Annotated in this window: 60 protein-coding genes; 30 read left to right on the forward strand and 30 right to left on the reverse strand. The window is 63.1% G+C overall.

Annotated elements, in window-relative coordinates:
- Positions 1-259: AbrB family transcriptional regulator (locus tag KBY75_RS11860; RefSeq protein WP_255024039.1), on the forward strand; the 259-nt coding region annotated here is incomplete at its 5' end.
- A gap of 219 nt (positions 260-478) precedes the next feature.
- Here the strand turns inward: KBY75_RS11860 and KBY75_RS11865 are convergent.
- The 6 genes from KBY75_RS11865 to KBY75_RS11890 all read right to left on the reverse strand — a co-directional run bounded on the left by KBY75_RS11865 (position 479) and on the right by KBY75_RS11890 (position 4,575).
- Complete coding sequence (locus KBY75_RS11865) at positions 479-730, reverse strand: hypothetical protein (RefSeq protein WP_255024040.1); 252 nt, start codon at positions 728-730, stop codon at positions 479-481.
- Positions 731-839: 109 nt separating this feature from the next.
- Positions 840-1,124, reverse strand: coding sequence for a hypothetical protein (locus tag KBY75_RS11870; protein ID WP_255024041.1), 285 nt, complete (start codon positions 1,122-1,124; stop codon positions 840-842).
- 10 nt (positions 1,125-1,134) lie between these two features.
- A complete protein-coding gene (locus KBY75_RS11875; protein WP_255024042.1) occupies positions 1,135-2,004 on the reverse strand; it encodes a hypothetical protein in 870 nt (289 codons plus the stop codon).
- Positions 2,005-2,075: 71 nt separating this feature from the next.
- The gene (locus tag KBY75_RS11880; protein ID WP_254997486.1) at positions 2,076-2,639 is read right to left on the reverse strand and encodes a hypothetical protein; all 564 of its coding nucleotides are present in this window, start codon (positions 2,637-2,639) and stop codon (positions 2,076-2,078) included.
- Entirely contained in the window at positions 2,639-3,166 is a 528-nt protein-coding gene (locus KBY75_RS11885; protein WP_254997488.1) for a hypothetical protein, read from the reverse strand. Before KBY75_RS11885 ends, KBY75_RS11880 begins: the two co-directional genes overlap by 1 nt.
- Entirely contained in the window at positions 3,163-4,575 is a 1,413-nt protein-coding gene (locus KBY75_RS11890; protein ID WP_254997489.1) for a DUF4055 domain-containing protein, read from the reverse strand. The genes KBY75_RS11885 and KBY75_RS11890 overlap by 4 nt, the downstream gene beginning before the upstream one ends.
- Positions 4,576-4,675: 100 nt before the next feature.
- On the opposite strand from KBY75_RS11890, the gene KBY75_RS11895 reads away from it, so the two are divergent.
- From KBY75_RS11895 to KBY75_RS11910, 4 genes are all read left to right on the forward strand, one after another.
- Positions 4,676-4,957, forward strand: coding sequence for a toxin (locus tag KBY75_RS11895; protein WP_255024043.1), 282 nt, complete (start codon positions 4,676-4,678; stop codon positions 4,955-4,957).
- Complete coding sequence (locus KBY75_RS11900) at positions 4,954-5,259, forward strand: hypothetical protein (protein WP_254997491.1); 306 nt, start codon at positions 4,954-4,956, stop codon at positions 5,257-5,259. Before KBY75_RS11895 ends, KBY75_RS11900 begins: the two co-directional genes overlap by 4 nt.
- 309 nt (positions 5,260-5,568) lie before the next feature.
- On the forward strand, positions 5,569-5,919 hold the full coding sequence (locus tag KBY75_RS11905) for a UPF0175 family protein (RefSeq protein WP_254997493.1): 351 nt from the start codon (positions 5,569-5,571) through the stop codon (positions 5,917-5,919).
- Positions 5,920-5,931: 12 nt separating this feature from the next.
- A complete protein-coding gene (locus KBY75_RS11910; protein WP_254997494.1) occupies positions 5,932-6,462 on the forward strand; it encodes a DUF3368 domain-containing protein in 531 nt (176 codons plus the stop codon).
- Here the strand turns inward: KBY75_RS11910 and KBY75_RS11915 are convergent.
- From KBY75_RS11915 to KBY75_RS11925, 3 genes are read right to left on the reverse strand one after another with little or no spacing between them, the layout of a single operon-like run.
- Positions 6,459-6,941 (reverse strand): sigma-70 family RNA polymerase sigma factor, encoded by a 483-nt coding sequence (locus KBY75_RS11915; protein WP_255024044.1) that lies wholly within the window; start codon positions 6,939-6,941, stop codon positions 6,459-6,461. The two genes, KBY75_RS11910 and KBY75_RS11915, sit on opposite strands and share 4 nt — an antisense overlap.
- A 36-nt stretch (positions 6,942-6,977) precedes the next feature.
- Complete coding sequence (locus KBY75_RS11920) at positions 6,978-8,636, reverse strand: terminase (protein ID WP_255024045.1); 1,659 nt, start codon at positions 8,634-8,636, stop codon at positions 6,978-6,980.
- Positions 8,636-9,262 (reverse strand): hypothetical protein, encoded by a 627-nt coding sequence (locus tag KBY75_RS11925; RefSeq protein WP_255024046.1) that lies wholly within the window; start codon positions 9,260-9,262, stop codon positions 8,636-8,638. The genes KBY75_RS11920 and KBY75_RS11925 overlap by 1 nt, the downstream gene beginning before the upstream one ends.
- A gap of 124 nt (positions 9,263-9,386) precedes the next feature.
- Between KBY75_RS11925 and KBY75_RS11930 the strand changes: the two genes are divergently transcribed.
- The 9 genes from KBY75_RS11930 to KBY75_RS11970 all read left to right on the forward strand — a co-directional run bounded on the left by KBY75_RS11930 (position 9,387) and on the right by KBY75_RS11970 (position 16,170).
- On the forward strand, positions 9,387-9,542 hold the full coding sequence (locus tag KBY75_RS11930; protein WP_254942766.1) for a hypothetical protein: 156 nt from the start codon (positions 9,387-9,389) through the stop codon (positions 9,540-9,542).
- Positions 9,535-10,032 (forward strand): hypothetical protein, encoded by a 498-nt coding sequence (locus KBY75_RS11935; protein ID WP_255024047.1) that lies wholly within the window; start codon positions 9,535-9,537, stop codon positions 10,030-10,032. Before KBY75_RS11930 ends, KBY75_RS11935 begins: the two co-directional genes overlap by 8 nt.
- Positions 9,932-11,662 (forward strand): AAA family ATPase, encoded by a 1,731-nt coding sequence (locus tag KBY75_RS11940; RefSeq protein WP_254942765.1) that lies wholly within the window; start codon positions 9,932-9,934, stop codon positions 11,660-11,662. The genes KBY75_RS11935 and KBY75_RS11940 overlap by 101 nt, the downstream gene beginning before the upstream one ends.
- A gap of 81 nt (positions 11,663-11,743) precedes the next feature.
- Complete coding sequence (locus tag KBY75_RS11945; protein WP_254942764.1) at positions 11,744-12,358, forward strand: hypothetical protein; 615 nt, start codon at positions 11,744-11,746, stop codon at positions 12,356-12,358.
- Between the two features lie 278 nt (positions 12,359-12,636).
- On the forward strand, positions 12,637-13,035 hold the full coding sequence (locus KBY75_RS11950; RefSeq protein ID WP_254942763.1) for a hypothetical protein: 399 nt from the start codon (positions 12,637-12,639) through the stop codon (positions 13,033-13,035).
- Positions 13,036-13,148: 113 nt separating this feature from the next.
- Positions 13,149-13,586 (forward strand): RusA family crossover junction endodeoxyribonuclease, encoded by a 438-nt coding sequence (locus KBY75_RS11955; RefSeq protein ID WP_254942762.1) that lies wholly within the window; start codon positions 13,149-13,151, stop codon positions 13,584-13,586.
- Positions 13,587-13,688: 102 nt separating this feature from the next.
- Positions 13,689-14,405, forward strand: coding sequence for a hypothetical protein (locus KBY75_RS11960; protein ID WP_255024048.1), 717 nt, complete (start codon positions 13,689-13,691; stop codon positions 14,403-14,405).
- Positions 14,406-14,463: 58 nt separating this feature from the next.
- Positions 14,464-15,171, forward strand: a complete 708-nt coding sequence (locus tag KBY75_RS11965) for an ERF family protein (RefSeq protein WP_255024049.1) — start codon at positions 14,464-14,466, stop codon at positions 15,169-15,171.
- A gap of 660 nt (positions 15,172-15,831) precedes the next feature.
- A complete protein-coding gene (locus KBY75_RS11970) occupies positions 15,832-16,170 on the forward strand; it encodes a hypothetical protein (protein ID WP_255024050.1) in 339 nt (112 codons plus the stop codon).
- 464 nt (positions 16,171-16,634) lie between these two features.
- Here KBY75_RS11970 and KBY75_RS11975 read toward each other — a convergent pair whose 3' ends face one another.
- The 12 genes from KBY75_RS11975 to KBY75_RS12030 all read right to left on the reverse strand — a co-directional run bounded on the left by KBY75_RS11975 (position 16,635) and on the right by KBY75_RS12030 (position 25,792).
- A complete protein-coding gene (locus KBY75_RS11975) occupies positions 16,635-17,837 on the reverse strand; it encodes a site-specific integrase (protein WP_255024051.1) in 1,203 nt (400 codons plus the stop codon).
- 508 nt (positions 17,838-18,345) lie between these two features.
- On the reverse strand, positions 18,346-18,630 hold the full coding sequence (locus KBY75_RS11980; protein ID WP_255016880.1) for a hypothetical protein: 285 nt from the start codon (positions 18,628-18,630) through the stop codon (positions 18,346-18,348).
- A gap of 103 nt (positions 18,631-18,733) precedes the next feature.
- Positions 18,734-19,543 (reverse strand): BRO family protein, encoded by an 810-nt coding sequence (locus KBY75_RS11985; RefSeq protein WP_255024052.1) that lies wholly within the window; start codon positions 19,541-19,543, stop codon positions 18,734-18,736.
- A complete protein-coding gene (locus KBY75_RS11990; RefSeq protein WP_255024053.1) occupies positions 19,540-19,815 on the reverse strand; it encodes a hypothetical protein in 276 nt (91 codons plus the stop codon). The genes KBY75_RS11985 and KBY75_RS11990 overlap by 4 nt, the downstream gene beginning before the upstream one ends.
- A complete protein-coding gene (gene ssb, locus KBY75_RS11995; protein ID WP_254937100.1) occupies positions 19,815-20,351 on the reverse strand; it encodes a single-stranded DNA-binding protein in 537 nt (178 codons plus the stop codon). The genes KBY75_RS11990 and ssb overlap by 1 nt, the downstream gene beginning before the upstream one ends.
- Positions 20,348-20,593, reverse strand: coding sequence for a hypothetical protein (locus KBY75_RS12000; RefSeq protein WP_254930849.1), 246 nt, complete (start codon positions 20,591-20,593; stop codon positions 20,348-20,350). The genes ssb and KBY75_RS12000 overlap by 4 nt, the downstream gene beginning before the upstream one ends.
- A complete protein-coding gene (locus KBY75_RS12005) occupies positions 20,590-21,897 on the reverse strand; it encodes a recombinase RecT (RefSeq protein WP_255024054.1) in 1,308 nt (435 codons plus the stop codon). Before KBY75_RS12005 ends, KBY75_RS12000 begins: the two co-directional genes overlap by 4 nt.
- Positions 21,897-22,745: a PD-(D/E)XK nuclease-like domain-containing protein gene (locus KBY75_RS12010; RefSeq protein WP_255024055.1), complete on the reverse strand. Its 849-nt coding sequence runs from the start codon at positions 22,743-22,745 to the stop codon at positions 21,897-21,899. The genes KBY75_RS12005 and KBY75_RS12010 overlap by 1 nt, the downstream gene beginning before the upstream one ends.
- Complete coding sequence (locus tag KBY75_RS12015) at positions 22,742-23,038, reverse strand: hypothetical protein (protein WP_255024056.1); 297 nt, start codon at positions 23,036-23,038, stop codon at positions 22,742-22,744. Before KBY75_RS12015 ends, KBY75_RS12010 begins: the two co-directional genes overlap by 4 nt.
- A 183-nt stretch (positions 23,039-23,221) precedes the next feature.
- Entirely contained in the window at positions 23,222-23,905 is a 684-nt protein-coding gene (locus tag KBY75_RS12020) for a hypothetical protein (protein ID WP_255024057.1), read from the reverse strand.
- Between the two features lie 151 nt (positions 23,906-24,056).
- Positions 24,057-24,401 carry a VRR-NUC domain-containing protein gene (locus tag KBY75_RS12025; protein ID WP_255024058.1) on the reverse strand — a complete coding sequence of 115 codons (345 nt, stop codon included), beginning with the start codon at positions 24,399-24,401 and terminating at the stop codon, positions 24,057-24,059.
- Entirely contained in the window at positions 24,398-25,792 is a 1,395-nt protein-coding gene (locus tag KBY75_RS12030; protein WP_255024059.1) for a DEAD/DEAH box helicase, read from the reverse strand. Before KBY75_RS12030 ends, KBY75_RS12025 begins: the two co-directional genes overlap by 4 nt.
- Positions 25,793-25,873: 81 nt before the next feature.
- Between KBY75_RS12030 and KBY75_RS12035 the strand changes: the two genes are divergently transcribed.
- The 5 genes from KBY75_RS12035 (at position 25,874) to KBY75_RS12055 (ending at position 32,174) form a co-directional block, all read left to right on the forward strand.
- The gene (locus tag KBY75_RS12035; RefSeq protein ID WP_255024060.1) at positions 25,874-26,074 is read left to right on the forward strand and encodes a hypothetical protein; all 201 of its coding nucleotides are present in this window, start codon (positions 25,874-25,876) and stop codon (positions 26,072-26,074) included.
- Positions 26,074-28,770, forward strand: a complete 2,697-nt coding sequence (locus tag KBY75_RS12040) for a primase-helicase zinc-binding domain-containing protein (protein ID WP_255024061.1) — start codon at positions 26,074-26,076, stop codon at positions 28,768-28,770. Before KBY75_RS12035 ends, KBY75_RS12040 begins: the two co-directional genes overlap by 1 nt.
- Before the next feature lie 544 nt (positions 28,771-29,314).
- Positions 29,315-29,833 carry a hypothetical protein gene (locus KBY75_RS12045; protein ID WP_255024062.1) on the forward strand — a complete coding sequence of 173 codons (519 nt, stop codon included), beginning with the start codon at positions 29,315-29,317 and terminating at the stop codon, positions 29,831-29,833.
- On the forward strand, positions 29,830-31,476 hold the full coding sequence (locus KBY75_RS12050; RefSeq protein ID WP_255024063.1) for a terminase: 1,647 nt from the start codon (positions 29,830-29,832) through the stop codon (positions 31,474-31,476). Before KBY75_RS12045 ends, KBY75_RS12050 begins: the two co-directional genes overlap by 4 nt.
- Positions 31,473-32,174 (forward strand): sigma factor, encoded by a 702-nt coding sequence (locus tag KBY75_RS12055; RefSeq protein ID WP_255024064.1) that lies wholly within the window; start codon positions 31,473-31,475, stop codon positions 32,172-32,174. The genes KBY75_RS12050 and KBY75_RS12055 overlap by 4 nt, the downstream gene beginning before the upstream one ends.
- 60 nt (positions 32,175-32,234) lie before the next feature.
- On the opposite strand, the gene KBY75_RS12060 is transcribed toward KBY75_RS12055, so the two are convergent.
- On the reverse strand, positions 32,235-33,122 hold the full coding sequence (locus tag KBY75_RS12060) for a hypothetical protein (protein WP_255024065.1): 888 nt from the start codon (positions 33,120-33,122) through the stop codon (positions 32,235-32,237).
- Positions 33,123-33,434: 312 nt separating this feature from the next.
- Between KBY75_RS12060 and KBY75_RS12065 the strand changes: the two genes are divergently transcribed.
- The 6 genes from KBY75_RS12065 to KBY75_RS12090 all read left to right on the forward strand — a co-directional run bounded on the left by KBY75_RS12065 (position 33,435) and on the right by KBY75_RS12090 (position 38,350).
- On the forward strand, positions 33,435-35,015 hold the full coding sequence (locus KBY75_RS12065) for a DUF4055 domain-containing protein (protein ID WP_255024066.1): 1,581 nt from the start codon (positions 33,435-33,437) through the stop codon (positions 35,013-35,015).
- A 16-nt stretch (positions 35,016-35,031) separates the two neighbouring features.
- A complete protein-coding gene (locus KBY75_RS12070) occupies positions 35,032-35,529 on the forward strand; it encodes a hypothetical protein (protein ID WP_255024067.1) in 498 nt (165 codons plus the stop codon).
- Between the two features lie 3 nt (positions 35,530-35,532).
- Positions 35,533-36,702, forward strand: coding sequence for a LysM domain-containing protein (locus KBY75_RS12075; RefSeq protein WP_255024068.1), 1,170 nt, complete (start codon positions 35,533-35,535; stop codon positions 36,700-36,702).
- A gap of 69 nt (positions 36,703-36,771) precedes the next feature.
- On the forward strand, positions 36,772-37,725 hold the full coding sequence (locus KBY75_RS12080; RefSeq protein WP_254937116.1) for a hypothetical protein: 954 nt from the start codon (positions 36,772-36,774) through the stop codon (positions 37,723-37,725).
- 20 nt (positions 37,726-37,745) lie between these two features.
- The gene (locus KBY75_RS12085; RefSeq protein WP_254937117.1) at positions 37,746-38,033 is read left to right on the forward strand and encodes a hypothetical protein; all 288 of its coding nucleotides are present in this window, start codon (positions 37,746-37,748) and stop codon (positions 38,031-38,033) included.
- Positions 38,034-38,161: 128 nt separating this feature from the next.
- Positions 38,162-38,350, forward strand: coding sequence for a hypothetical protein (locus tag KBY75_RS12090; protein ID WP_254937118.1), 189 nt, complete (start codon positions 38,162-38,164; stop codon positions 38,348-38,350).
- A 58-nt stretch (positions 38,351-38,408) separates the two neighbouring features.
- On the opposite strand, the gene KBY75_RS12095 is transcribed toward KBY75_RS12090, so the two are convergent.
- A complete protein-coding gene (locus tag KBY75_RS12095) occupies positions 38,409-38,744 on the reverse strand; it encodes a hypothetical protein (protein WP_254937119.1) in 336 nt (111 codons plus the stop codon).
- A gap of 144 nt (positions 38,745-38,888) precedes the next feature.
- Positions 38,889-39,107 (reverse strand): hypothetical protein, encoded by a 219-nt coding sequence (locus tag KBY75_RS12100; RefSeq protein WP_255024069.1) that lies wholly within the window; start codon positions 39,105-39,107, stop codon positions 38,889-38,891.
- A 404-nt stretch (positions 39,108-39,511) separates the two neighbouring features.
- On the opposite strand from KBY75_RS12100, the gene KBY75_RS12105 reads away from it, so the two are divergent.
- Entirely contained in the window at positions 39,512-39,739 is a 228-nt protein-coding gene (locus KBY75_RS12105; protein WP_254937121.1) for a Nif11-like leader peptide family natural product precursor, read from the forward strand.
- 110 nt (positions 39,740-39,849) lie between these two features.
- On the opposite strand, the gene KBY75_RS12110 is transcribed toward KBY75_RS12105, so the two are convergent.
- From KBY75_RS12110 to KBY75_RS12130, 5 genes are all read right to left on the reverse strand, one after another.
- A complete protein-coding gene (locus KBY75_RS12110) occupies positions 39,850-40,026 on the reverse strand; it encodes a hypothetical protein (RefSeq protein ID WP_254937122.1) in 177 nt (58 codons plus the stop codon).
- Between the two features lie 252 nt (positions 40,027-40,278).
- Entirely contained in the window at positions 40,279-40,584 is a 306-nt protein-coding gene (locus KBY75_RS12115) for a hypothetical protein (RefSeq protein ID WP_180667611.1), read from the reverse strand.
- Between the two features lie 438 nt (positions 40,585-41,022).
- Positions 41,023-41,310, reverse strand: coding sequence for a hypothetical protein (locus KBY75_RS12120; protein ID WP_255024070.1), 288 nt, complete (start codon positions 41,308-41,310; stop codon positions 41,023-41,025).
- Positions 41,288-41,902 carry a phage tail tip lysozyme gene (locus KBY75_RS12125; RefSeq protein WP_255024071.1) on the reverse strand — a complete coding sequence of 205 codons (615 nt, stop codon included), beginning with the start codon at positions 41,900-41,902 and terminating at the stop codon, positions 41,288-41,290. Before KBY75_RS12125 ends, KBY75_RS12120 begins: the two co-directional genes overlap by 23 nt.
- Positions 41,899-42,642 carry a L,D-transpeptidase gene (locus tag KBY75_RS12130; protein ID WP_255024072.1) on the reverse strand — a complete coding sequence of 248 codons (744 nt, stop codon included), beginning with the start codon at positions 42,640-42,642 and terminating at the stop codon, positions 41,899-41,901. The genes KBY75_RS12125 and KBY75_RS12130 overlap by 4 nt, the downstream gene beginning before the upstream one ends.
- A 115-nt stretch (positions 42,643-42,757) precedes the next feature.
- Here KBY75_RS12130 and KBY75_RS12135 point away from each other — a divergent pair, with 115 nt between their 5' ends.
- Complete coding sequence (locus KBY75_RS12135) at positions 42,758-42,919, forward strand: hypothetical protein (protein ID WP_255024073.1); 162 nt, start codon at positions 42,758-42,760, stop codon at positions 42,917-42,919.
- 65 nt (positions 42,920-42,984) lie between these two features.
- Here KBY75_RS12135 and KBY75_RS12140 read toward each other — a convergent pair whose 3' ends face one another.
- Positions 42,985-43,197, reverse strand: a complete 213-nt coding sequence (locus KBY75_RS12140; RefSeq protein ID WP_255024074.1) for a hypothetical protein — start codon at positions 43,195-43,197, stop codon at positions 42,985-42,987.
- 175 nt (positions 43,198-43,372) lie between these two features.
- Between KBY75_RS12140 and KBY75_RS12145 the strand changes: the two genes are divergently transcribed.
- The 3 genes from KBY75_RS12145 to KBY75_RS12155 form a co-directional block, all read left to right on the forward strand.
- On the forward strand, positions 43,373-44,287 hold the full coding sequence (locus tag KBY75_RS12145; protein WP_254932043.1) for a major capsid protein: 915 nt from the start codon (positions 43,373-43,375) through the stop codon (positions 44,285-44,287).
- Positions 44,288-44,352: 65 nt separating this feature from the next.
- Complete coding sequence (locus tag KBY75_RS12150; protein WP_254932038.1) at positions 44,353-44,787, forward strand: hypothetical protein; 435 nt, start codon at positions 44,353-44,355, stop codon at positions 44,785-44,787.
- A 10-nt stretch (positions 44,788-44,797) separates the two neighbouring features.
- A partial coding sequence (locus KBY75_RS12155; RefSeq protein WP_255024075.1) for a hypothetical protein occupies positions 44,798-45,527 on the forward strand: 730 nt, incomplete at its 3' end.

Consider the following 45,527-nt stretch of genomic DNA (forward strand, 5'->3'; position numbering starts at 1 on the left):
CAGCGAGCGCCTCAACTTCACCGCTTTCTATGAGGCCCTGCTGGGCGCTAAGGGTGTAAGCCTTGGTGCCGATAGCGCCGGCCGGGGCAAGGGTGGCCGCAAGCTGAGCTACACCACCAAGATCCAGTTCAACGGCAATCTCATGGTGGGCAAGGCTTACACCGCCATGCTCGACCTCAAGCCAGGCGATGAGTTCGAGATCAAGCTCGGCAAAAAGCAGATCAAACTTATTCCTTTGGGCAGCGCAGAGGAGGAGTGAGCAGTAGCTAGGCGGTTGCTAGTGAGCATTTGTTGCGCGCAGGCAGCCGCCAGCTGTGATTTCTTGCACAGTGAAAGCAGGCGCCAGAGAGTTAGGTGCCGGCATGAGCGCCTGCACTCCCTTGCCCGGCCGCTCCAGACAATCCCCCGCTCACCCCGGGGGTTTTCTGTTGCTGGATTTTTGAGCAGCTCTGTGCAGCCTCTTGGTCTGCCAGTTACGTCAGCGCGGCAACGGGCAAAGCAAAGGACCGGGCATACGGCAGGTGCGCCAGCCCCCCTTAGTGGTGGACACCTCCACGCCGATCAGTGCAGCGGGGTGGTTGCTTTCAGTGATCGCCTCTACCCAGGCAATGGCATCAGCGATCGCGTCATCAAGGCTGCTGTATTGGGCGTCGAGCTCACGGTGCGGCTCGCAGCCATCATCAATCAGGCGGTAGCAACGCTCTGCCCCTTGGCTAGTTGAAATCTGCATCCGTTCTCTTTCAGTTCTGCCGGCTGCACCTAGGGGTGCGACCCAGCTCATCACCATGGCCAGCCAGCAAACCACTTGGCTGTATCGAGGGGAACACTTTGATCAGTCGTTACAGCCAGCCCCGATAAGCGCTGCGCTGCCTGCGGGCACTGGCCTTGGAGCGAGCAGTTCCGAACTGGGGACTGATGCCATTACGACGGCGTCTTACCCAGCCGCCCTGGTGAATCAGGCGGCTATCGGCAGCATTTGCCTGCTGCACTGACACCAAGCTTCCATAGCCCGCCTTATGGCGAGCACTAGCGCGGCTGCGGGCCTGGCTTGCGCTGCTGGCAGGCACCACCGTGGCGGTGCTCCTGCGGCTCCAAAACGCCAGGTAGTAGCGCCAACTCGCCATGGCTTTCAGCTCACCGGCGGCTGTTGCGGCCGCCACTGGTCGTAAAGCCAGCGCGGTAGAGCTCACTGGCACTCATCGCCTGGGGGTTGAGCACCTCGCCAAAGCCACCGCTAGCTGCTGGCGTTATTGCCAGTCCAGGTGTCCCCGTACCCATGGCACCGCGCTGCTGAAACAGGAAGCCATAGACGGGGTGGATGCGCAGCTGATCGAGGAAGTCAGCGGTGCTCAGCGGCCGGCCGTCATCACCCAGCAACGGCTGGCCCTGGCTGTCGAGTGGTTCGAGCACATCACTTCCGTCCTTGCCGGCGCTGAGGCGAAAGCTCTCCCCTAGCTGCCCCTTAAAGACATCAAAGAAGGTGCCGCGCCCGTCGCCGCCGGTGCGGCCCTCAGCTTCTGAAAAAGCCCGCTCCAGCAGCCGTTCCTTGCGCAAGGCCAGCACAAGGGCCTGGGCGCCATCGCGTTCGGCAGCCACGGTTGCCACCTTCATGGCGGAGGCTTCTTCCATCTGCCGTTCGCGCAGCTCTACCTGCTGCTCCAGCAGTTGCTTCTGCCGTTCTGCCTCCTGCAGGCGGGAGTATTCCTCCGGGTTGATCTCAGAGAAGCGGGTCAGCTGCTGCCGCACACCCCGCAGTTCTTTTTCCAGGTTGTTGCTGCGGCGCCGTTCAGCCTTGAGGGCTTCTCCCAGGCCGCTGCCCGCCTTGCTCTCGGTGGTGCTGGTCTCGCCTGAATCAGCCAAAGCAATTCCGCCCTGGCGTTCATCGGGCGGATAGTCGCCAGTTGTGTTGCTCTCTAGTTCAGCAGCGTCATGAAGGTGCTGCTCGAGCATCTCGCTGCTCTCGTCGCTGGCCCTAGAGCTGTTGTGCGTTGCGGTTGTGGCCATGACCCGTCTCGGCTGTCAGTGAAATCGGCAGCCCATCGCGGTGCTGTCACTACCTGTTGCCGAGGCATGGGTCATACGACTCGGTTCGGCTTGAGCGTGCCAAATACCCGCTCACCAATCAGCGGCTGCACCAGAGCGCCAATGCCGCCTGAGCCATAGCTGGCACCAAACTCCAGCACGGTGAACAAGGTGTACTGGGCATAGGGATCGACACCTGCATCACCTGCTGCATTGAGCAGGGTTAGATCACCAAGCCAGATCAAACCTTCGCAGGGGGCCACAACGGTTCTGCCGGCAGCGGAGACACGCCGGCCGTTTTGACTCCACTGCAGCTCCCTACTCAGCCAGATCGCACCAGGGCTAGGCGGCAGCCGGGTGGCACGGCAGATCATCCCTTGAAAGGTGAAGTCACCGGTATCAACACCAGGGCCGTTATCTCTGGCGGTGATGTAACGGGAGCGCTCAAGAAAACACTCGAGCACGTGGCTAGCCACCACAGCAGAGGTGGTGTCACCAGGTATGGCGTTTTCGCCCAGCAGCAGCCGGGCATTGGCAAACGACTGCAAGGGGGTGGGGCCCCAAAGCACTGAGTTGCGCTGGTGCTTACCACTGGTGAACTGGCGGGGGGAGATCATCAACCCCGGAGCAAGGCCGTGCCTCCAGCCATCCCTGGGGCAGCGACGTTGAATTTCATCCAGCTGCTCAAGCCCGGCAGGAGCAACAACAGCTGCTCGCTGTAGCGGCGGCGTTGATTTAGCAGCGCTGCTGCTGGAGAAGCAGAGTTGGCATAAACGGTCTCCCGCTCCTCCCGCAGCAACGCCGTGTCGTAGGCGATCACATCCGCCTTTTGCAGTGGTGCGTCACCGGCTGCTGCCACTGAACCAGCGATTGGACCGGAACGGCTGGTCCTCTCGATCGCCTGCTCCTGCTCAATACCTCCGGCCAGCAGGTGCTTGTCAATTAACGCCACCGCATCCAGTAGGGCCCGGGCGCTGAGCACCCCCGCCGGGTGCTGACGCTCTAGATCGGCCATGGCACGGCCGATGGCATCGAGGCAAGGAACCGTCGCCGATAGGGCCAGGGCCTGCCGGATGGCTTCCTGGTCGCTCGGTTGCCAGGTCGCACCGATAGGTGCGCTGGGCAGATGGCTGCTGGTGGTCATGTAGATGCCGGGGCGATACCGGCCAGATCCCCCAGCCATTGCCGCAGGGCCTGCTCGCTAATGATTCCCCGCTCCTGCAGCTGCAGCATCTCGCTCACGGTTGGTTGGGGCTTTGGTGCTGGTGCAAGCGGGCTGATCTCAACTGTTAGGGCGGGGCCCTCCTGCACTGGCAGCGCTTCACCGGTGATGGCGCACCAGTGCTGCAGCAGAGAAGAAAACATCGAGGCCTTTTGTATCGCCTGGCTCTGCAGCAGGGCGTAGGCCTGGGAGGCGGCCATTGAGATCTCCATTGCCGTGCGCGGTGCCCCCTGGGCAGCAGCGGGGATCAGGGCATCACGGCGCATGCCTTGATCCAGCGATTCCAGCCAGGCGCGGTGTTCCGCCAAAGACCGGGCCTGGATTTCGACGAACTGGAAGCTGGCACCTTCCGGCAGGTCGATGACGCTGTTTGGTCCCAGCACCACCGGCTCGCCGGCAGAGCCGGCCCCACCCATGGGACCCTGCACTCCGGTGCGCACCCCAACGGGAAGCGCCGTTCGGTACAGCAGTTCCTGGTAGTCGCTTTGGCAGCGGAAGTGGTTGAGGTACTGGTGCGCCAGACCCAGATGGGGCAACTCCCCTTCGCCAAAAGCAGCGCCATGGCTGGCATACCAAATAGCGGGTAGTTGGTTGATGCCGCGGTAGTGGCGCTGATCAAGGCGTTGCGTGCGCCAGCCGCTGGGGGCCTGGGGATCGGCCACCAGGGTTTCGGTGCTCAGCTCCATTCCAGCCCCTCCGGGGCCATCACCAACAAGAGAAGCCGTCAGGTACTGCCAGGGGTGGGGCGGGTGATCCTGCGGTGGCGCTGTCTGATTGGAGGGCGAGAGCGCATCGGGGCGCCGCTCACGCCAGGTGATCGCATCTGGCAGTGCATGGTTGCCAGGCAGATGCCAGTGCAGAACATCTCCCCGCTCGATAAGCAGCAGCCGCGGCAAGGAGAGCCGGTCGCCATTGCGCAAGGCCTGCTGGCGATCACCCTCACTAGGCCAGAGGTGAACAGGCGGGATCACACCCACCAGGGCAGCACCATCTCTGAGCACCAGCAGATCAGCGGCTTCTAGGAACACGCCCAGGTCGGTGCCGCAGCCATCCACATCACTGATCACCGCCTGCAGCGAGGCCGGCAGCTCCCGCCAGTGGCTTGAGGCCAGCATCCCGGCAAAGGTACGCAGGGCATCACGAAAGAAGCCCGATGGCAGGGCTGTCTCTGCCCGGCGGCGGTAGGCGGATTCAGGTTCGCGCTCGCCGCGGGGCAGGTAGTGCTCCCTGCGGTCTAAGCCATTGGAGTTAGCCAGCAGGTGCCAGCAGTCCTGCACCAGCTGCAGCCGGGGCAGCAGGGCCGCCAAGGTCGGGTGGAGGGAGATCGGCAATTCAGGCTCCATCCACCAGGGCACTCGGCTGTTAGCTCTTGCCGCAGCAGCTCAGTGCTGCTTGATGACAAACGGCAGACAGAGAACCTGGGCTGCGCTCATGAAGCCCTTTCTCTGGAGCAGTGATGAAAACCAGCAGCTCGGTGCCCAGCGCTCCATCCATTTCGAGGCTGTTGTGGTGGCCATCGAAACTGGAAGCTTGCTCGATGTGTTGGCCCACCCCAATCCAGAGCAATATCCAAGCCAGCGCATCCTTGTTGTTGAGGTGAATCAATACGTCTACCTCGTCCCCTACGTGGAAGACGACGACTACCTCTTTCTCAAAACGATTATCCCTAGCCGCGAAGCCACACGCGACTACCTCCGTAGAGACACGCCATGACGATGCAAAGCCACCTTTCCCCTAGCAACGACTCGCTCGATCAAGACGAGCGTGAGCTCCTAGAAGCTGTGGAATCGGGCGCGCTGCGTTCAATTGCCACTCCTGATCTGCTCAATCAGCTCAGAGAGTCAGCCCAGGTCACCGGCCAGAAAGACCAACGAATAAACATCCGGCTTTCCGGTACTGACCTAGAGGCCCTGCGCGTCAGGGCGCTGCGGCTGGGTATGCCTTACCAAACCCTTATCAGCAGCGTCTTACATCGCTACGTCAGCGGCGAGCTCAGGGATGAGCAGCTGCTCTGATCCGTCTCTTGGGTTTCCATCGTCATTGGGACCACCTGCACAGCACAGGCCTCCTCCTGCAGCAGCCTCTGACCTCTGGCACGCAGCCCCCCAGCTGACCTGAGCGGAGATCAAAAACCCCTTGTCGAGCAGGTAAATGCGCTTGTCTTCGACTTAGAGGGGGCCACTTGTGCAGATATGGGAAAAGACCTATGGCCTGAACCGCTGCACTAAGCCCCCAGCATTTGCAGCCATCCCTGGGATTAACGAGCAAGAACTTCACCATTCCGCAGCCAACCCAGCAGAATGCCTACAGCACGTAGGAACACCATGCAGGCATTTTCGGTGCGCCAGCTCAAGAGCAACCCTTCCACGGTCCTCAAAGCCGCAGAGGCTGACGCCATGGCGTTGGTGACCAGCCACCAGCAACCCACCGCCTTAGTGGTGGCACTGGACCGCCTGGGTCTTCCCGATACGGCTGCGGTGCGCTCGGGTCTGGCGCTGTCACTGTTTCGCTCCGGTTCGATCTCGGTTGGATCAGCAGCACAAATCGCCGGGCTGCCCCTGCCTCGCTTCTTGGAGATCCTCTCCTCTTTAAAGATCCCTGTTGTGGAAGCTGAGCAGCGTGAACTGGATGCCGATCTGGCTGCGGCACGCCGCTGGTTTGGCGAGCACGCCTGAGGGCCAGCACAGATGAAGGTTGTAATCGCTGATGCAGGCCCGCTGATTGGGCTGGCCCGCATCGATCAGGTTGCGTTGCTAGCTGGTTTGTTTGGCAAGGTATGGATCACTGAGGTGATTGCGGCAGAAATCGGCCTGGGGTCTGCCGCTACGGGAACCCCGGCCTATCCAGGTGTGGAGTTACTTCAGGGAGCCTTTGAGCAGGGCTGGCTGCAGATCGCACCAGCTCTGGCGCAGGGCATTGATCCATACAGGCCGCTCAACCCCGGGGTGGATGCAGGAGAAGCCAGTGCGATTGGCTTGGCCCTGAGCCAGCAGGTTGCCGGCCAGTCGGTTCTTTTGGTCGTAGACGACCGATGCGGTCGCGCAGAAGCTCGAAACCAGGGACTAGCAATCATTGGCACCGCTGCAGTGCTCGTGCTTGCAAAGGAACGGGGACTGGTGAAAGTTTGCTCGCCTCTGCTATTTGCACTACGGGATCAGGGCTATTACCTCAGTGATGCATTGGTGGCAGCGATTCTCAAGCAAGCCCAGGAGGATTAAAGCTCGAATTCCTGAATTGGAGAAGCCATTGCCACCACCCGGACCGAGCAAGCGGCTGCGATCTCAGCCCAACGCTCCGGTGTGAGCCCCAACTGCTTGGGGATCTGATCTGCGGCTATGCCCTGCCGCAGCAACTTCTGCCCTCTGGCATGTAGCTCCCGCCAGCGGCCTGGCACCGAGATCAGAAACCCCTTATCGCGCAAGTAGTGGGTGATCTCACCGTTCACAAACGGCCTGGCGTAGGCGATGAAGTTGGAGCTGCTGCGGTTCACCCGCTTGCAGTCGTAGCGGCGTGAGGCCTTGATCAGCCCAATTGCTGCCAGCTGCTCGAGGTCTTCTTTGGGATGGCCAGTGCGGCGGGCGTAGTTGGCCGCCACCTTGGCCGCAAAGGGCAGATGCTCAACCACCAGGGCATCAGCAGCGCCGTGGGGCGAACGGCAGGGTCGCTGCCGGCAGTGGTTTTGGGAGGTAGGGCTCATGGCAGGGCGGCAGTGAGGGGAGGGGGCTATGCCCCCTCAGCGGGAGAAGAGAAGCGGTCTTGCGGCAGTGCTGCCGCTGCCTCGCCAGTGCTGGTTTTGCAGCCAGATCACCCCCTGGCAGAAGGCATCCACCAGGTCGTCATGGGCGGCATTGGGAAAACCCAGCAGCTCTGTGATCAGGTCGTCGTTGCCGTGGCAAAAGCCCAGTTGGCCGGCCTCAAGCAAGGGGGCGGCGGCATGGGCGCGGCTGACCTTGCTGCCTGCTGGCCGCACTGCGATAAGTCCAGGTATCTGGCGCTGGAGCAGCTGACATACCGCCGGGCCATTGGCGGCGTCTTCTACCAGCACCGCATCGGGGCCTAGCCCCTGCGCTTTGAGCGTGGCCAGGCACTGGCCAAGGAATTTGACAACACCAGGCAGATCCAGGTGGTGGTGCTGACTCCAGAGCACCTCAATGCGGTGACTCGGTGCTGTTGATCTGCCAAGTGCACCTACCGGCGCGACTGTTCCACTGCGCGCAGAAGCGGCGGTGCGATGTAGCTGCAGGCCCTGGCCATGGGCCTCAACTGCTGGGTGAACAGCTCGCTGCTCTGCAAGCAGACCGAGCAGCACAAAAGCGCAGTAGTCGTTGCCCTCGCCGCCCTTAAAGCTCAGATCACAGCTGAGCACCAACGGGGAGAAGGGCTTCTGCTGGCCTTTCTGGTGATTGCCCTTATGGGGCTGGCTTCTGTGCGGCGTCTGCAGCAACCAGTGCCGCTGAAACAGCAGCCCCTCAGCTGGTGATGGCCGCTGCTGGTAGAGGGCATTCCACCAGTAGCTGCCGGCGCGGATGCGGATCTGCTCAAGCTCCGCAGTAGGAAAGCGCTCTGGGCATAGGGGTTGACCGGGCTGGCGCCAATCAGGCTCGAGGCTGCAGGTATCTGGAAAGCGCAGTTGCTGGGCTGGATGTTCAGCAATGGCGGGCAGGCTGAGCACCTGCCAGTGCTGCGGTGCGGCGCCACTTTCCTGTTCCAGCAGCCACCCGATCAGATCGTCCTGATGCCAGCGGGTAAGCACCACCACCTGGGCGGCGCCAGCGGCGCCATTTACGCCTGGTTCCGATCTAGTCAGCCAGACGGACTGGAACCACTCGATCAGCTTCTGGCGTTGAGCTGCGGAGTTGGCATCTTCTGGGCCCTTGTACGGGTCATCGATGATCCCAAGGGCGTAGCCCTTGCCGGTAAATGGTCCCCGCACCCCAGCAGCAATACAGCCACCGCGCTCGGGGGTGAGCCAGTTACCAACGGCGGTGGAGTCCTTGGAGAGGGGATGGCCAACAGCTCGGTAGTAGTGCCTCGCTTCTCGGCTATGGGCATAGGCCAGCTCAGCTGAGTAGGAAGCAATGGCGCAAAAGCGTATTGGGTAGCGGCTCACCCAGTAGGCGGGAAACAGCTTGGAAACCAAGAGCGATTTCCCCAGCCTTGGCGGACAGCAGACGATCAGGCGATTGAGCTGGCCATCAGCAACGCGCTGCAGCAGGGCGATCAAGCGCTCAGCCCAGGTGTGGAAGGCGTAGCCGGGATAGGCGGCCACGATGAAGTCACGAAAGCTCTGCTGGTCCTGCTGCTGGGTTTGGCTGCGGTTGGGATCAGCAACATCCAGCAGGCCCCAGTCAGCCCAGAGGTCGGTGGCCGGATCTAGGAGCAGGCCGGCCATCAGAGCCTTCTCCCGGGCAACGATTCAGGTGGCTTGAGTGGTGCGCGCAGCATCCCGCCGATCTCGGCGATCACCCGGAAGGCACCGACGGCAGCGCTGAACTGCTCAGCCTCCATGGCGCGGCGGGCACATTCATTGAGGGCAAAGATCTGCTCGGCCTGATGCCGTTTGCGATCGCGAACCAGCTCCTCGACCATGCGCTGACGCGCAACGTTGAGGTAGCGGTTGAGGGTCTGGATGTTCGTGACGTTCCAACTGTCACGAGCGTTCTCGTAGATCTGATTAAGGGCTTTGCGTTGTGCAATCCAAAGCTGAGCCTCAGCAATGCGGCGCTCCACCTCGTAGCGAGTGGGCCTGGTTGCCTTGGGAGCGGGCTTGCCTTTGACTCGCCGCGGGGGGTTGCGATCACCAATTGGTCTTGAGGGATCGGTGGGTGCGTAGAGGGGTTTTCCTTCCCCGTCCTCAGCGTTGGCCGCATCACGCAGGAGCTCGGCGTTGTCCTGCTCGTCTGCGGTGGGCTCCTCTACCAGTGCGGCCTTAGAGCAGCTCGGCGCAGCGGGGGACGCGTCGCTTGACGTGGTGCCCGCAAGAGAGGGGGGAGAAAGAGAGGGGTCCGGCTGAGCCACTGAACTTGCTACGTGGGATACCGCTGCGCAGTAGTCGGAGACGGGGCATGAGCCCTGTCCGATCAAATGCTAATACGCCGCCGTATGGAACGGTTAGCGTGCAGCGGCAGTGCACTTTTGGGGCATGAAGGATTCCAAGATCGTGATCGTGGGGGAGGTGATGGAGCGAGTAGAGGCAATGATTCCGCCGTATATCAGCAGGACGGCCTGGATCAATTTGCTGCTGGAACAGGCCTTGGCGGAGGCGGAGCAGAAGTGGGAAGCCAAGGGTCGTGCCTGAACTGCCTACCCATGCGCAGGCGGAGACAAGCGGGGAGCCAGAAGAAGCGGCCTGCGAGCTCAGCAGGCTTAGCCATTGTCAGATCGACTTTGCGGAGCGCGCCAGCTGGCGGGACGCCGAGATGCGTGCATACCTGCTGCTCCAGTGGGTGCCCTATGGGCTGGAGGCTGCCTTTAGCGAGGAGCTAGCCGCAGCTGGCCACTACACCCGCCTGCAGAAAATGCGCAGCACCCAGGCACTCGACGACTGGGACGCTGCCAATCCAGTCACTTCCAGCCGTGAACGAGCAGCGTTCACGGAACTGAAGAGGCTGGGTATCTATACCCAACAAGATTATTACCTGCCAAGTAAAGCCGATGAGCAAATTTACAGCAAAAGACTTAAAGAAGTTGAGCGCAAGATCGGCCGCCGAGCAGGAAGCAGAGGAGGAAACCCACAGAAGCCACAAGGTACTGATCGAGCACGTCGAGCGCGCCGCCGAGGTCACTAGGGGCTGGAGCGATCACGCCGCCTTGGAGTGGACTGAGGAATACCTGGTGCGTAATGGCATCACGGTGCCAGCAAAGCTGAGCATGTTCCTAAAGGAGGCCAGTGGCCTATGGCTTGGCATCCCAGAGCCAAGGCGTAAAGGGGAGCGGATGGATACAACTCCTACGCCTTGGGTGTGGGAGGGAGTCGTGATGGCCGGAGCCATGAACCTGCTTGTGGCACCACCAAAGATTGGCAAGTCAGCGCTGATGGTCGGGATGATCGCAGCGTGGTGGCAAGGCGCGCCCGAGTACCTGGGGCGGCCACTACACGGCACCTGTCCGCGGGTATTCGTTGTTGGCACAGACCAGCCAGAGAATGACTGGTTCACGCTGTTCAAACGAGAAGGCCTGATTAGAGAAGATGGAACGATGGGCGGCCCTGTAGAGGCCCTCTGGCATGCAGGCGCTCCCTTGCACCTAAACGAGCAGGGGATTGGGAAGTTGAGCCAGTTGGCGCAAGACAACCCTGGCGCGATGTTCCTTGTTGACAGTTACCACGCCTGCGTCAGCCCGCTTGGCATCGATGAAGCCACCAGTGCATTCGATGGTCCGGCCAGACGGCTGCAGGAGGCGCTTGCGCCCCATCAAGCAACACTGGTAGCAATCCACCACGCCAACAAAAGCGTCTCTGGCGGAAACGCGACGAATGCCTCACGGGGAAGCAACTCACTGCCAGCAGCGGCAAGCCTGACGATCCTGATGAACTGGCTAAAGCAGCCGGTCGACGGGCAGACGCAAAGCGACTTTCGCGTTGTTGTTAAGACGCAGGGGCGCGCCAAAGGTTCGACGTTGCTGGTGGAGCTAGAGGACACCGGCTGGGTGTGCCATGGCGATGGTCAAGGCGTGCTGCAAGCGGAGTCACTAGCAGCAGCGCAGCTTGAACTGAGCGGGCGCCAAGCAGACGCCTTTGACTACATCGCAGATAGGTGGGAGCTAGGAGGCTTCCAGGTTTCTGGCGTGGAGCTGGCCAGCCACCTGAACCTGCAGGGGAACAAGGCGAACCGTTGCCTGCAGCAGCTGCTGGCTAAGGGGCTGATCGAGAAAGTCGGCCAGAGCGAACCTGCAGAGCAAGGGGGCCGGCCATCGGGCCTATTCACCCCCGCTACCCCCCTCCCCCCAGAGGGGGTGATAAAGGGTGAAAAAGGGAAAAACCCCTCGCGCACGTACGAAATAAAGGGTTTTTCACCTTTTTCTTCTTTTACACACGCGTACGGGGGAGGGGGGTTAAACACACCCCCTGTTGGACCCGCTGCAGCCACTGGAGAAGCCGTGGCTGCAGCAGAAGGCTTAATCACACCCCAGCCCCAAAAGGGGATGGCTGTCGAAAAGCTCGGAAGCGATGGGTGCTGGCAGAACGGCTGGGTAATCCAGGACGCCAGCAAGCCCCACAAGGTTGAGATCGTTCGGCTGGGTAACCCGCTGCTGAAGTTCATCGCCCAGCGCTGGCTCCTAGACATCAGGCCTTGCTCTGGCTCTCCATGGCCAGCTGGGGGCCCTGACCATGAGCTGGCGCAGCCAGACGAGCACCGAGCCTCAGCCGGCCTGCTTGAGAGCGAGCAGGCTGGCTCACCGGAAGAGGACTGGATCTAGCGGCGGCTGCCCTATTCCCTAGTTTCATATGCCTAGGTAGGGGTATATTCAGAAGATCTGCAGCTGCGCCTGCCTCCCTGAATGCTTGCTCCCCTGCCAATCCACTTCGATGCCAGCTGGCACCGCTACTGCTGGGAGCCAACAGGGGAGTGGCTGCTCCATTCCGTCACCAAGGTCACAGGAGCCAGCAAGAGCGAAAGCCAGAAGGCGGTCTTCTTGAAAACGCAGCACCTCTGGGAACCCCGCGGCAAGCACGTTCACGCTTGCCTAGAAGCCTTCCTCTCCGGTGGCCCGCAGCTGGATGCGGGTGACTACGGCGACTGGGTTGAACCTTTAGTGGCACACGCGTTTTGGAGCAAGGTCACACCGCTGGCGATCGAATACCGCATTTGTGATCTTGGCCACTCGATCGGCGGCTCCCTTGATGCCCTTGTGCAGCACGACAACGGCAAGGTGCTGCTGCTTGATCTCAAAACCCAGAGCAGCGCCAGGGCCAGCACCTACAGCACCGACGCCCAGCTAGGCGGCTACCTGTCCATGCTGAAACTGCATCACCCAGCGCTCTATGTCGATGAGTGCCTAACGGTCTGGTCCAAGCCAGGTAAGAGCGTCATCACCAGGGCAGCCGCTGCTCAGTGCGGAGCGGCCTGGGCCGGCGCCGTTGAGCAGTTCATGGGCTACCAGGAGTTCCTGTAGCGATGCAGCTCCACGCCGCTACAAAGGCTGGCTTGCTATTCGGCCTTGGGCTCGGTGTGCTGCTGATCCAGGCAGCACAAAAAGGCAGCCGGGCGCCTGCTGGCTATGCCGGCCTGCTTTGCAGCTCGCAGCCACCGCCTAGGCCCATGCCAAAGGTGCAGCTGGCATTGCAGAGCGCGGCTAGCTGCAGTTCCGCTCAGCGCGCCGATGGACGCGGCACAGGTCCCTAGTCCTGCGCAGCCGCTTTATCTAACCCAGTGCCTAGAGCATCACTTGCGATGACATCAACCGATCTACTGAGCGCCCCTAGCGGTGGCAGCCCGCTGGCTCCCGGTGGCGCAGCGACCAGCGGCAGCGCCGCAGTATCAGAAGAGCTCTCGCCAGCACAGCGGGCGCTCAAGGTGGCTGAGCTCAAGGCGCTGATCAAGGCCGCAGAAGCCGATCTGGCTCTGCAGCTAGAAGCGTTCGACGCTGATTTGGCAGCCGGAAGACTTGATGAGTTCTCCTACCAGCCAGGGGTCTTTGAACTCGGTTCGATCACCCTGAACCGCAGCAGCAGGGCTAGCTGGCGCTACAGCCCAGCAATCAAAGAACTGCAGAAAGCCGAGCAGCAAAGCGGGGCCGCAACGCAGGTGATCAGCGAGTTTTGGAGGATCAGCGCCCAGGAGACGTTTTGAGCGCCACCCCATCGGTTGGGCTCAGCGAATCGGCTCTGCCCAGCGCACCTTCTGGTTCTGCGTCGCACAGCGCTCCAGCCAGTACGACTTCGCTGGGTGCTGCGGCCGCAACCTTGACCCTGCGCATCTACGGGCTACCTGGACCCATGGGCTCCAAGCGCCATCTCGGCCATGGCGTCATGGTCGAGAGCAGCAAGAAGGTCAAGCCCTGGCGCTCTGATGTCATGGCCGCTGTTGTTGGCGCATACCAGGGCCCCCTAATAGCTGCCCCCGTATCGGTAGAGGTGGTGTTCCTGTTCCCCCGTCCCAAGGGGCACTACGGCAAGCAGGGGCTAAGAGCTAGTGCTCCGCTGCACCTGATCAGTCAGGGCGCAGGTGACATCGACAAGCTGTGCCGCTCCACTCTCGATGGCATCTCAGCTGGCGCTGGCGGCGCCCTGCTGCGAGATGACAGTCAGGTAGTGAGCCTGCAGGCCAGTAAGCGCTACTGCTCGATAGGGGAGCGCCCTGGGGCCTTGCTGACGGTGATCGTGCTTGCAGAGCGCAGCTAGCGGCGGAGCCGTCCTACGAGGTGGGATTGCTGGCGCGGCCAGGCAGGCGATAAAGAGAAAGTTCCGCTAACGTAGGGGTATACCACTCCTGCGCAGGCACACTTGTCGACCCCCAGCCGAGCCGTCCCCGAGCGATCCGAGTTCGGACGCGTCATCCAGCGTTGGTTCAAAGCCAACGGCTGGCCGCAGGATGTGCCCCATCGCCTGGCAAAGGTCACCGGTGCCCAAGGTCCTTGGAACAGCCAGATCAGCTGCGCCATGAACGGCAAGCTCGATCCCAAGCCGGCCTTCTTCCTTGCTTTTGGCGCTTTCAATGACGCTGTTGCGCGCCAGTCCTATCCAGGCGTCACCGACCGCAAACTCCTTGATCAGCTCAAGGGAGCCACCCCCCTAGCCAAAGACGACGGCACCCCCTACAGCGCCGTTGAATTCTTTGCCCTGTTTGCTGGGATGCTGCCATCACCTGAGGCGTACCAAGAGCTTTCAGCTGGCGAGGAGATCAGCGACGAGGAAGCCAAGGCCCGCAGCGAAGCCCTGCGGCGCGCCTTCCAAGACGTAGCCAAAGAGCAGATGCTCAGCCCCAAGGAGGCCTGGGAAAGCCTGCGGCCTCACATCAAGAATCTCGATGCATCCGCCCTGAACCGTTTTAAGGAAGTGCTCAGCGGCTGGGGGGACTACAGCGGAGCGGAGCTGATGGAGCTTGCAACCAGCGGCCCCTACTCAGAACCAGGAATGGCCCTAGAGAGCTGGGCCTCAGGAGTAGATGGCGTCAGCGGCATTGAGCTGGCCCGAGAAGCGCGGGCTGCGGTGGAGCGTTAGATACATACGCAGGCGTATGGCAAAGGGTATATTCCTTGCGTAAGCAGATTTGCTGTCCATGGACTCATGCCTCAAGGAGCTCCCCAAGGCCCTTGCTGCCTTTCAAGCCGAGCACCACGCCGCAGGCCGTGACAGCAAGGGCAACTACGGCGCCTACACCTCGCTAGCAGGCGCCCTAGCTGCGATTAAAAATGCCACTGCTCATGGCCTTAGCCACTCGCAGACCCTTCACCCATTAGGAGAAGAGGTGATACTGCTGCGCACCAGCGTCTTCCATATCAGTGGCGAGCTGCTCTGCAGTGACCTGCCAATCCCGCTCAAAACAGAAGGCCGCGCCAACTACTGGCAAGGGCTGGGATCTGCAATCACCTATGCCCGTCGCTACAGCCTGCTTGCCATCTACGGCCTGGCCGGAGAAGACGACGAGGCAGAAGCAGCCCCTGCCCCGGCAGCCAAAGCAAAGCCTGCCGCCGCCAATTCAATGCGAAATTTGCATATCCCTGCGCAGGCATCACAAGCAGATGTTCCAGGGGCGTCCGGGCCGCCTGCAGTGGAAGCAGATACGGACATCTGCTGGATTGAAAAGGAGCGCCATGGCCGCATCGTCGAGTCACTAAAGAGCGCACCAAACAAGGCCGAGGTGCTCACAGCTTTTAAGGAGCACTTCAAGATCGCGACCCCAAAAATCAGCCCCGCCCAAATCCAGCTCCAAACGCACGGTGACTTCCTTGAAGAACAACTTGGACTCGCAGTCCTCTCTGCCTAGCGCACCTAGCGGTGCTGTTCTGCCCAGCAGCGGTGCGACCGAAAACCTAATAACAGCAGCCCTGGAGCTGCTCAAGCTCGCCTTATCGCAAGTCAACCAAAATGAAGCCCTACGTATCCAATTTGCTGAGCGCACCAACGAGTGCGACAACCCCTACCAACAGGGAAGCGACCAGCAGGTCAAAGCAGCTCTTATCTGCAGCGCAGTGCTCAGCCTCGCGCAGCTCAAGCCACCTGCGGCGAGTCTTTCATTGCCTCAGTTCTGCTCAGGGCTACCTCGCAGACCAAAGCAACAGGCCCGTTGATGCTGCCATAGCGGGCGCCTCCTTAGGGACAAGGTTCGCGGTAAATGAATGAGTAGCCAGGAGCAAAGAGAAGCAGACCAACTGAGCGCACCTACCAGTGCGGATTTACACAGCGCACCTAACGGTTCTGATTTACATAGCGCACCTATCGGTGCGACTCACACCAGCCGGTGCCAGGAGGCTGAATTCACCAAAAGGAGACCAAGGCCCTGCACCCCTGGATACAAGAACCGCAACCTAGTCCAATCAAAACTCACCGACGAGTTATATCGCAAGGCCTGGATTTATTGCCGCGTTCACGGCTACAGCTTTAGCAGCTTTACCCGTTCCCTTTACGAATCCTTTTTCACAGAATCATGAGTGACTTCAAAGCAGCACTGCCTCAGGTAATCAAGTGGAGCACGGGGGAAAATAAGTACGACCAAACCGGTAAAAGCCCAATCTCAATGTCATTGTTTGTGCCGGTTGAATCGGCATTTGCCTTTGCTCAATACGTGTTGAACATGGCAGATGATGAAACCCGTCATAAACCCGGCAAGATCTGGGACTACAGCAGCAACTGCGAAATCGAAGTCCAAGGCTTTTACATCAACGGCAAGGGCCGAGACGGTCAAGGTGGTACCAGCTACGGCAACATCAATCCCCAAAGCACCAAGTGGCAGCAGGGACCCAGTGAGCAGGAGATCCCCTTTTGATGACTTCTCAATCTATAGAGACAGACATGAACACGGAGCTGCGCACTTTGTGCGCTGACCTTGCTGGCCACCTGGCATTCATGCACGCACAAATGGAAGAGGCGAATCAATACTCTGAGCTAGAAGATTACTACTGGTATCGAGAAAGCGTAAAGCTGCTTAAACGTGCCCGCACCGTCCTAGCTGAGCCTCCAACTACTACCTAGTCCCATGAAAAGCAAGCCAGCTTTGAAAGACCCACCTAGTGGTGCGACCTGGATTCCACAGCGAGCGGCTGCAGTGCACCTTGGCATCAGTGAGCGCACCTTGCAACGCTGGAGGACTGCGGGACTCCTCATCGTGGGAGTGCATTACCGCCGCAAGTTCCCTAGTTCCAATAGCCCACTTCTTTATCAGCTGGAGCGTTGCGAAGAAGCCATGAACGAAGCCTGCTTTAGAAAGGTGCAGACACTTGAATTGGCGATTTAGCCAGGAGTTTCTAGCGCTGCACCTGGCGACTTAAGTGTTGAGCTGGCCTTGGCAAAAGCAGCTTCTGCGCCAGCTTCCGTTGCCCAGGGGTAGCTGCGGCAGTGAACCTCGATGCTGTGACCCATCGCCAGCGCCATCGAGCCGTTATCGATGCCGCGCTGATGACCACGCACGCTGTAGCTGTGCCGGAAGGAGTAGCAGGTCAACCTCTCGTCTTGGGACTCCACTTGCTCCTTGAGGGACTTCCAGCCAGCTCGGCGGCTCAGATAGGTGGCAATGGAATCGGCAGCACCATTACCTGAGCGCAACGCCGGCAGCTCGATCAGCCGAGCCTGCCAGCGCGCGAGCAAGTTCCACTCCACTGCTACATCGCCTGGTCTATCCAGCTCGCCTAGCGGTGCGGCGTCGACAAGCGGTAGTGGCCACAGCCTGCGTGGCTTGGTAACCCCTCCACCAGAACGCTTTTCGTAACTGCACCACCAGTAAGGCGTCTTGGTCTTGGGGTCAGTCCTGACACTCAGGTGGAGCAGCTCAACTGGACGCAGGCCCAGCTCACTCATCAGCCGGATCACATCAGCCCAGCGCCCACCAGCCTCATCATCAGGAAAGGAGGCAAGCAGGTTGAGGATCTGCTGGTCAGTGATTGCATTGCTTTTCTGACTGATGGCGCTGGCAGGCTTGCGCCCAATCGCATCCTTGAGGTCAGCTGGTGGCTGCCAGATCGCCGTCAATCGCTCACGGCTAACGCAGTACCTCAGGAACTGAGCAAGGTTGCGTGCACGCTCCTGGCGGCTACGACTGCCAGGCTCCCATTTCCTAATGCACTCATCGATTAGGTCCTCTGGCGTCGTGGGTGGTTTACGACTAGTGAGCTGGCCAACAGCTTCTGTAAGTACAGGGACATATTTCGTCTGCCATGTCTCGGGCTTGATGGCAGTGCCGTGGCTGAGCTTTTGCTGCTTAAAACGCTCCAGTGCACCGGGCCAGTCGTGCTGCTCAATCAGCTTTGGCGCCTTGCCGGCTGCCACCTCTGCTGCCTGCTTGAGGGTGTGACCCTTTTGGACGAGCGCGTAGATGTTGCGGATGCGGACGTAGGCGTCACCAGCAGACGAAGCAGTCCACGAAAAGGGGAGGGTGACGGCCTGCTCGGTATTGCTGCTCTGCCCAGCGGACTTGACGGGGCTACGCAACTTCAGCATTACTCGTCCGGACTTTGGCGACTCACGCACAGTCCAGCCGCTCCCAAGCTGCCGGACCTGCTCACGGAAGGAGATTGCCCAGTGATCCAGGTTTTTGACCCTAGGCATCAAAGGCACCCAAAAGGCACCCAAAACCTACCGGATCTGTCTCGACAAGGCCAGACAGCCCGAGCCAAAACAGTTGGTATGACTCAAAAACCCTGTGGGGGGCAACATGCCAATCTGGCTTTGGGAGCACTAGGTCGCAGGTTCGAATCCTGTCGCCCCGATTGACTTTTCACCGATAGGCCCCCTGCTTTGTGGGCAAGATGTGGGCAAAGCCACCAGGCGCCGCCTTCCTCAAGATTCAAGTTCTGGCAGCGGGACACAGCAAAACCAGCAGGACTGACGGCTTGATTCCCTACAAGCCCTGCTGGACCCCTCTCAGGGCGTCACTGGCCCACTCCAACAAAAGGCCCTGGTCCAGTAACGGACTGAACCAGGGCTTTCGTGGACGTGCCTTAAAGGCTCAGTTTTTCTCGAGGAGATGGGGCGTGCGGGCCGTTGCTTCATTCATCGCTTCGTTACAGCGCTCTAGGTGATACAGGACTGGTGAATTGCTGCTTGGGAATTTGCGGCGCCAATGCACCCCAGCCCGGAACAAGCCGGCCTTGCGCCAGCGACCCAGGGTTTTCTCGCTCACACCGAGAAGCGGAGCCGTCGATCGGGCATCAGCCCATTCCTGGGTATGGGCTAGTTCGATTGGCTTGGCAGGGGGCTGCGGACGGCTGTGACGAACTCTTGGAGAGACCATTACCGGCCCCTCCTGCAACAGCGAGGATTCACATTCGACTTCTGGGCCACTAGGCCGCACTGCCCCTCGTGAGCTAGGCCGACCAGAGCAATGCTGTTTGACATCACCCTTCCCCCTGCAGCAACGCCACCACCGCTGGATCCCAGACGATCTGCTGCCGTTGCTCGCCGCGGCTGCAGCGCGGCAGGGCGATACCCCAGTCGGAGCCGACTGCAGTGAGCTGCCAGTCATCAAGGTCATTGCGCACCTGCAGGCCGCAGGCCGCCAACCGGCGGTTGATATCCCTGATCGTGCGGCCCAGCCGCTCGGCCAGTTGCTCTGCATCCAGCCGTGCTTCGACTGGCTTACCAACCGGCTGAGCGGGCTGATGAGCTGATTCCGCAGAGTGGGTGTCGCAAAGGATCTGTTGCAGTGGGGCCAGGTGGAGGCCGGTGCTGGCCTCGATGTCCTCAATGGCAGCAAGGAGCGCATCGGAGTAACCGACACCGGTGAGCTCGATGATCTCCTCGGCAAGCCGCAGCACCGCCTGCACGGTCTGGGTCTTTTCCCCAGCCGAGCCTGATAAGTGGGCCCTTGCTTTGACCTGGTGGTTGCGCTTGATGGCGGGCAGCAGCTCATGGGTGAGCCAGCGCCGCATCCGCCAGGCCGTCTGGCTGTCGTCCAGCAGCAGCGAGCGCAGTAGGCCGCCTTCACTGATCAGGGCCAGAGTGCAGCCCTCGCTGCCTGGCCCCTCCTGGGAATAGAGGCACTGCTCCTCCTCCCGCAGGCTGGCCAGCCCCCTGGCGATCGCAAGCTGGCCAAGGGCGCCAGCTATATCAGCGGCGACGAACCAGGCATCACCGTGCTCATCGGTGCTGACCCGAATGCGGTGCCCCTCGAACGGATAGGGCACCAAAGCGGTTGTGCTGCTCATAGCTGAGAAGGCGAGAGGACAGTGGCGCCAGCTGCGCCAGTGGTGGCGAGGGGTGCTCCTGCCTGCGGTCTCCGGGGAGCTGGCACCGGGCCGGAGAGCAGCAGCAGGATCGTGCTCAGTTGCAGCGCCAGCAGCAGCCACAGCAACCACTGCAGCTGCTGCAGCGCTCTGAGCCCCACGGTGGTGGCGCTTCTCTGGCGGGTGCGGCAGAAGGCCGGCAGTTGGGGACTCTTTCCCCTGCCGCCGAAGCGGACGTTGTTGTGCTGGCTCATCAGAAGGGCACCTCCTCGTCGCTGATGGGGCCGCTGGTGGTCCAGGCCGGTGCCGCCGGTGCTGGCACTCCAGCGGGTGCGCCCCATGGCGCCGCGCTCGAACTGCGGGAGCCCTCTGCAGCGGCGGTTGCCGTCTGAGACGCCGAGCCACTGACGGACTGGCCAGCGGAGAAGGCCGCTAAGTCGGCGGCTTTTTCTTGCTGCTGCGTACCGCTCCTGCCCTCACAGAACTCCAGGCGGTCGATCACCACCAGGGTCTTGCTGCGCATCTCACCGCTGCTGCGGTCACTCCACTGCTCGAATTCGAGCCGCCCGACGATCGCTACCTTGCTGCCCTTGCGCAGGTAGTCCCCCGCCACCTGGGCGGTCTTGCCCCACGCCTTGCAGTTCACCCAGAGCGGCTCCTGGGGCTGGCCGTCGCGCGGCGGGCGGTTCACCGCCAGGGTGAACTCGCAGACGCAGCTGCCGGTCTCAAAGAAGCGCAGCTCCGGATCTCGGCCGGCATTGCCGACCAGCACGATCAGATTGATGCTCATGCTTCCACCTCGAGCGCCGAGCCGGTGCGGGCCTTGATGCGCTCCTGAACCGCCAGCAGTGACGGCAGGCCGATAAGCGGATGGGTGCGCACCAGTTCGTGCAGTGCTCCGCTCCAGGTGATGTTGTGCCTGCGGGCGAAGGCATCGACCCGCTCAAAGGTGTCGTTGTTCATGGCGATGGTCTTCTTGTGGTTGCCGATCCGCTGGCGCAGTGGCCGCGGCTTCTGGGGGGAGGTGCTCATGTCCCCGCCCCCGTGCTCTGTTGGGTGCTCTCGCTGACCTCGAGCTGCCGGCGGCGCCTGGAGATCGCGCTCCAGAGCCGCTCGGCGTTCTCGTCGTTGATCTGGCCCGCACTGAGCAGCTGGTTGACGCGTCCGTAGGCGCGCTCGAGCTCCAGCAGGGTGGCGATGTGTGGGATCTGGCGAAGGCCCACCTCCACCGGATTCAATTCAGGCTCTTGAGCTGGGGCTGCCTCTTGAGCTGGAGCCGGGCTTGGAGCCGAGGCAGCAGCGGCCTGGCTCCTGCTTCTCCGCGGTGCTGGCTGGGTGCCTGCGGCAGGGGTCTCGCTGGCCTGCAGCGATAGGGCCTCCTGCTGCCCGCCTTGCTGCTCGCCTTGGTGCTCAGCTGGGGTGGCCGGCTCCGGCGCAGCCCTGCTGGTGTCCACAATCTCGGCGTCGATCACCTCTTGCTGTGTATCAGCGTTTCCCCCATGGGATGACTCGATACGCCCAGCGGCGCTGTTTTGGGTTTCCGGCGGAATCATTTTGTCTTCGCGATGGCGTAAGAGATTGGGTACAGCGGCAGCGCGGGAGCCAGCTGCAGTGCGCCGGGCGGTGGGTTTTTCCGGCGCCGTGGCTGTCCCAGCGGCTTGAGATTGCGCCTGGATTTCAGTCCCAGTAATGCTGGCCCCGCCAGCCTCTCGGACCGTGACCGCCTCGATGTCGAGTGCCTCCTCCTGGGTGATCAAGCCCAGGGCGATCTCCGGGCAATAGACGTTCGACCACCAGGCCGCGGCGCGGTAGCGCAGCATCTGGCCGGTCATCGTCTGCCACTTGCTGGTCTCGTTGCCCTGGCGGTCCTTGCGGCTCCACCAGCCCTCTTTGCGGGCCAGCTCCAGGGTGATGGTTTCCCCTTCCAGCACCTCACCGGTGGCCTTATCGGTGGCTACCGCGTAGCAACTGCTGGGCTGCTCCTTGGCGTCAAAGACAAAGCGCAGTGGCGAGAAGCGGCCGCTGGCATTCACCGTGGCGATCAGGAACTTGCTGCTCCAGGTCGGCCGCCCGTGGATCGGCGTCATGTTCTGCATCACCACTAGCGGTGAGAGGCGCATGCGCCCGGCGATCTCCAGGGCGATCAAGCTGTTGGCCAGCCCCTGCTGCCCCTGGTACTCCTTGGGCACAAGGCTCGAGGAGCACAGGGCTTTGGCCATGCGCTGGGCGGCGTCAAAGGCGGCGATACCGCTGAACACCTGCAGGGTGTCTGTCGTTGCGGCCAGGGCTGAGGCAGGTGATGGACCTGAACTGGTGGAGAGGGTGGAGTCGTTCATTAGAAGAGATCAATGGAATCCAAATCAATGCCTACGGTTTCGGGAAGGCTGAAATCTTGAAAGACAGGACGGAACGCCTGGCGCCCGTGACTCGGCCAGCTACCGGTGGCCTGGCATTCGGCGATCCGCCGGAAAGCCTCCTCCCGCCGCTGCAGACCTTTTCCCAGGTCCTGCCCATCAAAGATGAGCAGGCTGCAGTCGATCGGGGCGTTCAGATCGCTAGGCCACTCAAAGGCGATCACACCGGTCTCGAGCGGCGGCTGCCCATGGCGGTCCTCATGGCCTAGGGCCAGGTGGGCTAGCTGCAAGTCGTAGGCCAGGTCCTTGGCCTGCCAGTAGAACTTCCGCGGCAGGGCGCTGCGGGTCTTCTTGAGGTCAAACAGACGGCCGTCGCTGGTGACCACATCGGGGAGGCAGCGGCAGGGCCGGCCCGCTTCGTCTTGCCAGAAGTGGGGCTGCTGGCTGAGCGAAGGGTCCAGGGCCGCCAGTCCCTCGCCCACCACTGGGTCGGCGTGGAGGGCATCAGCGATGCGCTGGGCCTGTTTAACCATCTCGACGCTGACTGGCGTCAGTCCGGCGGCTTCCGCTTCTGCGCAGTTGGCGGCGCCGATCTTGGTGTTGCGGGCGATTGATCGATACGCGGCGAAGCGCTCATCAATCCGAAAGGGGGGCGTAAGTAGGGCATCGACCAGATCGCCTTTGACCATGTCCGCTGAGGGAACGAATTTCGCGGCCCTTGGCCCGAAACGATGGCTCCAGGTCCGCATCGTGCCGGTCACTGCAGCCTTGAGTGCCGTGGGGGACCAGGCGGGATGGCGGTGATACTCCGCCAGAGAGAAATTGCTCATGGGGCATCCTCCAGGCCATAGCCCAGGACGATCCGCCGCGCCTCTAGCAGCGAGGGGCAGAGACCTGAATCAATCCCGCCGCCGCCGGAGTGCAGCAGCGTTGCCACGTAGCTCCCGCAAATGCTCTGCCGAAAGCTGATGGCGATGCCGTGGCCGGCCAGGGCCGCCAGTGAGTCGGTCGTGATCTCCCGCCAACGCTGCTGCCACTGGGCCAGGGCGGCGGAGAAGGAGGCCTGGATCAGGATGTAGTGCTCCAGATCGGAGCGTTGCAACCCCTTGGAAGCAGGGGGCAAGGAGAGGGAAGCCGTAAAGGCTCGTTCGCGTTGATTCACCTTTCCGCAAAGAAGGATGCCAACGCTACCCCTGCGGTTATCCATTCGGGAACCCTTAAGTCAGGTATTCCGGTACCGCATAAATGCCTTTTAGTAGCGCACGCGACGGCGCTAACGGCTGCTTTTTGGCATCCTCTACGCCCGCTAAGCCGCCTTGCTTAGAGGCTCGCTGGGCTCCAGCTCCGGGGCCACCTCCTTCACCCAGGCATGCACGGCCTCACGGGCGATCGGGACGAGGGCCGGGCCCAGCCGCTCCCCGGCAAACAGAGCGTTCTCGATCGCCACCACCTGCTCCATCGGCAGATCTCCCGCCTTGCGCAACACCTGCATCGCGGCGGACACCGGCCGCAGCCCGACCAGTTCCAGGGCCTGATCGAACAGGCTGCGTAGCCGCTTGGTCTCAGCCTCGGCGTCGATCTCCTCCTGGCATGGCCAGAGTTCGGCGGGCCCCTCCAGCTTGCCGATGTAGCAGGCGAACCAGTCCTCAGCGCCCCAGGGGCGGCCGTCGGCATGCAGCACTGGCCTGGCTCGCTGCACCCGATCGCGCAGCAACCGGTCCTTGATTGCCCCCCGCTCCTCTTGCGACAGGCACTCGTTGAGCACCGCCAGCTGGATGAAGGTGCTGGGCTGGGGCTGCAACACCTTGCTGTTCTCCAGGTTGCCCCACTGGCCGCCGGCGACCCGCAGCGGCCAGGGGATCAGCCCTGGGCAGGCCTTGGCCCAGTCCTGGGCGGTGGTGACGGACCAGTCGTTGCTCTTGCGCCAGTTCCGCAGGAACTTGCCGAACTGCACTCGGGCCGCATCCAGCTTGTCCTGCAGGCTTTGCACAGGGTTACCGTTTGGGAACCCTTAAAGTATCCCGTGCTTCTTGCTAAGCACCAACCCCCAATGGTCGGCTTCGTGACAGGCTGTTACGGGCAATATGAGCTCGATCAGCGGTGACAGTTACGGGGGGCTGAGGCAAGCCTTACCGGCCTGACTAGCTGAGCTTCAGCACCCTCGCGGCTTCTTCCACACTCGTGGCAACGCCGCTGTAGCCACCAAAGCGTTCCACCAGCTCAAGGAACGAGCGCTGCTCCTCCCGCAGCCTTCCCTTCGGGGCCTTCACCTCGATGGCGCTGAACACGGCCATGGTTTGGCCCAGGTGCTCCGGGCCGATCAGCACCTGGCGCAGGCCGATCAGGTCGCTGCTGCCTTTGCACAACCCATAGGTCACCAGCCGGCCGCGTTCATCCCGCAAAGCACCGACGTTGTTGCGCCACAGCCGCACTGGACTGGAGCCCAGCTGCAGCCGAATCCGTTGCTGTAGCTCCTGCTCGCTCACGCCAGCAGGCTCCAATGACCTCGCGTCTGGCGGCTGGCGATCACATGGCGTGCCCAGCCCTTGGGGTTCTTCATGCCGCGCTGGGTTCCTAGGGCCTCCAGCTCCGTGGCGGTTCGGGCTCGGCTCTGCTCCCGCTTCCGTTGGCGGCGCAGCTCCTGCTGGTTGATTTCCCGTAGCTCACCTTCCACCGTGATCAGCTTCTGGCGCTCCGGCCGGAACACATGACCGCATTCCGGGCAAACGCTGAGCGTGCTGGCCAGGGCGCAGAAGCACTGCGGGCAGGTCTTCACAGGCGGGGCCTTGCTCTGCTCCCGCTTCTTGACTCCATCAAGGCTCCACTCCTGCTCATCGAGGTGGTGGCCAAGCCGCTCGATGTTGCCAACGTGATCCAAGATCACCGCGGTTTTCCCTGGCTGCGGGCGCAGGCAGCGGCCGATCATCTGCAGGTGCAGCGCCAGGCTCTGGGTGGGCCGCAGCAGCAGGCAGCCGCCCACCGAGGGCACATCCACCCCCTCACCAATCAGGCTGCAGCTGGTGAGCACCTTCAGCTCACTGGACCCCAGCTGCTCCAGCAGCTGCCTGCGCGTGGCTACATCCTGGCTGCCGTCGATGCTGGCCGCCCTGATCCCCCGTTCAGTGAAGGCCTCGGCCACCGCCTGGGCATGGGCGATCGAGCAGCAGAAGGCAATCGCCGTGCTTCCGCTCAGGTGGCGCTGGTAATGGCTGACCGCATCGCCCAGGATGCGGCTACCGCCGAGGGCACCGGCGGCCTGGCGCAGATCGAAATCGCCCATCCGGCGCCGCAGCCCCTTGGCTGAAAAGCCGACTGGTGGGGCATAGACCCGGGCCGGTGCCAGGTAGCCGTTGTCGCTCAGCCAGGCGGGAGTGGGACCGAGCACCATGCAGGAGAACCAAGCGCCGAGAGGCTGGCCATCGCTGCGGCAGGGTGTCGCGGTGACGCCGAGCACCTTGGCGGTGTTGAAGTGCTCCAGTGCCTTCGCCCAGGTGGAGGCGCTCGCGTGGTGACTCTCATCAACCACCAGCAGCTGGAAGAAATCGCGAGGCAGCATCGACAAGCGCCGGGCCAGGGACCCCACCGAGGCCACCTGCACCGGTGCCCGCAGGTTCATCGAGCGGCCGGCAGCGATCAGGCCGTGCTCCACGCCTAGGTCCGCCAGGGCGCGGGAGGCCTGCTCAAGCAACTCGGCCCGGTGCACCAGCACGGCGATGCGGTTGCCGCGCGCTGCCGCCTGCTGGGCGATGTGGCTGAACACCACCGTCTTGCCGCCACCGGTGGGCAGCACAAACAGCACGGCGCGGTGCCCCTCCAGGAAGGCAAGCCGGACCCGCTGCACGGCCTCCAATTGGTAAGGACGCAGGGCAATGGCCACGGCACGCCGACAGCACTTCGCCAGACTTTAGGACTACCTGAAACCGTTGCTAGGCTTTTGCGGTAGCACTCCACTGTCATCATGAAGCGCGTACAGCTGCAGCTCCCTGAGCCCGTCGTCGCCTGGATCGACCGCAACGCCGACGGCATCGAAAGCCGCGCCTCCTTCGTCAGGCGCACCCTGGTGCAGGTGATGCGCGGCGACGAGCGCAGGCTGCCCCCTGCCCCCAGCGATTCCCTTTCCAGCGACTCTCTGTCCAGCTATCGGGCTTCCCTGCGCTGATGGCGAGCGATGTGCTGCTCGCAGCTGCTGGCCACTGGCCCCGGCTCCTGACGGAGCTGGCCGGCCTTACCCCGGAGCAGCTGCAGGACCGGCACCAGCCCTGCCCCGCCTGCGGCGGCACCGATCGCTACCGCTGGGACCGCGACGACGGACCCGGCGGCTGGTACTGCAACCAGTGCGGCGGCCGCGAGCGCAGCGGCGGTGGCGGCAGCGGCATGGACCTGCTGCTGCGCGTGACCGGCTGGGATTTTGCGACCGCCGCCCGCCACCTCGAGGCCCACCTCAGCTTGGAACAACCAAAACCGCCGCGCGCGGCGCTACCCCCTCCTGTCGCAGCGCAGCGAGCGGAGCCCCATGTCTCCTGGGATGGTCTGCTGGCTTCTGCAGCTCCCACGCCGCCTCCCTTGTCAGCAGCTGTGTCGGAGTTCCACCTGGCGCTGCTTGATGAGCAGGCAGCGCCGCTGCCCACCGGCAGTCCCTACGCCTACTCCGACCACCAGCGCGTCAGCCGCGTTGATCGATCCGGCAGCAAGGTCTTCTACGCCAACCACCGCACCGACCAGGGCTGGCAGCGCGGCGCCGGGCCAGATCCTTGGCCCATGTACCAGTGGTCTTCGCTGCTGCAGGCTCGCGGCCACTGGCTGCTTGAGCTGGAAGGGGAGAAGTGCGCTGACCTGCTGATCAGCGGTGGCTTCCTCGCCTCCACCCAACCGGGCCACGCCCACAGCAGCCCCCAGATCGCCGAGCGCTACCGCGCCCTCCGGCAGGCCGGTGTGGCCGGCATCGTCTATCTCTCTGATCACGATGAGCAGGGCCAGCGCCGCGCCCGCCAGGTGATCAAGGCCGCAGCGGAGGTTGGCCTGCCGCTGCTCCACCTGCCGGCCGGCGAGATTTGGAGCGGCCTGCCGCCGGGCGGCTCGGTTGATGACGCTCCGGGGCTTTTAGGGGAGCGCATCAGCGTGATCCTGCGGGCTGCCCGGGCCGCCCACCTGCGGATGAATCACGTCGCAGGTGACTGCAGCGCCGCTTCGGTACTTCCGTGCCCCACCCCTGGTGGAAAAGCGGTGCCGCGGGCAGCCCACACTGCAGGTGAACGGCCATTTCTCTGCCTCGGCTTCGATGGGGATGGCTACTACTACCAGCCCCGCTCGACTGGTCAGGTGGTGCGACTGGCCTCCTCCTCCCACGGCGGCATGAATCTCTGTCGCCTGGCGCCGATCGCCTATTGGGAGACCCTCTTCCCCTCCAAGACGGGGGTCAACTGGACCGCTGCTGCTTCTGATCTGTTTACGCAGCAGGCCGCCGTTGGGATCTTTGATCTGGACTGCCTGCGCGGTCGCGGCGCCTGGGCCGATGCAGGGCAATCGGTGCTCCACCTCGGTGACCGGCTCGTTGTCGATGGCCGCAGTCAGCCCATCACCCAACCCTTCTGCTCACGCTTTCACTACCAGCGCGGCGCGGCCATCCACGGGCCCGGCGATGCCACTCCCTTGAGCGATCAGGAAGCGTTCATGGTGCTCTCGATCGCCGAGCGGTTTCACTGGGATATCCCGGCGTCCTCCCTGCTGCTTGCAGGTTGGGTGGCCCTGGCGCCGATCTCCGGGGCGCTTAGCTGGCGCCCTCACCTCTGGCTTACAGCTGCTGCAGGCTCGGGCAAGTCGACCTTGCTGGAGCGCTTTGTCGGGGTGTTGCTGGGGGATTTCGCCCTGCCGGTGGTGGGCAACACAACAGAGGCCTTCATCCGCCAGGCCCTGCGCTCCGATGCCCTGCCGGTTGTGATCGACGAGGCCGAGAGCAACGAGAAAGCCGATCAGCAGCGCATCCAGCAGATCCTTGCCCTGGCCCGCTACGCCTCCAGCGAGACACGGGCTTCGATCGGCAAGGGTTCCGCCGCAGGGGAGGTGCAGCGGTTTCGGGTTCGCTCGATGTTCCTGCTCAGCAGCGTTTCAACTGCCCTCAGGCAGGGCGCCGATAGACGACGCTTTTCCCAGCTCACCCTGCGGGCCCCGGATCACCTCCAGCCACCGGCACGGCAGCGCCACTGGGAGGAGCTCGACCGTGACCTGGAGGAGCAGATCACTGCCGGCGCCGGCCGGCGCCTGATCGCCCGAACCGTGGTGCTGCTCCCGATGATCCGCCAGGCAGTGCGGGTGTTCTCCCGAGTTGCGGCGGCCCACTTCGGCTCCCAGCATCAGGGGGATCAGTACGGCACGCTGCTAGCTGGCGCCTGGGCCCTGCAGTCCAGTGAAGTCCCGACAGCTGCTCAGGCCCAGGCCCTGATCGCTGGTAGTGACTGGAGCACCTTTCAGCAGAGCATCGGCCTGCCCGATGAACGGCGCTGTCTCAATCGCATCCTGCAATTCGAACTTCGGGTGGAAACCGAGGACCGGATCCATACACGCAACGTCGGCGAGCTAGTCGAGACGGTTGTCACCCCCGGCGGTCTTGATCCTGTGAGCGCTCGCTATGCCGAGGAGATCCTCTCGCGCCATGGCATACGCATCCAGGAGGACCACATGCTGGTGAGCAACACCGCCGAGGCGATCGCCCGCATCCTCGACGGCACCCCGTGGGCCTCCAGCTGGAGCACGATCCTTTCCAGATTGCCGGGAGCGCAGCCCACCACGAACTCGGTGCGCTTCAAGGGGGCCGGCTCCAAGGCCAGAGCCTGCGCCATCCCCATCAATAGCCTCTGAACAGCTCGGCAGCACAGATCCACTGCAGCGCAACCGTTCTGGCCGGAGATGAGGGCCGGTTGCTTCGCGGTGACCTGGATCTAGGTGGAACGCGGCGTTCCGCCCCCCAAACGCCCAGATCCATTGCGCTGCAATGGGTGGAACGGTTGGAACGGGTGGAACGCTCAGCAAGGACATCCCCCTAGATAAATAGGCAGCTAAGCCTCGGCAAGGGATCGGCCCGATCGGTAACCCAATAGCCCCACCAATTGGTATGCAGCTTTAGACCTCTATCTATATCTATATCTGTATTGAGTGTTCCATTTGTTCCACCACCGTGGGAACGCTGCTCTGGCAACCGATCTGGCCGGAACGCGGGCCGTTCCAGCGCCGTTCCAGCCGTTCCGGGACCAGCCACTACAAAGCTGACCTGCGGCCAGGGCGGTGATCAGGCCTGCGGATATGCGAGCGTGGATAAAGCATTTATGCTTTCGCTGAAACAAATTCCAGCCATGGCGCCTGCGTACTCCCCAGCTGGGTCCCTGCGGCTCTGGATGTCTGGCTGATGTCTTTTCAGCAAGCGCCACCTGTCGACGAGGTCATCGAGGCCCTGCGCGCTGCCCCGCTGGATCAGGACGCCGATGGCCGGGCCCTCGCCCCCTCAGCCGGCGTCGATCCCTCTAGGCCAGTCGGGAAGGGCAATCCACCCCGCCTCCGCCGTCGCGGCAAGGTGGCGCCCAGGCCCACGGCGATGGAGGTGGAGCGGCGCATCGCCGAGGCGCAGCTGTGGATTGCCCAGCGCATGCCCCTGCTGCGGATCTACGAAAACGCAGGAGCCAGCTGGGGGGTCACCAACACCCGCACGGTCCGCTCCTATCTAGATGCGGCTCGCCAGCGGATGGTGGAAGACCTGATCAGCAACCGCCTCGAACATCAGGCCCAGCACATCTACGCCCTCTACGACTGCGCCCGCCGGGCGATGGATGCCGAGCAGTTCTCTGCGGCGGTAGGTGCCTTCCGGGTGATTGCTGAGATCGGCGGCATCCTGCGGGGCCCCATCAAGTCACCGGAGCTGAGGGGATGACGGCCGCTCCTTCGAGTACGGCACTTGTGCAGCGCCCTGCTGCAGCTAGCAGCGGCCTGCTGCTGAACGAGCTGGACCCCTGGGGTGATGCCGGCCTGTTGCACCTCCCCACAACCACCACAGCCGAGCCATCGGAACCCCAGAGCCTGCGCAGCTTCATTGCCGAGGCCTATCCCCGCTACGGCTTCCACCACTGGGCTGAGGTGCTGATCGAGCTGCTCCAGCAGGTGGCAGATGGCCAGCTCAGCCGCCTGATCGTCACCTGTCCTCCCCGGCTTGGAAAAAGTCTCCTGGTTTCCAAGCTGTTTCCTGCCTACTTCCTGCAGCGCTACCCGCACCTGTTTGCGGCGATTGCGTCGTACTCGGCGGAACTGGCCTACGCCCACTCCCGAGAAGCGCGCCACTTCTACCGGGTGACCGGTCATCTGCTGGCCCGCGACTCGGCGGCGGTGGGTAACTGGCTCACCCGTCAGCGTGGTGGCTGCATCGCTGCTGGGGTGGATGGCCCCTTCACAGGCAAGGGCTACAGCCTGGGGATCATCGATGACCCCTACAAGGGACCTGGTGATGCCGCCAGCCCGGCGCTGCGGCAGAAGCTGATCGACTGGCTGCGTTCGGTCTGGCTCACCCGCGCCGAGCCGGCCATGGTGCTTGGACCAGACGGCAGGGAGCAGCCAAACCTCTCGGCCCAGGTGGTGGTGCTCACCCGCTGGGACCACCAAGACGTGATCGGCTGGCTGTACGAGCAGGAGCTCGGCGAGGCGCCGCAGCAGTGGACCGTGCTGGACCTACCCGCTGTTGCAGAAGAGCCTGCTGAGCGCCCCAAGCTGCCGCCCACCTGCACCTTGATACCCGACTGGCGCCAACCGGGTGAGGCTCTCTGTCCGGAGCGCTTCCCGCTGAGCGAGCTAGTCAAAATCCGTGCCCGCCTTGGCGCTTACTGGTGGGCGGCGCTGTACCAGCAGCGGCCCAGCCCAGCGTCTGGGTCAATCTTCCTGCGCAACTGGATCAGACCGCCCTTCCCACGCGAGGAGGCAGGAGCTAACGCTGGCCGCCAGCGGCAATACGCCCTGCTGGCCCTCTCTTGTGATCTGTCCTTCAAGGGGGAGGCAGAAAGCGACTACTGCGGCTTCTGCCTGGCGGGGCTACTGGCACCACCACCGAGATCGCTTAGCCCGCGAACAGGCGAACACGAGGGACCGCCTCAGAGCACCGCCTTGGAGATGGAGGTGCTTTGGGCCGCCCGGCACCGCTTTGGCCTGCCGGAGGTGATCCGCTTCCTGCTGGGTTGCCTGGAGGCACTGGAGCAGCAGGGCCTGCGCCCCCATGCCGTGCTGATTGAAGACGCCGCCAACGGCCCAGCGGTGCTCCAGACCCTCAGGCGCAAGGTGCCGGGGATGCTGCCAATCACTGCGAGAGGCAGCAAGGAAACCCGCGCCCATGCCGTTGCCCCCCTGGTGGAGGCCGGTCAGATTCGCTTTCACCACCGCGCCCAACCGCTGGTAGAGGAAGCGATCCGCTTCCCCAAGGGCAGTAAGGACTTGGTGGATGCCTTCTGCCACGGCGCCCTCTGGCTGGAGGGTCGCTACTGGAAAGCCCAGGGCATCCAGCCGGTGGTGACGCCACTGCTGGTGAGCCGGTGAGCATCCCGCTGGTGTCCGCGGTGCGGGAATGTTCCACGCCATCGGTGATGGAGAGCCCACTCCCTGCGGTGCTGACTCCGGCTGCTGTGCAGCTGGTGCTCCCTATCACGGTTGTGCTGGTGGGCGATGCCGCAGGTGCAGCGCAAATGCTCAAGCAACGGCGTTATCTCCACCCGGCGTGCCATGCCCGGGCAGAGCAGCTGGAGATCAACTTGCAGGCACCGGTGCATCACCCGCCGAGGCCCAAGTGTCAGCCGCCGTCGCGCTGCAGGCCACAGCGACAGCGGCCAGTCCGGCCCCATGCCGCTGCCGATGCCCTGGCGCTGGAGCATATGGACTTGGCGGAGAAGATCGCCGGCAACTTCGCTCGGCGCACTGTCCACCCCAAGGAGGACTTGCTGCAGCTGGCGATGATTGGGCTGATCAAGGCAGCGCGCCGCTACGACCCTTCACGGGGCCCATTTCGGCCCTATGGCCGCACGTACGCCAATGGGGAGATCACGCACTTTCTGCGGGACAATGGCTTCCTGCTGAAGGTGCCGCCGACGTGGCGGGAGCTGCATGCGCGGGGGCAGCGATTGCTTACTTCAGGAGTAGGCGTCGGCGAGATGCTTGAGCGATTAGGGATCAGCCGCGACCAGTGGATTCAGATTGTTGATGCCTGCTCAGTTCGGGTGGTTGCTTTTCCTGTTGAGTGAATGCCTCGCGTAACCGGCGACGGAACGCGGAGCTTTCCGGCACCCGAATTCACGCGATTGTTAGCTGCGTTGAATATGTTTTGAAAGGTTCGCGACAATAACCTTTAAATGACTAATTAGTGACATAACGTCGACCTCGGTAATCAAAACCTTCTTGCCCAGTTGTGCTGGATGGCATCCAGTTTTCTTTATGTACTCTTCGTCAACCACGCCCATTTTATGAGCAAGTAGGTGGCGCTTTTGAAACTGTGCTACAACGAAATCCCACTCGGAACCACTGAGGCCATCTACAATGTCTATGCCAAATTTATCTAATTTTTCCTTGGCGACAACGATATTCTGGAATGAAAGTTTCGGATATTCTTCAGAGCAACGCTCACGGGCAAACCCGTCGAATGCCGATATACAGTCCTCTAATCCGTTTTCAATCAGCTTACTATTTACTTCTGGCGATGCGCTTTTTGCCAAATCAAGTATCTTGAGAACTAGGCCGAAGTTGCCCTCCACTATCTGTTGAGAATTGTGCTCCGCACAATCCGGACAGTATCCGAAAGCACCGTAAATAGCATATTGCAGAGCGCAGTTCTTACACTCGATCTTTTCTTCCAACTCCAATTCCGAGTAGTAGGCAATTGGGGTTGGTTTTCCTTTTACAGATATGCCAATAGAAATGAATTGATTCCTTTTTGGCTTGGCCTCCATTTTCTTCATCATATCCAGAAGATCGCCAGAGACCTTATTGATTGCAACCGACTGCGCATACTCAATCTGTTGCTTTGTCCAAAAGTGATCTTGAGGGCCTAAATGACGGCAATAGGGACAGTAGCAATCAGAGAAATCCGGGACACCAGTCCCTGGCTTAATCTTGAAGTATTTCTCACATTCAGGACATTCCCTGCCCAAGTAGCCTTCTTCGTCTTTTTCAATGGTCACAGAGTAGCTTTTCATTTCCTGATTTCTTCTTTCGGGTGACGCTATATGGGCGGAGCCCCTCGATCAGTGATAACGAGGCTCCTCGTGGTCCGCATAAGAACCTAAAGTAATTCCGCGTTGAAGCCCAAGCCCTCTGCGTAGCCAGCAATCTTAGGCAGGAAGCTCATCACGCTCGGTTCTTCTGCGGACCCACATAAGAAACCAGGCTCCCCGGACCTGGAAGAACTGCATGCGCTAGGGCCCTAGGCCAATCCATGCGGATTGTGCAAGGACTGTTCAGAGGTTCATTGCTTTCTCTGGCAATGGCCCTGACCCCACCAGCAGCCCGTGCCCACCACCCGCCGCCGCAGGACAAGCACCACCAATAGCCCCTTCTCCCCGCCAGAGACACAGTCCCAAGCACCTAGCCAGCCCCCCTGGCTGGAACACCCCACCCTCTCCGGCCTGAGGGATCGCCTGCAGTTGGTCTACGACTGCTGGACCCTGCTCGAACTCCCCGACGGCACCAGCCGTCGGCCGTTCTATCTCCCCCGCGGCATCGAGGAACCCGAGACCTGCTATCTCAAGCGCCTGGAGGCAGCTCGGCCCACCGGCTTCTACCGCGATGCTCTACGCACCTATGCGGGGATGCTGTCGCGGTTGGCCTGGCAGGAGCTCCCCGATTCCCTCACCCGGGTGGCCACCGATGTGGACGGCCAGGGCACAGATCTGGGCGTGTTCCTGTTCCTGGCCGACCTGCTCACCCTGCGCGATGGCGGCTGCCTGATCCTGCAGCTGCCGCCCCAGCACCGCTGGCCATCAGAAGGCGACCGGCTGGAAGCCCTCGCTAAGGGCGACCGGCTCTCCCTGCCGCGGCTGCAGCTAGTACCCAGGGGAGACCTGCTCAACTGGCGCCTGCCCACCGATGGCGCCACAGACGCCCCAGTGTCGGGGCCGGTGGAGATCGTCTGGCGGGAGCCACGCCGGCAGGCCCTGCCGCCCCGTTACGCCATAGGCAATGCGGCCGTGCCCACGGTGGTGATCGATGCTCACGGCGGTCTGCTGCCTGATCCGCAAGCCTGGCTGTACCGCAGCCTGTCGGTCACTGATGACGGCCTGGTGCTACGCAGCTGGCAGGCGAACCCCAACCCCGGCGCCGTGGATGGCTACGACGTGGTGCCGGTAGGCGAGCCTTCGCTGCTGCCCCAGCGTTTTGACCTGCCAGCCCTTTGGTACTCGGTGGATGGCAGCGCCTTTGGCGAGGGCGATCTGCCTCACCTGGGCCTGGCGCACCAGTACCTCAACCACTACCGCTGCCGCAGCGATTACGAGGATCTGTTGTCACGTACGGCTTTGCCAGTGGGCGTACGCACGGGCTTGGTGGATGCCTACGGCTTCCGACGCAGTGATGGCGCTCTGGGATCTCCGCAAGGAGCCGGAACAGATGCCCAGCGCCCCCAGCGCCTGGTGCTCTCCACCTCCTCCTTTATGGACCTGCCGGAGGGAGCCAAGTTTCAGTGGGTCGAAATAGAGGCCCGCTCGCTGGCTGAGCACCGGGCTTACCTGCAGCAGCTGGAAGAAGCCATGCGCCGCGACGCCCTGATCCCTGCCGGCGGCCACGGGCCAGCCCGCACCGAGCTGGAGGTTTCGCTCACGGCCGGCCAGAGCTTTGCCGTGCTGCAGTCGTTGGCGGGCCAGAAGAGCTCGATGCTCAGCACCCTGCTGCGCCAGTGGACCCGTCTCACCGGCGAAAAGCTGTCCGACACGCCGGCCTGCAGCGTGGAGATCTGCCCGCTGGTGCCCCCCCAGCCGCCGCGTAAACCCCAGCCCTCAGTGCAGGAGTGGCTGGTGCTGCATGAGCGGGGGGTGATCGATGGGGTGGAGCTGCGTCAGCAGCTGGGGCTGGGTGAGATCACTGGGGCCAGCTGAGCTGGCAAGGGAGGGCATGACCAAGTCCTCCCCGCCCCCCTGCACCTGGCGACCAGGCGACACAGAAGCCCTGCGCATCGCCCTCTCGATTCCTGTCAGCTCACCCTCTCTCTCAGCCCTGAACCGGGAGATGGCCCTGCTGCAGACCCACTACCCCACGGGGGTATGTACCGCCCAGCGCCACCTCGATGTCATCGCGGGTCTGGATCAGCAGCTGGCCTCCTTAACCCCGGCGGAGGTGAACAACCCGGTGCGCAGCAAGCGCAAAGGCGTCGCCGGTGGCGTCGTGCCCAACCCGCTGCCCTTGAGCAAGTTGGCGGTGGTCGAATACGCCACCGAGCTGCTGCTGGAAGAAACCGAAAGCGAGTGGAACCCTGCTGGCCCATCACCAGCTGTGGTGCTGAACCGGCACAGGAGCCAGCACATCGGCCAGCTGGCGCTGCTGCTGCCGCGGCTGCAGAACTGGCGCCAATGCCAAACCGATCCCTTCCAGGGATCACTGGTGCGGGGCTGAGCGATGGAGCAGCTCATCTCGCCGCTGAACCAGGGCCTTAACCCTGTTCGGGCCGCAGGGCAGTGGGGCCAGCTGGTGGGCTTGCCAGCGGCCTCACCAGCGACCGACAGCCGGGTGGCTCAGCCCCTTGCTGCGCCTCTATGGCTGGCCTTGCAGCCCTACGCCAATGCCCGCCTCTGCCTATTTGAGGTCGACCGGCCCGAGAGCCGTAACCCCATCCCCATCCGCCGTCATGTGATCGACTGCTTTCTCGAGCAAGCCGGCATCGTGGGCGGCTACAACGACACCGCCCTCACCGACCCGGGGGATGTGCTGCTGCAGGGCTACCTCTGCCGTGCGGCGATCCTGCCGGTGAGCACCAGCAACACCTTTGACTGGCTGGCGGCCGAACTCGATTGGGCTACCCCCGGATTCCGCGACGAGGCACCGCTGCCCTGGGACCCAGCGCTGCTGGGCACGGTGCAGGCCCCCTGTCAGGGGGTGATGTGGCTTGGGGATCTGGCTCAGCTGCGGTCCGATGGCGGGCTGCCCTCCGGTGGTCGTGCCCAGTTCGCCGGCTGCCTGGTGCAGCACTTCGGGGCGGACTACGGCCCCGGTGGCATCGGCCTGCTGGTGCAGCCGCTGCTGGGGGAAGCGATTCAGCTGGTGCTTAGGCCCCACAGCGTGCTGGTGCTGCGTGATGGCGACACCTTGAACCTGATCGCCGAGCGCTACGGCACCACCGTGGCCACCTTGCGGCGAAGCAACCCGCAGCTGGAAAGCACCCAAACGATCACCGCAGTTGAGGGTGATTCGTTGGCGGTGCTGGCCGGTCGCCATGGCACCACAGAAGCCAAGTTGCGCAGCCTCAACCCGGTGCTGCAGCAAAGCGAGCCGTATGACACCAGCGAGGGTGAAACCTTGAGCAGCGTGGCGAGCGAGCAGAACCTCACTCTTTCTCTGCTGCGCGAGTTCAACCCTGAGCTGAGCAGCTGGCCCAGCGAGGAACCGTTGCCCATCGGCACGACCCTGCTGCTGCCCGTCTATCGCTCAACTACGCCCATTCCCACGGGACTGCAGCTGCTGGTGCCGGGTTATTTGCCCTCCACCCAGCTGCCAGCTGGAGAGTGGATCTACCTGCCGGCGAGGCGCTCTGCAGCTGTGCTGGATGAGCTGCCTGAGCAGGGCTTTTGAAGAGCTGGCAACAGGGAAAGCGAGCGCAGCCCGGACGGGGCGCCCGCAACACCACAGCCGTGATGGGTGATGTCCTCTTCCTTCTTCTCTGACTTCAGCCGCACCAGCAGCGGCACCGCTCCAGCGCCTTTGGCCCCTACTGCTCGATGGCAGATCTACCGCCAACAGCAGCAGCAGCCCAACCAGGGCCCCGCTGGCTCTGCTCCACCTGCTACTGACCCCGACCTTCTCGACAGCGACGGCGCCGCTGACGCTGGCCTGGATTCTGCCGAGGGCGACGACACCTTCGACCTCTCCCTGCCCCAAGACCCAGGTGTCAGCGGCAGCAGCGACAACGATGACCCCCCTGCTGCCACCACAAGCAGTGCTGAACCGTTGCGCGCCGAACGTCGCCGCAGCAACCAGCTCGAAAAAGAGCTGCGCAAGGCCCGCGCCCAGCTGTCGCGCTTCTCTGAGATCAACCCCGATGAATACGCCCGCCTGCAGGACGCTGAGCGCAAGCGAGAAGAGTTCGAACGCCAGGTAGGCGACCGTGAACGCCAGCTTAATGAGGCCAACATCCGCCGCGTGCGCAGCGTTGAAAAAGAACGGGACGAGGCCCGCTCCCAGGTGCAGAACCTGCGCAAGGAGCGCTTGCTGGAGCGCCTGTTCTCAGAAGCTGAGGGCCGGGTCGGCGGCGATGAACGGGGCACCTTCTTTGACACCTTCGTGACGCTGTGCGGTGGCCACTTCCAGCTGGGGGATGTGGACGGCCGTGAGCGGCTGCTGCCTGTGGATGGCAAGGGCCAACCCCTCACCGCCGATGGCGTGGCGCTGTGCGATGGCGACTACATGGAGGAGCTGCGCCGTCACCCGGTATTCAGCTTCCTGTTCCAGCAGCGCAGTGGCCTGTATGCGGGCACGGTCGCAGAGGCGGGCCATGACCACAGCGCCGCCCCAAACCTGCAGACCCTGAGCACCGCCGAGCTGTATCTAGAGGCCGTCAAGGGCACCACGCCCAGGGCGGCTGCACCACGGCGCTGATCACACCCGCCCATAGAGCTATGGCCTGGTATCTGGTGTTCTGGCGTAACCGCTCCACATCAACCGTGGTGCCAGCCGCCAGCGCCAGCCAGGCCCGCTCCCGTGCCCGCGCCAAACAAAAGCAGGGTTACGGCACGATCGTTGCCGCACGCCGCGCCAACGCCCAAGACGCTGGCTTGATCAGAAAAGGGACCTGGGTGCGCCGTCGCCGTGATGGCAGCAGCCCCCAGTTCGGCTCTGCTCGCTCCAAGGCCAGGGCCCGGCGGCAGCGCAGCCGTTATCGGCGCTGGTTGGGTGCCCATGGCTGAGCCAGCCAGCGATCAGCAGGACGTCGTGCAGCAAGCCGATCTGTAACAGCCGCGAACGGCACTGGCACCGGCAGCGCTGCTCCGCTTTGCTGCGGCCCAGCGCGTCCTACCGCTGCCCCGTCATACCCATGTCCACCGCCCCAGAGGCCAGCGACTACGTGCTCCTCCATCGGGATACCGGCTCAGCGCTTTACAAAACCCGCGCGACGGAGGAGGAAATCGCTCGCGCCAATTACAGCCTCAGCCGGGCCGGTCAGCGGTCGCGGTTTGTGACCGCCAGATACCTGATGCATCACCAGCCTGTCCAGGACAGCTAAAAACCGAAGCGGCTGCCTGCTCTGGGGCAGCGGTGGCGGCCACTGCCAAGGGTTGTGTCTATGAGAGGCACCGGAAGCCCAGATCCAGCACGAACGCGCCCTCCTTGCAAAACGGACACTGCATCCCCTCCAGCTCAAAGGTGGATCTGATGGTTGCTGCTCCGCACTCTGGGCAGCAGGTGATGGGGGCACGGGAATCAACCCGGAACCCATGGCCGCATTGGAGGCAGAGATGGGGCGAGTCGTTGCCAATGCAGCGGGCCAGCCCCTCATGGTTGGGGTGGTAGGCGTATTCCTTGCGCCCGCTTGCGTTGATGAAGTAGGGGTTGCCATCGGACCAGGACTGCACGTCCTTGGAGCAGTGGTTGCAGACGTAGCGGATGCACTCAGCCATTTAGTGCTGTGTCGTGGGGTGTGCGGTGAGCCATCACGGCCGAGAGCGCAAGAGGCCTTTCTGATGCCCATGTTGACCGCCTCAGCCCGTGGCGACCTGAAAGGCCCGGCCACCAAGCGGCAGCCGGGCCTGAGCCCCAAGGGCTCAGCAGACCGAGACGGTGCAGCCGGGGGTGCCCTGCAGCTTGCGGGCAAAGGCAAAGGCCTTCTCAGCGGGGATCAGCCGCATCTTTTTGACGGGCTTACCGCGGCGGCCAAAGAACTCGACCTCACAGGGAGTGGAGCCGAGCTTCTGAACGCCGGGCGCATAGCGGTGAACCACAAGCAGGCGGACTTCACAGACGGGGCCTTGGGGAGTGGCCATGGCTGGGGTGGTGCGGAGAACACCGACCAAGCGCCCCAAAGGTGAGCACTAGCCAGGGGCGAGAGCAGCGAGCCTTGCGTCAGCCCTTGCTAGTGCGAGCCGCAGGGGCATGCTGCGGAGGGGTTTCGCAACGCCCGGCCAGCCAGCACCCACTGGCCCTGCTGAAAGACCCGTGCTGCCTCCTCACCGCGTCCGGTGAACAGGACTGCTCTCGACCCTCTGCGATCGAGGCGTGGTCCAGCTGCTCCCATTAGTTCGGATGAGGTCTGGTTTACCCAGAAGGATCTGACCTTCATCCCAATAAAGGGCAGAAAGCAATCGGGCGGAGTGCAGCAGCGTGCCCTGCGGAACCTGGTGCCAGGGGCTATCCCACGCGAACGTGAGCGCATAACGGGCGCACGCGCATGAGCTGGTCTGATCTGGAGCGGTTGGTGGCTGATGCAGAAACCAGCCAGGCGCTCCAGCAGACCCTCAGCCAATGCAGTAGCCGCCAAGAGCTGCTTCACACCGCTCGTCAGTTGGGCTATCGGGTGACCAAAGGCGACCTGCTGAATGCCTGGCTGGAGCACCACAACGCTCCTGCAGTGAACGGAGCCGGTGGTGCTGATCGATGGGCAGCTGGCGGCAGCTGAGCTGCCTGCAATTAGGCCAGCTGGTGCAACACCGGTTTGGGCCGCAGCCCTGGAATCCCCGAGCAGGCGCGAGTGGGTGGAGGGGCGTAGGCCGCCAGCGGGCCTGAGCCCTAGACGGCCCAGCGCAGGGGCTGCTCCCAGGCTTCCTCTGGGCAGATCAGATCCCAGCAGCAGGCGATCGGCTCTGGCAAGGAGAAGAGCACCAGCTGCCGAGCTGCTGTGGTGGCTGGGCCGGCCTTGCGCTGCCTGGTGCTGCTGGAGCGGAGCAGGGTGGAGGTGGCTTGCATCGCAGGAAGGAGAAAAAACGCCCCCACTCGCGCCCATCAAGCCGCCGGGTCAAGGCCGCCAGTAGGGCGCTCGCCTTGGCTTTGACGCTGCGGCGCTGCCAGCCCGTCAGGTTGCTGGCACTTGGGCGAACCATCGGGGAAGTGCTCTCCCCTGCGGTGCACCACTACTGACCCTGAACGCCAGCAATCCAACAGGGGGGAGAAAGCCGGGATTAGGCCCCCGGCCGGGCTTGAGCCTGTGGCTCCTGAGCCTTAGGCCAGAGCGTGACGCTTGGCTTCTAGCTCGCAGCGCAGCACCAGCAACTCATGCTGGGCCAGCAGCCGCTGATCGAGCTCATCAACGCGGGCCAGACACTTGCGGATGGCGGGCAGGACCTCCTCTTCCAGGCGGGTGATCTCCTCCTCTCCATAGGGCTGCTCGCTCCAGGTGCGGCGCAGCGGCAGATCACGCCGCAGCATCAGCACCACCTCGATGGAACGGAGGGTGGATTCGAGCAGCAGGAAGGGATCTTCCTCTGGCCTGCAAAACGGAGAAGCGGCAGCAGAGCGGATAGCCATGAAATCGGCGCCATTGGGCGCAGCGACGGGACTTCCCGAAGCGGAGGCATGACGCAGGAATGCCTCAGACTGAGGAAGCCCGGAGCAAGCCACTGGTGGGCAACGCAAGAGTTTTGGACCTGGGCCTGATTGGGGTGCAGCGGAATCCCTGAGCAGGCGCGAGTGGGTGGAGCAAGGCCGGATGTGCAGCCTGTTCAGCACAGAGCTGGAATCCCTGTCCCAGAGCGGGAGCGAACGGGTGGAAGCTCGGAGCGATCAAACATCCGAATTTCGGTTGTTTGATTCGGCTGTAAGGGGTATCCGGTGGAGGCAGGCTGGGTGGATGCCCTGGACTCCTTACGCCGATTGGATTTTTACGCTGGTGAGCACCGGCAGCATGCTGCTGATTGTTTGGCTGGTGATGCGGCCTAGGCAGTGAGCGCAGGAGCTTGATCGCGCTCAAGAGGGAGGTGCCATCCGCGTCAGTGCTGCACCACCCAACAACGCCAGCAGCAGCTTGAGAGTGGAATCAAAGCCGCCCTGTAGCTGCTCCAGCGTGCCGGGGCAGATCTGACCGACAGGACGGCCCTGGAGCGCCCTTTGGCCGCAAACCCCAGCAGCCAACGAATAGATCAGCAGCTGGGTGCCGATCACCACCGCCAGGGTCTTAAAGATGAACCGCTCCCGGTCGAACGGCGGCTTGTGCTGCTGCTCTGGTGGAGGTTCAGCTGGTGGTCGTGGATCCACAGCCCTGCTCCATTTCCCCCTCCTGCGGCAACTGCAGCTCGCCGCCCTGCAGCAACCCCCAGATACCTTGAGCTTCTGCCTGGCGCTGCTCTAGGTGCGGTGTGCCGGGCCTGAAATAACCCTCAGCTTCTGCTGCCGAACCGGTCCAGTAGGCCGCCACTGCTGCTGGATCCATGCAGGAGGGGCGGTCCTCAAATACTCGGGTCCAGCCGATCAGCGAGCCCTCGGGCGGGTCATGCAGGCCGGCGTACTCCTCCGCGAAATAGAGCTGCTGCCAGCTGTTGCTGTTGGGATCGATGCCTTCTGCGATGGCCTGTAGACGTGCCGCGTCATAGGCGCTGCGCCGCACGCCGGTGTACTGCATGGCCCCACGGCCAGCGCCACTGCCCGCCTCGATTACATCGAGGTTCTCCAGCTCCGGCTCACCTGTCTCGACCACCATGCAGCCAAGGAAGCCGCAGGCCTCCTCAGCAGTCAGCGGCTTGATGACGCCCAGGCTGGCCTCGGTAACGGCGCTGCTGCAGAAGAAGCTGAGCCAGTGCTGCAGGTTGGAGTGGGACCCGGACTCCTGGTCGACGGGCCCCTCCGTCACTTTTTTTCCTGGAACACCCCCACATAGACCGTGCCCTGGCGGTAGAGGGGCAAGACCTTGTCCCGCAGATCGGCGTTGTGAATGCGGACGCAACCCAGGGTGGGATGTAGGGGCTGCTGTCCTGCCCAGGCCCCAGGCCAGCCGCAGGCGGAGCCACCGCCGTGAAGCATGATCCCGGCCCGGCCGGCCTTGACCTCCTGGCCCTCTAACTCCTCCAGGTCAAAGGAGTACCAGCCGTAGGCCATGGCGGTATCGGAGCAGGGTGGATTGGGGTTCTGCTCGTAATCGGCATACAGCTGCCCCAGCTTGTAGAGACCAGGCGGGGTGTCGGTGTTGGTGTGGCTCCAGTCGGTATCAGCGCCCTGCCCCCGGGCCAGACAGGGGATCTTCCAGAGGAACTTGCCGCTGTGGTCGTAGGCCTCTAGGTCTTCGTCGCGGTCATTCACCAGCAGGTAGGAATCACCCGGTCTGACCGGTGCTGGCTTCTGCGGCCCGGCCATGCCGGCTTCCTCTGAACCGCGGGGATCAAGACCACCAGTGGGGGGCTGCGGCTCTACTGGTGCTGGGGGCTCCTCGCTATAGGTGAGTGCCCAGGGCGCCTGCTCGCAGAGGATCTCCTCGCCTCGCTCAGTGCTGCTGATTGCCTCAAACAGCTGCTGAACGCCGCTTTGCTGCTGAGGTTGGTCGCGGTAATAGCGGAAGCGATCGCTGAACCGCTCGGCGCTCATCGGGGTGGTCATCGGACGTGGTGCTGACCACTGCCTTTGCCAGCGCCAGAACCGCACCGCCATTGCTATCAAGGAAGGCTGCTGACTCGGAGACCCCATCCACTACGCCGTGTTCTTCTCTGGCTCATTGGGCGATGGCATCGAGATGGTGCAGGCCCTTGATGAGGCCCATGCCGTGGATATCGTCCTGGCCCAGCACCCTGACGCTCATGTGAAGGCTGTTCCGGCTGATTCGATCGAGGGCATGAACAAGCACCGCCTTCTGTTTTCTTGGCTGGAGTCGCTGTAAGGCCCAGGCACCAGCGAGCAGGCGTGGTCGGGCCAGCGAGCCCAAACCTGCTGGCCCGTGCTCACTTAGAGCACGATCACCTGGGCGGCTGAGCCCCAGATCAGCTGCTGATTGCGGGCCAGCAGCAGGGCCTGCTCACGCGGCAGCCAGTGAGGAGCAGCACTGATGTGCCCCTCGCCATCGAGGAACAGGTGCCGCGCCGTAGTGCTGCTCTTGGCGGCCAGGCGGAAGGAGATGAAGCAGATCGGGCAGGCCGGGGCAACGGGAATGGTGGCCATGGCGGTGTGACAAGCAGGACGCGACCACCGAGCCCCGGTGCACTGGGGCAACCTGCGGAGCGCCTGCCGAACACTCCGCCAGCCACCAACGCCATGCCCTGAGACGACCACCAGCCGACGGTCCTTGCCCGCCTGGCAACAGATCCTGTTGTCACTGGGGCAAGGCCCCGGGAGAGTGCCCTTGGGCCTGACCTTGATCGAGGCGCAGAAATATGCCCGCCGCGCTGAACAGCTGGCGGTGCTCAAGACCTTTGCCGAGGGGGAGCTGCTGCGCCGCCTGCCCTTCCGCAACCTTGTCGGTGGCTCATTGAGCTTCCCGGCTGAAACCAAGCTGCCTCGCGTTGGCTTTCGGGCAGTGAATGAGGGCTACCGCCAGAGCTATGGGGTGATCAACTCCGATTCGGAGTTTGTGCACCTATTTGGTGGTGATCTGGATGTAGACCGCTCGATCGTTGATCTGCAGGGCCCCGAGGCCCGTGCTGCCCAGACCGAGATGAAGGTGCGCTCCATGCGCCTGACGCTGGAGGCGGCGATCATCAATGGCGACGACACCTTTGATCCGCGGGCCTTCAACGGGCTGAGCAAGCGCCTGGCACCTGGAGACGAGCAAACAATCGACAACGGCGGCAGCACCCTCAACCTGCTGGCGCTTGAGGCATTGAGCGACAGCGTGATCGGTTACGGCGGCGACAAGGTGCTGATCGCCAGCAAAGCGGCTCGGCGCCAGATCAGTACCGCCTCCCGCCAGGCCGGCGGGGAGCTGTATGAGGTGATCGACGGCCGCCACTACTTCGAGGGGATCGAAATCCTGCTGGTGGAGGAGGACGCCGAGGGCCATGCCGTACTCGGCTACGACGAACCAGCGGGCACTACCTCGATCTACTGCTGCGTGCTGGGTGATGCGGCGGTCTGCGGCTTGCAGGGTCCGTTTGAGGGCAGGTATGGCATTGCGGTGCGTGATTTCGGGGAGGTGCATGACGCACCGGTGTTCCGCACGCGGGTGGATTGGTACGTGGGTTTTGCCGTCTGCAACCGCAAGGCAGCGGCCCGCCTCTACAACGTGGCGCCCATGCCGCTGGTGCTGCCCTAAGCGCCAGCCCCAACCCAGGAGGACTGCCCAGAACAACTCATTCATTCCCCACAGGAGCCCTATTCATGACCACCCAAGCCACCCGGCTGCTCGATGCCCAGACGGTGCTCGTCGGCTGGATCAACCATTCGGCTACCGACTGCTACGAACACAGCCGCAGTAGCGGCGATGTCATCAACCTCGGCACCGACCTCGATGCCTCCTGCTCCTTTGTGCTGGTGGCTTCTCACCCCGGCCACAGCGATGCGGTAACCGTGACGCTGGAGCTAGCGCCGCTGCTGGCTGATGGCACCGCCGGCAGCTGGATAACTGCTGCTGCTGTCGCCATCCCCGCTGCTGGCGGCAAGGTGGAGGCAAGCATCAGTGGTGCTGCCCTGCTGCTCAATCCAGCCGACAGCGAGTTGGTCACGCCACCCTGCCTGCGCCTAGCCCGCGCTGTGATCTCTCCGAGCACGCCGGTGGGCATGTGCGTGGCGCTGACCGCCAACCAGGGGCTTTGAGGTGAGTGCCATGAGTAACCCACTGGAGTCACTGACCCTGGCGGCGGGCTCTGAGGCCTTGCCGCTGGAGCTGCTGCAACCCCTCGATGGGGCCAACCCCGCCTCTACGCCCGTACGCCTCTCGGGCCCGGAGCAGCGGCTCACCGTCACCCCGGATCCGGGTGTGGGCGATGAATCCCTGCTGCCGCCTAGCCAGTTGCTGATCAGTAAGGACGGCGAGAGCCGCTCGATCTGGCCGGTGCACCTGGCCGGCTGGCAGGCCCTGGGCTGGCAGCTACACACTCAGCCGGCAGAAGCTGCGCCCGAGCCGGAGCCCGAGCCGGAGCCGGAGCCGGAGCCGGAGCCGGAGCCAGCGCCGGAGCTGGTGGATGCGCTCGACCTTGAGCCCGAGCAACCGGAAGCGACGGAGCCCGCCTCAGCACTGGATGAGACCACGCCCACCGGCGAGCCGCTGGAGTCAACGGAAACCGCCAGCAGCGACGGAGAAGCCCTGCTGGCTTCTGAGCCGCCTGATTTCCAGGCCATGACCAAGGCCCAGATCGTCGACTACTGCTCGGCTGTCCATGGCGTGGACCTCGATAGCAGCCAGACCAAGGCGGAGCTGATTGAGCAGGTGTCCGTCGACAATGAAGTTGGCCGGTCGGCGACAAGCTCGTTGGCCGGTGGGGTGAGTGCTGGAGACCCTGGTGCCGATGCGCAGGGACCAGGGGATGCCGGCACCACTGACCAGCCACCAACGC

Origin of the sequence: Cyanobium sp. T1G-Tous (assembly GCF_024345455.1) — a bacterium.
In the GTDB taxonomy this organism is placed as follows: Bacteria; Cyanobacteriota; Cyanobacteriia; order PCC-6307; family Cyanobiaceae; genus Cyanobium_A.

Coding starts and splice junctions, on each gene's coding strand:
- KBY75_RS11975 (WP_255024051.1), bottom strand. CDS start 17,837: ATGCTGAAGTTGCGTAGCCCCGTCAAGTCCGCTGGGCAGAGCAGCAAT.
- KBY75_RS11875 (WP_255024042.1), bottom strand. CDS start 2,004: ATGGCCACAACCGCAACGCACAACAGCTCTAGGGCCAGCGACGAGAGC.
- KBY75_RS12045 (WP_255024062.1), top strand. CDS start 29,315: ATGTCTTTTCAGCAAGCGCCACCTGTCGACGAGGTCATCGAGGCCCTG.
- KBY75_RS11895 (WP_255024043.1), top strand. CDS start 4,676: ATGAAGCCCTTTCTCTGGAGCAGTGATGAAAACCAGCAGCTCGGTGCC.
- KBY75_RS11870 (WP_255024041.1), bottom strand. CDS start 1,124: ATGGCGAGTTGGCGCTACTACCTGGCGTTTTGGAGCCGCAGGAGCACC.
- KBY75_RS11965 (WP_255024049.1), top strand. CDS start 14,464: ATGGACTCATGCCTCAAGGAGCTCCCCAAGGCCCTTGCTGCCTTTCAA.
- KBY75_RS12100 (WP_255024069.1), bottom strand. CDS start 39,107: ATGGCCACTCCCCAAGGCCCCGTCTGTGAAGTCCGCCTGCTTGTGGTT.
- KBY75_RS11905 (WP_254997493.1), top strand. CDS start 5,569: ATGCAGGCATTTTCGGTGCGCCAGCTCAAGAGCAACCCTTCCACGGTC.
- KBY75_RS11985 (WP_255024052.1), bottom strand. CDS start 19,543: ATGAGCAGCACAACCGCTTTGGTGCCCTATCCGTTCGAGGGGCACCGC.
- KBY75_RS12005 (WP_255024054.1), bottom strand. CDS start 21,897: ATGAACGACTCCACCCTCTCCACCAGTTCAGGTCCATCACCTGCCTCA.
- KBY75_RS11915 (WP_255024044.1), bottom strand. CDS start 6,941: ATGAGCCCTACCTCCCAAAACCACTGCCGGCAGCGACCCTGCCGTTCG.
- KBY75_RS11970 (WP_255024050.1), top strand. CDS start 15,832: ATGAGTGACTTCAAAGCAGCACTGCCTCAGGTAATCAAGTGGAGCACG.
- KBY75_RS11900 (WP_254997491.1), top strand. CDS start 4,954: ATGACGATGCAAAGCCACCTTTCCCCTAGCAACGACTCGCTCGATCAA.
- KBY75_RS12040 (WP_255024061.1), top strand. CDS start 26,074: ATGGCGAGCGATGTGCTGCTCGCAGCTGCTGGCCACTGGCCCCGGCTC.
- KBY75_RS12095 (WP_254937119.1), bottom strand. CDS start 38,744: ATGGCTGAGTGCATCCGCTACGTCTGCAACCACTGCTCCAAGGACGTG.
- KBY75_RS12130 (WP_255024072.1), bottom strand. CDS start 42,642: ATGACCACCCCGATGAGCGCCGAGCGGTTCAGCGATCGCTTCCGCTAT.
- KBY75_RS12000 (WP_254930849.1), bottom strand. CDS start 20,593: ATGAGCACCTCCCCCCAGAAGCCGCGGCCACTGCGCCAGCGGATCGGC.
- KBY75_RS12070 (WP_255024067.1), top strand. CDS start 35,032: ATGACCAAGTCCTCCCCGCCCCCCTGCACCTGGCGACCAGGCGACACA.
- KBY75_RS12050 (WP_255024063.1), top strand. CDS start 29,830: ATGACGGCCGCTCCTTCGAGTACGGCACTTGTGCAGCGCCCTGCTGCA.
- ssb (WP_254937100.1), bottom strand. CDS start 20,351: ATGAGCATCAATCTGATCGTGCTGGTCGGCAATGCCGGCCGAGATCCG.
- KBY75_RS12080 (WP_254937116.1), top strand. CDS start 36,772: ATGTCCTCTTCCTTCTTCTCTGACTTCAGCCGCACCAGCAGCGGCACC.
- KBY75_RS11920 (WP_255024045.1), bottom strand. CDS start 8,636: ATGGCCGGCCTGCTCCTAGATCCGGCCACCGACCTCTGGGCTGACTGG.
- KBY75_RS11865 (WP_255024040.1), bottom strand. CDS start 730: ATGCAGATTTCAACTAGCCAAGGGGCAGAGCGTTGCTACCGCCTGATT.
- KBY75_RS11880 (WP_254997486.1), bottom strand. CDS start 2,639: ATGATCTCCCCCCGCCAGTTCACCAGTGGTAAGCACCAGCGCAACTCA.
- KBY75_RS12010 (WP_255024055.1), bottom strand. CDS start 22,745: ATGAGCAATTTCTCTCTGGCGGAGTATCACCGCCATCCCGCCTGGTCC.
- KBY75_RS11980 (WP_255016880.1), bottom strand. CDS start 18,630: ATGGTCTCTCCAAGAGTTCGTCACAGCCGTCCGCAGCCCCCTGCCAAG.
- KBY75_RS12090 (WP_254937118.1), top strand. CDS start 38,162: ATGTCCACCGCCCCAGAGGCCAGCGACTACGTGCTCCTCCATCGGGAT.
- KBY75_RS12075 (WP_255024068.1), top strand. CDS start 35,533: ATGGAGCAGCTCATCTCGCCGCTGAACCAGGGCCTTAACCCTGTTCGG.
- KBY75_RS11910 (WP_254997494.1), top strand. CDS start 5,932: ATGAAGGTTGTAATCGCTGATGCAGGCCCGCTGATTGGGCTGGCCCGC.
- KBY75_RS12060 (WP_255024065.1), bottom strand. CDS start 33,122: ATGAAAAGCTACTCTGTGACCATTGAAAAAGACGAAGAAGGCTACTTG.
- KBY75_RS12140 (WP_255024074.1), bottom strand. CDS start 43,197: ATGGCCACCATTCCCGTTGCCCCGGCCTGCCCGATCTGCTTCATCTCC.
- KBY75_RS12150 (WP_254932038.1), top strand. CDS start 44,353: ATGACCACCCAAGCCACCCGGCTGCTCGATGCCCAGACGGTGCTCGTC.
- KBY75_RS12110 (WP_254937122.1), bottom strand. CDS start 40,026: ATGCAAGCCACCTCCACCCTGCTCCGCTCCAGCAGCACCAGGCAGCGC.
- KBY75_RS11950 (WP_254942763.1), top strand. CDS start 12,637: ATGACATCAACCGATCTACTGAGCGCCCCTAGCGGTGGCAGCCCGCTG.
- KBY75_RS11990 (WP_255024053.1), bottom strand. CDS start 19,815: ATGAGCCAGCACAACAACGTCCGCTTCGGCGGCAGGGGAAAGAGTCCC.
- KBY75_RS12035 (WP_255024060.1), top strand. CDS start 25,874: ATGAAGCGCGTACAGCTGCAGCTCCCTGAGCCCGTCGTCGCCTGGATC.
- KBY75_RS12105 (WP_254937121.1), top strand. CDS start 39,512: ATGAGCTGGTCTGATCTGGAGCGGTTGGTGGCTGATGCAGAAACCAGC.
- KBY75_RS12115 (WP_180667611.1), bottom strand. CDS start 40,584: ATGGCTATCCGCTCTGCTGCCGCTTCTCCGTTTTGCAGGCCAGAGGAA.
- KBY75_RS11885 (WP_254997488.1), bottom strand. CDS start 3,166: ATGACCACCAGCAGCCATCTGCCCAGCGCACCTATCGGTGCGACCTGG.
- KBY75_RS12085 (WP_254937117.1), top strand. CDS start 37,746: ATGGCCTGGTATCTGGTGTTCTGGCGTAACCGCTCCACATCAACCGTG.
- KBY75_RS11945 (WP_254942764.1), top strand. CDS start 11,744: ATGCTTGCTCCCCTGCCAATCCACTTCGATGCCAGCTGGCACCGCTAC.
- KBY75_RS11930 (WP_254942766.1), top strand. CDS start 9,387: ATGAAGGATTCCAAGATCGTGATCGTGGGGGAGGTGATGGAGCGAGTA.